57 protein-coding genes and 7 tRNA genes (1 of these 64 running past the window's edge) are annotated in these 56,181 nt (G+C 55.4%); 20 read left to right on the plus strand and 44 right to left on the minus strand.

The genetic code is table 11. The features are described 5' to 3' along the window. The 3 genes in view from HBA26_RS01925 to HBA26_RS01935 are tightly spaced (at most 19 nt apart) and all read left to right on the plus strand, a layout consistent with a single transcriptional unit that may run on beyond the window. On the plus strand, positions 1–621 hold the 3' portion of the coding sequence (locus HBA26_RS01925; RefSeq protein WP_047367708.1) for an ABC transporter permease. It extends 375 nt beyond the left edge of the window; 621 of the gene's 996 nt are visible here — the last part of the coding sequence; the start codon falls outside the window, past its left edge; it ends in the stop codon at positions 619–621. A gap of 19 nt (positions 622–640) precedes the next feature. Continuing rightward, positions 641–1,705, plus strand: a complete 1,065-nt coding sequence (locus HBA26_RS01930; protein WP_041910939.1) for a sugar ABC transporter substrate-binding protein — start codon at positions 641–643, stop codon at positions 1,703–1,705. Next, a complete protein-coding gene (locus HBA26_RS01935) occupies positions 1,702–2,943 on the plus strand; it encodes an LVIVD repeat-containing protein (protein WP_028012308.1) in 1,242 nt (413 codons plus the stop codon). The genes HBA26_RS01930 and HBA26_RS01935 overlap by 4 nt, the downstream gene beginning before the upstream one ends. Positions 2,944–2,983: 40 nt before the next feature. Here the strand turns inward: HBA26_RS01935 and mtnK are convergent, their stop codons facing one another. Beyond that, entirely contained in the window at positions 2,984–4,183 is a 1,200-nt protein-coding gene (mtnK, locus tag HBA26_RS01940) for an S-methyl-5-thioribose kinase (RefSeq protein WP_126345049.1), read from the minus strand. A 104-nt stretch (positions 4,184–4,287) separates the two neighbouring features. Between mtnK and mtnA the strand changes: the two genes are divergently transcribed. Both mtnA and HBA26_RS01950 read left to right on the plus strand, forming a co-directional pair. Continuing rightward, positions 4,288–5,304 carry an S-methyl-5-thioribose-1-phosphate isomerase gene (gene mtnA / locus HBA26_RS01945; protein ID WP_126345048.1) on the plus strand — a complete coding sequence of 339 codons (1,017 nt, stop codon included), beginning with the start codon at positions 4,288–4,290 and terminating at the stop codon, positions 5,302–5,304. Between the two features lie 42 nt (positions 5,305–5,346). Further along, positions 5,347–5,817 carry an SRPBCC family protein gene (locus HBA26_RS01950; protein WP_126345047.1) on the plus strand — a complete coding sequence of 157 codons (471 nt, stop codon included), beginning with the start codon at positions 5,347–5,349 and terminating at the stop codon, positions 5,815–5,817. Between the two features lie 53 nt (positions 5,818–5,870). On the opposite strand, the gene HBA26_RS01955 is transcribed toward HBA26_RS01950, so the two are convergent. Genes HBA26_RS01955 through HBA26_RS01965 form a run of 3 tightly spaced genes read right to left on the minus strand, consistent with a single transcriptional unit; the run spans position 5,871 to position 7,710 of the window. After that, complete coding sequence (locus tag HBA26_RS01955) at positions 5,871–6,413, minus strand: acireductone dioxygenase (protein WP_028012312.1); 543 nt, start codon at positions 6,411–6,413, stop codon at positions 5,871–5,873. Beyond that, positions 6,410–7,099, minus strand: a complete 690-nt coding sequence (gene mtnC / locus HBA26_RS01960) for an acireductone synthase (protein ID WP_126345046.1) — start codon at positions 7,097–7,099, stop codon at positions 6,410–6,412. The genes HBA26_RS01955 and mtnC overlap by 4 nt, the downstream gene beginning before the upstream one ends. Then, a complete protein-coding gene (locus tag HBA26_RS01965; protein WP_048961266.1) occupies positions 7,096–7,710 on the minus strand; it encodes a methylthioribulose 1-phosphate dehydratase in 615 nt (204 codons plus the stop codon). Before HBA26_RS01965 ends, mtnC begins: the two co-directional genes overlap by 4 nt. 121 nt (positions 7,711–7,831) lie before the next feature. Between HBA26_RS01965 and HBA26_RS01970 the strand changes: the two genes are divergently transcribed. Beyond that, entirely contained in the window at positions 7,832–8,992 is a 1,161-nt protein-coding gene (locus HBA26_RS01970; protein WP_126345045.1) for a pyridoxal phosphate-dependent aminotransferase, read from the plus strand. On the opposite strand, the gene HBA26_RS01975 is transcribed toward HBA26_RS01970, so the two are convergent. The 3 genes from HBA26_RS01975 to HBA26_RS01985 form a co-directional block, all read right to left on the minus strand. Then, on the minus strand, positions 8,993–9,619 hold the full coding sequence (locus HBA26_RS01975) for a ParB/RepB/Spo0J family partition protein (protein WP_028012316.1): 627 nt from the start codon (positions 9,617–9,619) through the stop codon (positions 8,993–8,995). Continuing rightward, entirely contained in the window at positions 9,604–10,827 is a 1,224-nt protein-coding gene (locus HBA26_RS01980; protein ID WP_069733591.1) for a phosphoadenosine phosphosulfate reductase, read from the minus strand. Before HBA26_RS01980 ends, HBA26_RS01975 begins: the two co-directional genes overlap by 16 nt. 140 nt (positions 10,828–10,967) lie before the next feature. Next, complete coding sequence (locus tag HBA26_RS01985; protein WP_048961264.1) at positions 10,968–11,873, minus strand: LysR substrate-binding domain-containing protein; 906 nt, start codon at positions 11,871–11,873, stop codon at positions 10,968–10,970. Between the two features lie 617 nt (positions 11,874–12,490). Here HBA26_RS01985 and ahpC point away from each other — a divergent pair. From ahpC to HBA26_RS02015, 6 genes are all read left to right on the plus strand, one after another. Beyond that, a complete protein-coding gene (gene ahpC / locus HBA26_RS01990; protein ID WP_008501015.1) occupies positions 12,491–13,054 on the plus strand; it encodes an alkyl hydroperoxide reductase subunit C in 564 nt (187 codons plus the stop codon). 127 nt (positions 13,055–13,181) lie between these two features. Further along, positions 13,182–14,747: an alkyl hydroperoxide reductase subunit F gene (gene ahpF / locus HBA26_RS01995; protein WP_028012318.1), complete on the plus strand. Its 1,566-nt coding sequence runs from the start codon at positions 13,182–13,184 to the stop codon at positions 14,745–14,747. A gap of 189 nt (positions 14,748–14,936) precedes the next feature. Further along, positions 14,937–15,512, plus strand: coding sequence for a molecular chaperone TorD family protein (locus HBA26_RS02000; protein ID WP_227442834.1), 576 nt, complete (start codon positions 14,937–14,939; stop codon positions 15,510–15,512). Beyond that, positions 15,509–17,785: a molybdopterin-dependent oxidoreductase gene (locus tag HBA26_RS02005; RefSeq protein ID WP_063154718.1), complete on the plus strand. Its 2,277-nt coding sequence runs from the start codon at positions 15,509–15,511 to the stop codon at positions 17,783–17,785. Before HBA26_RS02000 ends, HBA26_RS02005 begins: the two co-directional genes overlap by 4 nt. After that, positions 17,782–18,339 (plus strand): 4Fe-4S dicluster domain-containing protein, encoded by a 558-nt coding sequence (locus HBA26_RS02010; RefSeq protein ID WP_049138704.1) that lies wholly within the window; start codon positions 17,782–17,784, stop codon positions 18,337–18,339. The genes HBA26_RS02005 and HBA26_RS02010 overlap by 4 nt, the downstream gene beginning before the upstream one ends. Beyond that, a complete protein-coding gene (locus HBA26_RS02015; RefSeq protein WP_069733587.1) occupies positions 18,339–19,106 on the plus strand; it encodes a DmsC/YnfH family molybdoenzyme membrane anchor subunit in 768 nt (255 codons plus the stop codon). Before HBA26_RS02010 ends, HBA26_RS02015 begins: the two co-directional genes overlap by 1 nt. A gap of 39 nt (positions 19,107–19,145) precedes the next feature. Here HBA26_RS02015 and uspG read toward each other — a convergent pair whose 3' ends face one another. Then, entirely contained in the window at positions 19,146–19,574 is a 429-nt protein-coding gene (uspG, locus tag HBA26_RS02020; RefSeq protein ID WP_028012323.1) for a universal stress protein UspG, read from the minus strand. Between the two features lie 181 nt (positions 19,575–19,755). On the opposite strand from uspG, the gene HBA26_RS02025 reads away from it, so the two are divergent. Next, on the plus strand, positions 19,756–20,994 hold the full coding sequence (locus tag HBA26_RS02025; protein WP_028012324.1) for a zinc-dependent alcohol dehydrogenase: 1,239 nt from the start codon (positions 19,756–19,758) through the stop codon (positions 20,992–20,994). 10 nt (positions 20,995–21,004) lie between these two features. Here HBA26_RS02025 and yldA read toward each other — a convergent pair whose 3' ends face one another. Then, positions 21,005–21,094, minus strand: a complete 90-nt coding sequence (yldA, locus tag HBA26_RS23040; protein WP_274620971.1) for a small membrane protein YldA — start codon at positions 21,092–21,094, stop codon at positions 21,005–21,007. A gap of 139 nt (positions 21,095–21,233) precedes the next feature. Continuing rightward, entirely contained in the window at positions 21,234–21,644 is a 411-nt protein-coding gene (rnk, locus tag HBA26_RS02030; RefSeq protein WP_028012325.1) for a nucleoside diphosphate kinase regulator, read from the minus strand. 270 nt (positions 21,645–21,914) lie between these two features. On the opposite strand from rnk, the gene HBA26_RS02035 reads away from it, so the two are divergent. Beyond that, complete coding sequence (locus HBA26_RS02035) at positions 21,915–22,535, plus strand: flavin reductase family protein (protein WP_028012326.1); 621 nt, start codon at positions 21,915–21,917, stop codon at positions 22,533–22,535. Here the strand turns inward: HBA26_RS02035 and rna are convergent. Together rna and dcuC are read right to left on the minus strand one after the other, a co-directional pair. Next, the gene (rna, locus tag HBA26_RS02040) at positions 22,529–23,338 is read right to left on the minus strand and encodes a ribonuclease I (protein ID WP_126345043.1); all 810 of its coding nucleotides are present in this window, start codon (positions 23,336–23,338) and stop codon (positions 22,529–22,531) included. The genes HBA26_RS02035 and rna overlap by 7 nt on opposite strands. A 94-nt stretch (positions 23,339–23,432) precedes the next feature. After that, positions 23,433–24,800, minus strand: coding sequence for an anaerobic C4-dicarboxylate transporter DcuC (gene dcuC, locus HBA26_RS02045; RefSeq protein WP_028012328.1), 1,368 nt, complete (start codon positions 24,798–24,800; stop codon positions 23,433–23,435). Between the two features lie 382 nt (positions 24,801–25,182). Between dcuC and pagP the strand changes: the two genes are divergently transcribed. Together pagP and cspE are read left to right on the plus strand one after the other, a co-directional pair. Continuing rightward, positions 25,183–25,800, plus strand: a complete 618-nt coding sequence (gene pagP / locus HBA26_RS02050) for a lipid IV(A) palmitoyltransferase PagP (protein WP_080339189.1) — start codon at positions 25,183–25,185, stop codon at positions 25,798–25,800. A 190-nt stretch (positions 25,801–25,990) separates the two neighbouring features. Continuing rightward, complete coding sequence (cspE, locus tag HBA26_RS02055; protein ID WP_002439184.1) at positions 25,991–26,200, plus strand: transcription antiterminator/RNA stability regulator CspE; 210 nt, start codon at positions 25,991–25,993, stop codon at positions 26,198–26,200. Positions 26,201–26,418: 218 nt separating this feature from the next. On the opposite strand, the gene crcB is transcribed toward cspE, so the two are convergent. Beyond that, on the minus strand, positions 26,419–26,802 hold the full coding sequence (gene crcB / locus HBA26_RS02060) for a fluoride efflux transporter CrcB (protein WP_041910922.1): 384 nt from the start codon (positions 26,800–26,802) through the stop codon (positions 26,419–26,421). A gap of 67 nt (positions 26,803–26,869) precedes the next feature. Here crcB and HBA26_RS02065 point away from each other — a divergent pair, with 67 nt between their 5' ends. After that, positions 26,870–27,658, plus strand: coding sequence for a deaminated glutathione amidase (locus HBA26_RS02065; RefSeq protein WP_166720748.1), 789 nt, complete (start codon positions 26,870–26,872; stop codon positions 27,656–27,658). A 125-nt stretch (positions 27,659–27,783) separates the two neighbouring features. Beyond that, positions 27,784–27,984, plus strand: coding sequence for a twin-arginine translocase subunit TatE (gene tatE, locus HBA26_RS02070; protein ID WP_028012332.1), 201 nt, complete (start codon positions 27,784–27,786; stop codon positions 27,982–27,984). 81 nt (positions 27,985–28,065) lie between these two features. Here the strand turns inward: tatE and lipA are convergent, their stop codons facing one another. From lipA to leuS, 14 genes are all read right to left on the minus strand, one after another. After that, entirely contained in the window at positions 28,066–29,031 is a 966-nt protein-coding gene (gene lipA / locus HBA26_RS02075) for a lipoyl synthase (protein WP_028012333.1), read from the minus strand. A gap of 207 nt (positions 29,032–29,238) precedes the next feature. Further along, positions 29,239–30,192, minus strand: coding sequence for a YbeF family transcriptional regulator (locus HBA26_RS02080; protein ID WP_041910920.1), 954 nt, complete (start codon positions 30,190–30,192; stop codon positions 29,239–29,241). 291 nt (positions 30,193–30,483) lie between these two features. Beyond that, the gene (gene lipB / locus HBA26_RS02085) at positions 30,484–31,125 is read right to left on the minus strand and encodes a lipoyl(octanoyl) transferase LipB (RefSeq protein WP_028012335.1); all 642 of its coding nucleotides are present in this window, start codon (positions 31,123–31,125) and stop codon (positions 30,484–30,486) included. Between the two features lie 93 nt (positions 31,126–31,218). After that, positions 31,219–31,482 (minus strand): DUF493 family protein YbeD, encoded by a 264-nt coding sequence (gene ybeD, locus HBA26_RS02090; protein WP_003858718.1) that lies wholly within the window; start codon positions 31,480–31,482, stop codon positions 31,219–31,221. A 105-nt stretch (positions 31,483–31,587) separates the two neighbouring features. Further along, positions 31,588–32,799, minus strand: a complete 1,212-nt coding sequence (dacA, locus tag HBA26_RS02095) for a D-alanyl-D-alanine carboxypeptidase DacA (RefSeq protein WP_028012336.1) — start codon at positions 32,797–32,799, stop codon at positions 31,588–31,590. A 139-nt stretch (positions 32,800–32,938) separates the two neighbouring features. Beyond that, entirely contained in the window at positions 32,939–34,048 is a 1,110-nt protein-coding gene (gene rlpA / locus HBA26_RS02100) for an endolytic peptidoglycan transglycosylase RlpA (RefSeq protein ID WP_126345041.1), read from the minus strand. Between the two features lie 16 nt (positions 34,049–34,064). After that, entirely contained in the window at positions 34,065–35,177 is a 1,113-nt protein-coding gene (gene mrdB / locus HBA26_RS02105) for a peptidoglycan glycosyltransferase MrdB (protein WP_126345040.1), read from the minus strand. A gap of 2 nt (positions 35,178–35,179) precedes the next feature. Continuing rightward, positions 35,180–37,081 (minus strand): peptidoglycan DD-transpeptidase MrdA, encoded by a 1,902-nt coding sequence (gene mrdA, locus HBA26_RS02110; RefSeq protein WP_028012338.1) that lies wholly within the window; start codon positions 37,079–37,081, stop codon positions 35,180–35,182. A gap of 28 nt (positions 37,082–37,109) precedes the next feature. Beyond that, on the minus strand, positions 37,110–37,577 hold the full coding sequence (gene rlmH / locus HBA26_RS02115) for a 23S rRNA (pseudouridine(1915)-N(3))-methyltransferase RlmH (RefSeq protein WP_003858701.1): 468 nt from the start codon (positions 37,575–37,577) through the stop codon (positions 37,110–37,112). A 3-nt stretch (positions 37,578–37,580) separates the two neighbouring features. Beyond that, positions 37,581–37,898, minus strand: coding sequence for a ribosome silencing factor (rsfS, locus tag HBA26_RS02120; RefSeq protein ID WP_003858696.1), 318 nt, complete (start codon positions 37,896–37,898; stop codon positions 37,581–37,583). A gap of 268 nt (positions 37,899–38,166) precedes the next feature. Next, the gene (nadD, locus tag HBA26_RS02125; RefSeq protein WP_028012339.1) at positions 38,167–38,832 is read right to left on the minus strand and encodes a nicotinate-nucleotide adenylyltransferase; all 666 of its coding nucleotides are present in this window, start codon (positions 38,830–38,832) and stop codon (positions 38,167–38,169) included. Next, positions 38,825–39,856, minus strand: coding sequence for a DNA polymerase III subunit delta (gene holA / locus HBA26_RS02130; protein WP_126345157.1), 1,032 nt, complete (start codon positions 39,854–39,856; stop codon positions 38,825–38,827). Before holA ends, nadD begins: the two co-directional genes overlap by 8 nt. Beyond that, positions 39,856–40,425, minus strand: coding sequence for an LPS assembly lipoprotein LptE (gene lptE, locus HBA26_RS02135; protein WP_041910796.1), 570 nt, complete (start codon positions 40,423–40,425; stop codon positions 39,856–39,858). The genes holA and lptE overlap by 1 nt, the downstream gene beginning before the upstream one ends. Positions 40,426–40,439: 14 nt before the next feature. Next, a complete protein-coding gene (leuS, locus tag HBA26_RS02140) occupies positions 40,440–43,022 on the minus strand; it encodes a leucine--tRNA ligase (RefSeq protein WP_048338851.1) in 2,583 nt (860 codons plus the stop codon). A 216-nt stretch (positions 43,023–43,238) separates the two neighbouring features. Here leuS and HBA26_RS02145 point away from each other — a divergent pair, with 216 nt between their 5' ends. Further along, positions 43,239–43,721, plus strand: coding sequence for a zinc ribbon-containing protein (locus HBA26_RS02145; protein WP_028012343.1), 483 nt, complete (start codon positions 43,239–43,241; stop codon positions 43,719–43,721). Between the two features lie 54 nt (positions 43,722–43,775). Here the strand turns inward: HBA26_RS02145 and rihA are convergent, their stop codons facing one another. The 10 genes from rihA to miaB form a co-directional block, all read right to left on the minus strand. Then, a complete protein-coding gene (gene rihA / locus HBA26_RS02150) occupies positions 43,776–44,717 on the minus strand; it encodes a pyrimidine-specific ribonucleoside hydrolase RihA (RefSeq protein ID WP_126345039.1) in 942 nt (313 codons plus the stop codon). Between the two features lie 120 nt (positions 44,718–44,837). Further along, a complete protein-coding gene (locus tag HBA26_RS02155) occupies positions 44,838–45,563 on the minus strand; it encodes an amino acid ABC transporter ATP-binding protein (protein WP_014883001.1) in 726 nt (241 codons plus the stop codon). After that, a complete protein-coding gene (gene gltK / locus HBA26_RS02160; RefSeq protein WP_028012346.1) occupies positions 45,563–46,237 on the minus strand; it encodes a glutamate/aspartate ABC transporter permease GltK in 675 nt (224 codons plus the stop codon). Before gltK ends, HBA26_RS02155 begins: the two co-directional genes overlap by 1 nt. Then, a complete protein-coding gene (locus HBA26_RS02165; RefSeq protein ID WP_028012347.1) occupies positions 46,237–46,977 on the minus strand; it encodes an amino acid ABC transporter permease in 741 nt (246 codons plus the stop codon). The genes gltK and HBA26_RS02165 overlap by 1 nt, the downstream gene beginning before the upstream one ends. 156 nt (positions 46,978–47,133) lie before the next feature. Further along, positions 47,134–48,039 (minus strand): amino acid ABC transporter substrate-binding protein, encoded by a 906-nt coding sequence (locus HBA26_RS02170; RefSeq protein WP_014831086.1) that lies wholly within the window; start codon positions 48,037–48,039, stop codon positions 47,134–47,136. A 355-nt stretch (positions 48,040–48,394) separates the two neighbouring features. Further along, complete coding sequence (gene lnt / locus HBA26_RS02175; protein WP_126345038.1) at positions 48,395–49,933, minus strand: apolipoprotein N-acyltransferase; 1,539 nt, start codon at positions 49,931–49,933, stop codon at positions 48,395–48,397. 5 nt (positions 49,934–49,938) lie between these two features. Further along, entirely contained in the window at positions 49,939–50,817 is an 879-nt protein-coding gene (corC, locus tag HBA26_RS02180; RefSeq protein WP_021242574.1) for a CNNM family magnesium/cobalt transport protein CorC, read from the minus strand. An 84-nt stretch (positions 50,818–50,901) separates the two neighbouring features. Continuing rightward, positions 50,902–51,369: an rRNA maturation RNase YbeY gene (gene ybeY / locus HBA26_RS02185; RefSeq protein WP_126345037.1), complete on the minus strand. Its 468-nt coding sequence runs from the start codon at positions 51,367–51,369 to the stop codon at positions 50,902–50,904. Further along, entirely contained in the window at positions 51,366–52,412 is a 1,047-nt protein-coding gene (locus HBA26_RS02190; protein ID WP_028012349.1) for a PhoH family protein, read from the minus strand. Before HBA26_RS02190 ends, ybeY begins: the two co-directional genes overlap by 4 nt. A 163-nt stretch (positions 52,413–52,575) precedes the next feature. After that, positions 52,576–54,000, minus strand: a complete 1,425-nt coding sequence (gene miaB / locus HBA26_RS02195; protein WP_028012350.1) for a tRNA (N6-isopentenyl adenosine(37)-C2)-methylthiotransferase MiaB — start codon at positions 53,998–54,000, stop codon at positions 52,576–52,578. A 135-nt stretch (positions 54,001–54,135) separates the two neighbouring features. On the opposite strand from miaB, the gene ubiF reads away from it, so the two are divergent. Next, complete coding sequence (gene ubiF, locus HBA26_RS02200; protein ID WP_126345036.1) at positions 54,136–55,311, plus strand: 3-demethoxyubiquinol 3-hydroxylase; 1,176 nt, start codon at positions 54,136–54,138, stop codon at positions 55,309–55,311. Between the two features lie 108 nt (positions 55,312–55,419). Here ubiF and HBA26_RS02205 read toward each other — a convergent pair. The 7 genes from HBA26_RS02205 to HBA26_RS02235 form a co-directional block, all read right to left on the minus strand. After that, positions 55,420–55,494, minus strand: a tRNA-Gln gene (locus HBA26_RS02205). A gap of 35 nt (positions 55,495–55,529) precedes the next feature. Further along, positions 55,530–55,604, minus strand: a tRNA-Gln gene (locus HBA26_RS02210). A gap of 39 nt (positions 55,605–55,643) precedes the next feature. Further along, a tRNA-Met gene (locus HBA26_RS02215) sits at positions 55,644–55,720 on the minus strand. 17 nt (positions 55,721–55,737) lie between these two features. Further along, positions 55,738–55,812 (minus strand) — tRNA-Gln (locus HBA26_RS02220). Between the two features lie 32 nt (positions 55,813–55,844). Beyond that, positions 55,845–55,919: transfer RNA gene (locus HBA26_RS02225), tRNA-Gln, on the minus strand. Between the two features lie 23 nt (positions 55,920–55,942). Next, positions 55,943–56,027: transfer RNA gene (locus tag HBA26_RS02230), tRNA-Leu, on the minus strand. Between the two features lie 7 nt (positions 56,028–56,034). Continuing rightward, positions 56,035–56,111, minus strand: a tRNA-Met gene (locus HBA26_RS02235). Between the last annotated feature and the right edge of the window lie 70 nt (positions 56,112–56,181).

Genomic DNA, 56,181 nt, shown 5'->3' on the forward strand with positions numbered 1-56,181 from the left:
ATCCTGCGTATTCCGGACATGCTCGCGACGCTCGCCAGCCTGTTTGTCATCCAGGGCGTGGCAATGACCTACAGCTACGGCGGGTCGATTACCGAGAACATGGTGCTGCCGAGCGGCGACATGGCGGAAGGGACCATTCCGGCGGCGTTCAGCCTGCTGGGGCAGGTGCCGACCATCGTCATCATCATGCTGGCGGTGACCCTTCTGGCGCAGCTGGGGCTGTCGCTGACCACTCACGGACGCCGGATGTACGCCATTGGCGGCAACCCGGAAGCGGCGCGCCTCTCGGGCATTCGCACCACGCGCTACAAGGTGGCGGCCTACGTGATTGCCTCGCTGCTGGCGGGGCTGGGCGGCATTCTGCTGGCCTCCCGCATCGGGTCGTCGCAGGTCAATGCGGGCGGCGGCTATCTGATGGATGCGGTGGCCGCGGCGTGGATCGGCTTCTCGCTGGCCGGATCCGGCAAGCCGAATGCGCTGGGGACGCTGGTCGGGGCGGTGATTCTCGGCGTGCTGTCGAACGGGCTGGTGATGCTCTCCGTGCCGTATTACGCCATGGACATAATAAAAGGGCTGGTGCTCGCGGTAGCGCTGGCGATTACCTACATACAAAAACGCTGACAACACAACGGGATAAAAAATGAAAAAGATTGCGCTCTCTTTGGTCGCACTGGGGTTACTCACTTCTCTGCCGGGATTTGCGGCCACGCCCGCGCCGGTTCCGGCCGCCATTGCGAACCACGACGGACCGATCCGCATCGCGGTGATCCGTAACCTCGGCTCGGACGACAACACCACGCAGTTTGTTGCCGGGGCCATTCAGGAAGGGAAAAAGCTCGGCTTTAAGGTCAGCACCTTTTTGAGCAACGGGGATGACGCCAAATTCCAGGACTTCGTTAACCAGGCCATCAGCCAGAAATATGACGGGATCATCCTGTCGCAGGGCCGCGATCCGTACTCCACCGCGCTGGTGAAGAAGGCGGTGGATGCCGGGATCAAGGTCGCCGTATTTGATACCGCCGTAAACGGCGAGATCCCGGGCGTGACCGTCACTCAGCAGGACGACGCCTCCCTGACGAATCTCTCCTTCGGCCAACTGGCGAAAGATTTCAACGGCAAGGCGAATATCGTCAAGCTGTGGGTAGCGGGCTTCCCGCCGATGGAGCGCCGTCAGGCAGCCTATAAAGAATTGCAAAAGCAGTACCCGGAGATTAAAGAGCTGGAGTCCATCGGCGCGGTCTCTTCTGACGTGCAGGGCGACACCGCCAACAAGGTGGGTGCGATCCTGGCGAAATACCCGAAAGGCAAAATCGACGCCATCTGGGGAACCTGGGATGCCTTCAGCCAGGGCGCGTATAAGGCGCTGAAGGAGAACGGCCGTACCGAGATTAAACTCTACAGCATCGACATCTCCAACCAGGATCTGCAGCTGATGCGCGAGCCGGGCAGCCCGTGGAAGGTGAGCGTGGCGGTGGATCCGAAGCTGATTGGGGCGACCAACGTGCGTCTGGTGGCCAATAAGATAGCCGGAGAAGCGACCCCGGCCACCTACGATTTTAAAGCCGCGGCTATTCCGCAGGCGCTGCTGACCGCGCAGCCGGGGGCGGTGAACGTAGCGTCGCTGGGCAAAATCATTCCGGGCTGGGGCCAGACGGAAGATTTTATCGCGCCGTGGTTTGCGACGCTGGAAGCGAAAAATAAATGAGCATCCTCCCCACGCCAGAATACAGCCGCAATATGCGGCTGATCGGCCATAGCGATCAGGGCGGTCGCCCGGACGGCGTGCAGCTGATGGTGCACCGCGGTTTCGCCTATATCGGCCATATGGTGTCGCAGGGCTTTTCGATAGTAGACGTGCGCGACCCGAAAAACCCGAAACCCGCGGGCTATGTGCCTGCGCCGCCGGGCACCTGGAACGTGCACCTCCAGGCGCATGACGACCTGCTGCTGGTGATCAACGCCCGGGATCTGTTTGCCGATGCCCGCTTCGCCGACGAGAAGGTCTACTATACCCGTCAGGTAGGAGAGACCGTCAGCGACGTGCAGGACAGGGGCTGGAGCGCCGGGCTTCGCGTTTTTGATATCTCCACGCCGGACGCGCCGCGCGAAATTGGCTTTCTCTCGCTGAGCGGCATCGGCATTCACCGCATCTGGTACGTCGGTGGCCGCTGGGCGTACGTGTCGGCGCTGATCGACGGTTTTACCGACTACATCTTTCTGACGATCGACCTGGCCGACCCGCGTAAGCCTGAGGTGGCAGGGCGCTGGTGGCTGCCGGGCATGAACCAGGCCGAAGGCGAACAGCCGAACTGGCCGGAAGGGAAACGCTACGCGCTGCACCACGCGATTATTGCCGGCGATACGGCGTACGGCAGCTGGCGCGACGGCGGCCTGACGCTGCTGGACGTGAAGGATCGTACCCAGCCTAAGCTTATTAGCCACCGTAACTGGAGTCCGCCGTTTGGCGGCGGGACGCACACCGCGCTGCCGCTGCCGGACCGGGATCTGCTGGTGGTGCTGGACGAAGCGGTGCTCGATAACCAGGAAGACGGCGAGAAGCTGATCTGGCTGTTTGATATCCGCGAGCCGTCGAACCCGGTGAGCATCTCGACCTTCCCGCAGCCGAATGAAATCGACTACGTGGCGAAAGGGGCGCATTTTGGGCCGCACAACCTGCACGAGAACCGGCCGGGGAGCTTTGTCAGCTCAACGCTGATTTTTGCCACCTATCAGAATGCTGGCGTGCGCGCGTATGACATCTCCAATCCGTATCGCCCGGTAGAAACCGGTGCGCTGGTGCCCGCGGCACCGGAGAGGATGATGGACACGCGCCCGAATCGCCCGCAGGTGATCCAGTCCTGTGACGTGTTTGTGGATGCGCAGGGAATTATTTACAGCACGGACTATAACGGCGGGCTGTCGGTGATTGAGTATCTGGGGTGAGTGCGGTTTGATGCCCTCACCCACAGGGAGAGGGAGAAAATCAACTGTACTGCCGCACCCGCGCCACCAGATCTTCCGCGCTGTCGATACGGTCGGCAATCACAATGAGCGCCTTGCCGAGCGTTATCGCGTGGCGCAGGCACTCGTGGCGCATGGCCTCGTCCTGAATGGTGTCGATATCCGCGACGTGGGAAAGCCCGACGCTGCGGCGAATGAGTTCGGTGCCGCAGAAGCCGATGGCGTCATGCCAGACCTTTTTCAGGAACGCGGAGGCATAGCCTGGCGCGCTGAGCGCGGCGTCGCGGGCTTTCTCGTTTGCCAGCGCCTGGAAGCGTTCCGCGAAGGTGTTCCACAGCTCCTGAATATCGGTCAGGCGCTGCTCGCGCGCGGCGGCGGCATCGCGAATGCCCAGATGGCCCGGCAGGCCGCAGAAGTTGAGCAGCAGGTTACCGATGGCGGTGCCGACGTCAAAGCCAATCGGCCCGAAATAGCCGAACTCGGCGTCGATGGCCTTCAGGCTACCGTCGGCCACAAAAATCGAGCCGCTGTGAATATCCCCGTGCAGCAGCGCTTCGGCATGCGAGAAGAAGCGGTGCTTCAGGGAGGCCACGGCAATTTTTAGCGGGGCGTCGTCGCGCAGGGCGGCGACGTCATTTTCCAGCTCGGCAGGGTAGTTATTGCGCTCATGAACCTGGTACGGATCGTTGAAGAACAGATCTTCGGTGATCTCGCACATCTCCGGGTTGATGAATTTCGCCACCTGCGCTTTTTTCGCGTGCGGGTGCAGATAGAAATCGCTGGTGTGGAACAGCGCGTGCGCGAGGTATTCGCCCAGCTGGCACGCCGCCTGCGGGTAGTAAATGTTGTTGATCAGCTCGCCGCGCCAGATGCGATGGCTGGAGAGATCTTCCATCACCATCACCGCCAGTTCCGGGTCAAAGTGGTGGATTTTCACGGTGTGCTGCGGGCTGTGCTGGTAATGCTCGACCAGGGTTTGCGCCTCGAGGCGAGCGCGATCCAGCGTCAGCGGCCATGACTCGCCGACGCAGCGCACGTAGGGCAGCGCCTGTTTAACGATGATGCGGCTCACGCCCGCGCTGTCGTAAATTTTAAAAACCAGATTGAGGTTGCCGTCGCCCACTTCCTGCGCCTCTACCAGCGATGACGGATCGTCAAGCCCACCAAACTGCCTGGCATACTCCACGGCGTCCTGAGCGGTAAAGGTACGGTATTGCGACATGGCCTGTTCCTCATGAGTTAACTAATTAAGACATGTAGACGTCTATACATCTGGATTTCATCCTGACACAATGTGCTACAACAACGCAACAGGGAATTAACGACATGCAGACATTACAGACGACCAGCCTGCGGGTGGCGGATAATCAGCTCTTTATTCTCGACCAGCAGGCGCTTCCGCAGGAGAAACGCTGGCTGGATGCCTCAACGGTGGAGGCGCTGGTGGGGCATATCCACGCTCTGCGCGTGCGTGGCGCGCCGTTGATTGGTCTCTCTGCAAGCCTGCTGCTGGCGCTGCTGGCGGAAAACGGCAAAAGCCGCGATGAGCTGGCGGTGGCGCTGGAAACGCTTCGCGCATCCCGCCCGACGGCGGTAAACCTGATGAACAACCTCGACCGCATGAAGCTTGCGCTGGGGGAAGAGGATTTCGTTCCGGCGCTGGTGGCGGAGGCGCTGCGCCTGATTGACGAAGACAAACGGCTTTGCGACGCGATTGCAAAAGCGGGCAGCGCGCTGGTGAAGCCCGGCAGCCGTCTGCTGACCCACTGCAACACCGGCGGGCTGGCAACCGCGGGCGTCGGTACGGCGCTGGGCGTGATTGCCCGCGCGCATCAGGAGGGTAACGTCAGCAGCGTCTGGGTGGATGAAACCCGTCCGCTGTTGCAGGGCGGCAGGCTGACCGCATGGGAGCTGGGCGAGCTGGGGGTGCCGTATCAGCTGATTACCGACTCCATGGCCGCCAGCCTGATGGCGAAAGGGCAGGTGGACGCCGTGTGGGTGGGGGCCGATCGCATCGCCGCTAACGGTGATGTGGCGAACAAGATCGGCACTTATTCGCTGGCGGTGCTGGCGAAATTCCACGGTATTCCATTTTACGTCGCCGCCCCACAAACGACGCTCGACCCGGCCTGCCCGAACGGGGATGCGATCCCCATCGAGAAGCGCGACGCCAGCGAGGTGACGGGCGTTGCCGGAAGCTTTGGCGCGGTGCAGTGGGCGCCGGAAGACGCGCAGGTCTATAACCCGGCATTCGACGTCACGCCCGCCTCGCTGATTAGCGGCTGGGTGCTGGATACGGGTGTGGTCACGCCGGATGAGGTGGCGGAAGGGAAATTTGCCTGAGTCCGGCTATCCTTTAAGGGGGTTCCCTGAGAGGACAACATCGTGACGCTCGATCCTGAAACAGACTTAAAACTGGAGCGCGTGGTGGACGCACCGCGCGACCTGCTCTGGCTCTGCTGGACCACGCCCGAGCACATCAAAAACTTCTTCATTCCTGCTCCGCACAAGGTGACCGAATGCGACCTCGACCTGCGCGTGGGCGGGCGGTTCAACACCGTGTTTGAGGTAGACGGGCAGGGGATGGATAACCGGGGTGTCTTCCTGGAAATCGACCCGGGGAAAAAACTGGTGTTTACCGACGGCTATACCGAAGGCTGGAAACCGGCCGAGAAGCCGTTTATGACGGCAATTTTGTTGCTGGAAGACGTCGGGGAGGGGAAAACCCGCTATACGGCGATAGCGCGCCATCCGACGAAGGAAATCCGCGAGCAGCATGAACAGATGGGCTTCCACGAAGGGTGGGGGATTGTGCTGGATCAACTGGTGGGGTATGTGAAAGGGCTTAACGCTTAGTGCGCGCTGGTGCCCTCACCCCGACCCTCTCCCACGGGGAGAGGGAGAAAAGATCAGGCCAGGCGTGGATACGCATCCGCGATTGCATCGCCCGTAAACTGCGCCACCCAGCCTTCCGGATTGTCGAAAATACGAATGGCCGTAAAGTTCGGCTCTGAACCCATATCAAACCAGTGCGGCGTGCCCGCCGGCACGGAAATCAGGTCGTTTTTCTCGCACAGCACCTGATAAACCTCATCGCCAATGTGCAGGCAGAACAGCCCGGCACCTTCCACGAAAAAGCGTACTTCGTCCTCGCCGTGGGTGTGTTCGTTCAGGAACTTCGCGCGCAGCGCCTCTTTCTGCGGGTTGTCGGCGCGCAGGCTGATCACGTCCCAGCTCTGATAGCCTTTCTCTGCCACCAGCTTGTCGATCGCGTGTTGATACGCTTCGATCACGGCTTCGGGCGCAGGATCCTGCCCTAAATCACGGTCTGCCGCCCAGCGCTCAAAGCGCACGCCCTTAGCGTTCAGCTGTTGAGCGATTTCGGCGGCGTCGGTGCTGTGCCACAGGGGCTTACTGGCGTCTTTATCGGAATAAATGGTCAATGCGCTCATGAAGGGATCTGCTCCGGATTAATCTCGTCAAACTGGTGGATTTGATGGTGATGGCTCGCGCCGTCATCTTCACCGCGAATCAGTTGCAGGGTGCGAAAACCCGCCTGTTCAGCCGCGTCCAGCTCCTGGTGAATATCCGACAGGAACAGGATCTGCGACGGGGCGATGCCCGTGTGTGCCGCAATGTTCTGGTAAGACTGCACCTCGCGCTTGGCGCCGATGTGGGTGTCAAAATAACCGCTGAACAGATGAGTAATATCACCTTCGTCGCTGTAGCCAAATAACAGTTTCTGCGCAGCAACGGAGCCAGAGGAATAAACATAGAGATCAATCCCTTGCGCCTTCCATTTTTCCAGCGCGGGCAGAACGTCAGGGTACAGATGGCCGGTAAAGTCACCGTTGATGTAACCCTCCTGCCAGATGATGCCTTGCAGGGCTTTGAGCGCCGTCGATTTGCGGTCTTCATCCATAAAGCTAAACAGCACGTTGATGAGATCGCCGACGCCAGCATGCGGATCGCTGATTTCATCGCGCAGGTTGTCCAGAATCGATTTGACCGGCTCGGCGTACTGCTGGGCGGTCACGAAGGCCGCCAGCCGCTCACGCGCGTAGGGGAACAAAACGTCATGGACAAAACGAATATCGCTGGTGGTTCCTTCAATATCCGTCACAATCGCGCGAATCATACTCTCTCCAGTTGTCGTAAACGCATTTCGCATTCAAATAAGAATTCTAAACCTTCCAGATGACGGCGGGCTTCGGCCACGTCGCGTCCCCAGCAGGTTAAGCCATGGCCGCGCAGAAGAAAACCATAATTAAGCGGACGCTCCTGGGCGTAATGGGCGATGCGCGAGGCGAGGGCGTCGATGTCCTGGTCGTTATCAAACACCGGGATGGCGACGGTATCCAGATGGGTAGTCTGCCCGGTAAGCGATTTCTGCATCTCGAAACCGCTGATATTCAGTTCGGCTTCTTTGACCAGACGCGACAGCACCGTGGCGTTAACGGTATGAACGTGCAGGACGGCGTTAGCCTCCGGGAACAGGCGATAGATAAGGGTGTGTAGCCCGGTCTCCGCCGACGGTTTTCGACCGGACGGCGCCCGGTTGGTGGCGATCTCCACCTGTAGAAAATCGTCGGTGGTCAGGCTGCCTTTGTCCTTGCCGGATTCGCTGAGCCAGCAGAGGTGCTCGTCCTGACGCACCGACATATTACCGCCGGTGGCGGGTGCCCAGCCTTTGGCGCCTATCCAGCGGCAGGCGTCGACCAGGTGTGTGAGCAGCAGGTTGTCTGTCATTTCCTTTTACCCCTCGGCCAGGAATATTGATATGGTTTAGACGTCTAAGCGTCTTGATTGCCAAAGACTAACATCGTGTTATAGTGGCAGCAACATAAGTATTACAAGCAGGCACGACAACATGAGCAATAACGTATTGATCCCGCAGAGTAAACTTCCTAATCTCGGTACCACCATCTTTACGCAGATGAGCGCCCTGGCGCAGCAGCACAATGCCATTAACCTCTCGCAGGGGTTCCCCGATTTCGATGGTCCGAAATATTTGCAGGAACGTCTGGCGCACCACGTGGCGCAGGGTGCGAATCAGTATGCGCCGATGACCGGCGTGCAGGCGCTGCGGGAAGCCATTGCAGACAAAACGGCGGCGCTGTATGGCTATCACCCCGATGCGAACAGCGATATCACGGTGACGGCAGGGGCGACCGAAGCGCTGTACGCGGCCATCACCGCGCTGGTGCGCGCGGGGGATGAAGTCATCTGCTTTGACCCAAGCTACGACAGCTATGCGCCTGCGGTTGAACTCTCCGGTGGCGTGGTGAAGCGCGTGGCGCTCCAGCCGCCGCATTTCCGCCCGGACTGGCAGGCGTTCGCCGCGCTGCTGAGCGATAAAACCCGTCTGGTGATCCTGAATACCCCGCACAACCCGTCGGCGACGGTGTGGCAAAAGGCCGATTTTGCCGCGCTGTGGCAGGCTATCGCCGAGCGGGAAATTTACGTCCTGAGCGATGAAGTCTACGAGCACATCTGCTTTGCGGAGGAAGGGCACGCCAGCGTGCTGGCCCATCCGCAGCTTCGCGAGCGCGCGGTAGCGGTGTCGTCATTTGGCAAGACCTACCATATGACCGGCTGGAAGGTAGGGTACTGCGTGGCCCCGGCGGCCATCAGCGCGGAGCTGCGCAAGGTGCACCAGTACCTGACCTTTGCGGTCAACACGCCTGCCCAGCTGGCGCTGGCGGACATGCTGCGCAGCGAACCGCAACACTATCGCGAGCTGCCGGATTTTTACCGCGCGCGTCGGGATCTGTTTGTAAATGCGCTGAGCAAAAGCCGTCTGGAAATTCTGCCGTGTGAAGGGACCTACTTCCTGCTGGCAGACTACAGCGCGATTTCCGATCTGGACGACGTCAGCTTTTGCCGGTGGCTGACGAAGGAGGTGGGCGTGGCGGCTATTCCGCTGTCGGTGTTCTGCGCCGATCCCTTCCCGCATAAGCTGATTCGCCTGTGCTTTGCGAAGCAGGAATCGACGCTGCTGGCTGCGGCGGAGCGTCTGGCGACGCTCTGACTATTTCACCGTCCAGGCTTCGGAATAGCGACGGTCTGCAAACAGCTCCAGCAGGCCGTTGATCTGCTTCAGGCGCAGCACCTCGTCGCTGTCCATCCCCAGTTCCTTACCGATTTTCTCATCGTTCCAGCCAAGCTGGGCCAGCTCCCGGACAATGTCGGACATGGCGTTGATCTGGTGGCGTCCCCGCGCACGGTTGTGGCGTATGGTGGCGGCCATCCGGTCAAGCTTTTGCTGGCGATCTTTGCGCAGGCAGGTGACGGGCAAATAGCCCCGAAGCTGGCGCTTCAGCGCGGCCCTGCTTTTACCGATTTCGTGACGATGGAAGCCGTCGACAATTTCGTAATGCGCCGGTTCGCTCTCCGTCACCACGATGGGCTGCGTAAACCCGTCGAGCTCGAGCGATTGACTCAGCAGACGCTTTTCCGGCGGCGCCACGTTATTCGGGTTGTAATCGTTGGCAACGATAGCGTCCTGCTTTATCCACAGCACGCAGTCGACGGGCTGGTCGCTGAACGGGCTGAGATGATGCATGGCCTGGCGAAAAGCATTGATGGCATCTATACGTTGCTCGTCGGTGAGCGTCTGCAAATAGGTTTCCAGTTCGGTAATCAGTCGTTGCTGCATAAGATCCCCCACTCATTGCGTTTTGATTTCATCCGTTCGCTATAGCGCTGATAGTGCTTTGGTTTGTTCGGGCTAAAGGAGAGGGCCCGACACCAGTAATCGTTGTTGAGCAGAACCTTGCATATTCGCCGCCAGGACGGGATATCCTTTGAGCCGATATCACCCTCCTGCGTATCAGGAAGATCGGACATCCCGCGCTTCTGATACCAGTGCAGGTACACCGCGACTTTATTGCGATAATGTTCAGCCGTCTGTTGCGGCATGCTGTCGAGGAGCAGCATGGCGTACTCCTGCCAGCTGAGGTGGTCGGGCTTGAGGATCTTTCTGTGACCGTAGAAGTGGTTGTCGTGCCCCGCGTAAATTCCGCCGCTGCGCACGCCGCTGACGCGTGCGCACATGGCGGCCCAGCGTTCAGGTTCAACGACATGATAGAGCCATAAGCCCTGTCGCTGCTCCGGGCCAAAGGGTTCACAGATGCGCATGTAGCGCGGCGGCACGCCGGCCTGGTACATCAGATTGTATAGGGGGTTATAGGCGCAGCCCGTTTTGGCAAACCAGGTCCAGATGTCGGCGGTTTTCCAGTCGTAGAGAGGATAGATATACCAGGCATGACCGCCGGGCGCGACGGTCGTCCAGGGTTTGTCGTCGGAAAAGCGCTGCTTGCGCGCGCAGGCGATTGCCAGGAAGCGGTTATAGGATTCGTCGGCGCGGATGCCCACCATCACTGCGGCGGGGCGCCTTCGCGCATACCATTCGGCAAAGTCCCTGACGAAGGCCTCGAAGGTCATCCCCTGCTGATAAAAATCAAAATAAAACGTACTGGTGATGGCATCAGGCGGAGGCTGTCTGACCCAACTTATGCCGGGTTCCCAGCACTGCCATTCCGGCTGGTACTGAGAGAGGGCATTTTGCGTGGTGATCGGCAGCGCCACCCACCAGAACTGATTGATGACGTCACGATATTGGGTCCTCATGTTCTCAATATGCTCAATGGTGCAGGAGAACTGTGCTTCCCAGTCCAGAAAAAGGACATCTATTTTTCTGTTCAGCTGCCGCGCCCGTTGCGCAGCAAGATGAAGCATCACCGTTGAATCTTTTCCGCCAGAAAAAGAGACGCACACGCGGGTAAAATTTTGCAGCGTCCAGTTTATGCGTTCTGAAGCAGCCTCCAGAACGTTTTCCTGAAGAGGGTATTTATAGATAGACATGATGAGTCGCATCCTGCGTATGGAATACCGTTAATGCTATTAAACTGCCATCATGTTATTATATGTTTTCATTCTCAACTAATTATTTTACGCCTTCACTCTATTCTTGCTGGAAATACCTTCGCGATGACGCGTCCATTCTATTGAGCCAACTTATGCAATTTTTCAATAAAGCTGGCGAATACACTGCTGTTTAACGACGCGCGGTTGTAGACCATATAGATTTGCGCTTCGGGCAATTTGAAGGGCGCGGCTACGGACTTTAATTTTAAAGCGTGTTTATAGGTTTCAAAAATGGAAAGAGGAATATAGCCGACTAAATCAGACATGCTGATCATAGAGAGGAGCGAACTGAGAGAGTCCGAACGGAACGCGATGTTTCTCTCCGGGAACGCTTCGTTGGCTCGAACCTGATACTCCTTCACGCCCGTATTCGTGCTTTGATACATCGTGAATTTCTCATTGTATAACTGCTCGACGGAGACTTCTGTACCTATTCTCGGATGGTCTTCGCGGCAGATCATCACGGTGGGAATGGTGGTGAAATGCGAGCAGACAACGGACCGGTTATTCACGGGCGCAACGGTAAAAATGAGATCGGCTTTACGGTAGGCCAGTAAATCCTCTGCTGACTCCGCAGAGACAAGCATATCGCGTTGTTCTACCTCACAATTTTCCTGAGACATTAACAGTTGAATGGGGTCGAGAAGATAGCCTGGCGTCACCATCTGAGAACAATAAATGACAAAATTTTTCTTTATGTCGGTGTGGTGCATCAGGTTGATGGTCTGCTCAATCTGATTGAGGTTTTGCTCAAGATGCAGGTGCAGGTTAGTCCCGACGGTCGTGGGGGTGATCCCCTTGCCGGAACGGATAAACAGCGGATCGTTAAGCTGGCCACGCAGGCGTTGCAAAGACTGACTGACGGCTGAAGGAGTGATGTAAAGCGTTTCAGCGGCCTTGCTGATGCTAAGATGTTGATAGATACACTCAAAAATGACCAGTAAATTAAGGTCGAATTTTTTAAGGTCATAAAGATTTGCCATGTGTCATCCTGTTTGCCGTGAGTCTGTTGTTAACATATTGATGATAACTATAGATTAAAGTTAACCATTTACAATCCTTGTGGTTAACTAACTTAAAGTGTTATTTAAGTTATCTTAATATATCACGCCATCGGATTATTGAAATAGAATTACATGTGAGATTAAGATAATTTTATCTTTGAATGGGCTGGGTTCAATTTAATAAATGTTGACATTTATATATTGCCGTAAATTGATTACGTAAAGTTAATTTACGAGCGTAATGTATTTCTCAGTCAAAACCTATCACAGCCATAGGCAGGAACGCGCTTTTGATGGATTGCTCTCGATGGGGGCTGGTGGTGTAATCAACCTGCTGTTACGACCTTGATACAAGGTATGTAGAGCGCAACGCAACGCCAGCCTCGGCTGGCACTGAATGTACCTGCGGGGAATTCAGGTATCAGGGCCGCCCGTTGAGGCGGCCTTTATACTTTCTGGAGTACCGCAGCAGGTTCACCTTGCTGTCTTGTTGAAGTTGTAAGGTTTGGCTGATTGATTTGATAAAGCATACGCATTAGCCCCGATGAGCAAAGTTGGTTACCTTAGCTCTCAACGAAAACACGGAGGAAGTACAGATGTCTTTGATTAACACTAAAATTAAACCTTTCAAAAACCAGGCGTTCAAAAACGGTGAGTTCATTGAAGTAACCGAGAAAGATACCGAAGGTCGCTGGAGCGTCTTCTTCTTCTATCCGGCTGACTTCACCTTCGTTTGCCCGACCGAACTGGGCGACGTGGCTGACCATTACGACGAACTGCAGAAGCTGGGCGTAGACGTTTACTCTGTCTCTACCGATACCCACTTCACCCACAAAGCGTGGCACAGCAGCTCTGAAACCATCGCGAAAATCAAATACGCGATGATCGGCGACCCGACTGGCGCCCTGACCCGTAACTTCGACAACATGCGTGAAGATGAAGGCCTGGCCGACCGTGCAACCTTCGTGGTTGACCCGCAGGGCATTATCCAGGCTATCGAAGTTACCGCTGAAGGTATCGGCCGTGATGCTTCTGACCTGCTGCGTAAAGTGAAAGCGGCTCAGTACGTGGCTTCTCACCCAGGTGAAGTGTGCCCGGCTAAATGGAAAGAAGGCGAAGCGACCCTGGCTCCATCCCTGGACCTGGTCGGTAAAATCTAAGTTTTCACCATCCGGCAATCAATGGGCGCCCCCCGCGCCCATTTCATTCCAGCACCATGATGCAAGTTGCATTCAGGCCGCCCGCAAAGGCAGCTTGCATGATGACGTCTTAAGAGAGGGAAGAACTATGCTCGACACCAATATGAAAACCCAGCTCAAGGCCTACCTTGAGAAACTGACTAAACCCGTTGAGCTGATTGCCACGCTGGACGACAGCGCGAAATCGGCAGAAATCAAAGAGCTGCTGGCGGAGATCGCTGAACTGTCGCCGAAAGTGACCTTCAAAGAAGACAATTCGCTTGCGGTTCGTAAACCCTCTTTCCTGATTACTAACCCGGGCTCGGACAAGGGACCGCGTTTTGCCGGCTCTCCGCTGGGGCATGAATTTACCTCACTGGTGCTGGCGCTGCTGTGGACCGGCGGTCATCCGTCAAAAGAAGCGCAGGCGCTGCTGGAGCAGATCCGCGATATCGACGGTGATTTTGAGTTTGAAACCTATTATTCGCTCTCCTGCCACAACTGCCCGGACGTGGTGCAGGCGCTGAACCTGATGTCGGTTCTGAACCCGCGCATCAAGCATACGGCGATTGACGGCGGTACTTTCCAGAATGAAATCACCGATCGCAACGTGATGGGTGTTCCGGCGGTGTATCTGAATGGTCAGGAGTTCGGCCAGGGCCGCATGACGCTGACGGAAATCGTCGCGAAAGTGGATACCGGCGCGGAAAAACGCGCGGCGGAAGAACTGAACAAACGCGATGCGTACGATGTGCTGATTGTCGGTTCCGGCCCTGCGGGCGCGGCGGCAGCGGTTTACTCTGCACGTAAAGGTATTCGTACCGGTCTTATGGGCGAACGCTTTGGCGGACAGGTGCTGGATACCGTGGACATTGAAAACTACATTTCCGTACCAAAAACCGAAGGTCAGAAGCTGGCCGGTGCGCTGAAGGCTCATGTCAGCGATTACGAGGTAGATGTAATCGACAGCCAGAGCGCCAGCAAGCTGATTCCGGCGGCGGTGGAAGGGGGCTTACACCAGATTGAAACCGCCTCTGGCGCGGTGCTGAAAGCTCGCAGCGTGATCGTTGCCACCGGGGCAAAATGGCGCAACATGAACGTGCCGGGCGAAGATCAATACCGTACCAAAGGCGTGACCTATTGCCCGCACTGTGACGGCCCGCTGTTTAAAGGCAAACGGGTGGCGGTGATCGGCGGCGGTAACTCCGGCGTGGAAGCGGCTATCGACCTGGCGGGGATTGTTGAACACGTGACGCTGCTGGAGTTCGCGCCTGAGATGAAGGCCGACCAGGTGCTGCAGGATAAAGTTCGCAGCCTGAAAAACGTCGACATCGTGCTGAACGCGCAGACCACGGAAGTGAAGGGCGACGGTAGCAAAGTGACCGGTCTGGAGTACCGTGACCGCGTAAGCGGCGACGTTCATAGCGTTCAGCTTTCGGGGATCTTCGTACAAATTGGCCTGCTGCCGAACACCACCTGGCTGGAAGGCGCGATTGAGCGCAACCGCATGGGCGAGATTATCATCGATGCGAAATGTGAAACCAGCGTGAAGGGCGTGTTTGCCGCGGGCGACTGCACCACCGTGCCGTACAAGCAGATCATCATCGCGACTGGCGAAGGTGCAAAAGCGTCCCTGAGCGCGTTTGACTACCTGATCCGCACCAAAACCGCATAATAAAAGAAAGTTAGACATACCTGCAGTAGCCACCTCTTTATGAGGTGGCTTTTTTTTAGATTTTTTTACCCTCAATTATCCTCGTTATTAACCCCTTCATGCGTTAATTACCTGCTTCGATCAAAGAAAATAATAAGCCTGCTGATAATATCTTGTCGTTTTTTATAGCGATAAATATTTATATTTAATATGAATGACAAAGATACATCCACTTCTTCAATATATGAGGCGTTAACCCCATTTGAAATAAAGGGATTGATGTTTCGTGATTTCTTTAACGCGGCGGACATGGCATCGCGATGCGCTTCGTTACATCCTTTATTCCCGGAAAGTGAAACCTGGCAGCAGGATGAGGCGTTAGAGGTTGAGTATGATTTCAACGCCCTGTTTGTCGGCCCTGCAACGCTATTGGCGCCGCCTTATGCCTCGGTGTATCTGGACGAAGAGCCTCTGCTGATGGGCGCTACAACGCTGAGCGTACGCGAATTCCTGCGCAGCATCGGGCTTTTTGTGACCGGGGAAAATAGCGTTCCCGACGATCACGTCAGCTATGAAATGGAGCTGGTGGTGATGCTCTCCGCGCATGCCAGACATTCGCCGCAATATCATGACGCACTCGCCCGCTTTGTGCAGGGGCATCTTGAATTATGGCTCCCCGCATTTATCGCAAAAATAAAGGATTGCGCGAAAACATCCGCAATTAAATGTCTCGCGTTGCAGATGACTAATTGGTTTGATGAATTAAAGACGAGAGTAATATTATGAGTATTGATAAAGGGCAGCTAAACCGGCGCTCCTTTTTAAAAGGACTGATTGCGCTGGGTACCGTTGCCGCATTACCCGGCGGACTATTATCATCCCGATGTGCCATGGCACAGCCCCCCATTCCGTTTAACCCAAAAACCTACAAAATTTTCCGTAACGCTTGCCCGCGTAACTGCTACGACACCTGCAGCTTAAAAACCTGGGTCAAAGATGACGTCATCACCTTCGTTGACGGGGCAAGCGAGTCCACGTTTACACACGGTGCCCCGTGTGTGAAAGGGCTGACCTACCCGCGCCGGGTCTACTCCCCGGACCGTATTAAATACCCGATGATCCAGGATGGGCGCGGCAGCGGTAAATGGCGTCGCATCTCCTGGGATGAGGCCATGCAGCGCATTGCCAGCAAGATGCTGGAGATTAAAAAGAAAGACGGGTCTATGCTCGGCCTGGCGCTGTCGAAATACTCCGGCAACCTGGGCGTGATGAGTTATGCCGTGGAGGGGATGATGTCTTCTCTCGGTTACACCACGCGGTTCGCTGGTACGCCATGCTGGCCAGCAGGGATCGATGCCCAGCACTATGACATGGGCGACATGTGGTGTAACGACCCGGAAGATCTGGTGAAAGCCAAATACATCATTATCTGGGGCGCAAACCCGGCCTGGTGCTCCATGCATACCATGAAATACATCTATCAGGCGCGTGAGAAAGGGGCGAAAGTGGTGGTCATTGATCCGCTGTTCTCGCAAACCGCCGCGAAAGCCGATTTGTATCTGCGCGTGCGCCCGGGATCGGACGGCGCATTGGCGCTGGGAATGGCGCGGCACCTGCTGGATATTGGCCGCGTCGACCAGGAGTTTGTGAACAACTTCGCGCACGGTTTCCCGGAATTTGAACAGTATCTGCGTAGCAATATCACCGTGGAGTGGGCATCTGAAATCTGTGGCCTGTCGGCAGAGGTGATTCGCCAGTTGGCGGAAGAGTTCACCGCGGTAAAACCTGCCACCGTCTGGATCGGCTACGGGATGCAGCGCCACGTCAACGGTGGGGCGAACGTGCGCGCCATTGACGCTTTTGTTGCCATGACTGGCAACATCGGTGTGGAAGGCGGCGGTGCCCGCTACGGCCATCTGCAGACCTGGGGCTACAACTATCATGCGATGACGCAGAAACCACCGGTCGGATCTGTTGGCATGGTGGGAGAAAGCGGCCCGGTAGGGGAGTTCGTCAGTGACAGCGGCGAAAAGAGCCACTATTCCGACCGCGCGCTGAACCTGAACCAGACCGCGCAGAGCATTCTTGATGCCAACGATCCGCCCATTCGTATGCTGTGGGTAGCGTGCAAGAACCCGTTCGCGCAGGACTTTGACCGCAACAAAATGGAAAAAGCCTTCAGCAAGCTGGAGATGGTGGTCTGCGTCGATCAGTTCTTCAACGAGACGGTGCAGCATGCCGATATTGTGCTGCCGGTGACCACCACCTTTGAGCACTGGAACCTGTCGTCGTCTTACTGGCATTACTGGCTTTCGGTGAATGAACCGGCCATTAAACCGATGTACGAGTGCAAGAGCGATCTGGATATTGCCGTGCTGCTCTCGCGTACCATTAACAAAATGGAGCCGGGCTCCTGTACTTTCCCGCAGGACATTGACCAGAAAAAATGGCTCGACCTTGAGTTCAATGAGGGCATGGCGAAGCAGTTCGGCATCCGCTCCTGGGACGATCTGCTGGATGGGCCGGTGAAAGCCAAAATGGTCAGCTCGGCGGCCTGGCACGACCGCAAGTTTAAAACGCCATCGGGCAAGTATGAGTTCCTCTCCGAGCTGTGTGAAAAGAACGGCCATAAAGCGCTGCCGGAGTATCTGCCTGCCGCGGAGGGCAAGCTGCCGTTCCATCTGTTTACTCCGCATTTGCAGTACGGCCTTCACTCTCAGTTCGTCAACCTCGACTGGATGCAGGTCTTCTGGCCGGAGCCGTTTGTCTATATCCACCCAGCCGCCGCGCACAAGAAGGGGATTCGCGAGCTGGCGAAAGTCCGCGTGTTTAACGACGTGGGCGAAGTGGAGCTGCGGGCGAAGATCACCACCAACGTGCCGGAAGATTTCCTGGTGATGTATGAGTCCTGGTTTAACAAGCTTAAGTACAACGTGCAGAACGTCGTGAAAGATACGCCAGCCGATATGGGCAAGATGGCAACCGGCGCGCCTGGCGCGGCGATCCACAGCCAGTTTGTCGACATTGCCCTTATCGCGAATGAAGGAGCAGACGCATGAGACGCGCATTTTTAGTGAACAGTGATAAATGTATTGGCTGCCGCGGATGCGCCATGGCCTGCAAGAGCTTTAACCAGCTTGAGCCGGATCGCTACTGGCGCTATGTCTATCCGCTGGATAAAGAAATTTATCCGCATGAGGAGCGTGCGTTTTTCTCGCTGGCCTGTAACCACTGTGAAAACCCGGCCTGTCTGGCGGCATGCCCGGTGGAAGCCTACACCAAACGTGATGACGGCGTGGTGGTCCATAACCCTGAACGCTGTATCGGCTGTAAAAACTGCATCCGTAACTGCCCGTACGGCGCGCCGCGCTTCAATGAAGAGACGCAAAAGGCGGAGAAGTGCAGCATGTGCTATGAACGTCTGGATATCGGTATGGCTCCGGCCTGCGTGAACGCGTGTCCGGTCGGTGCCCTGTCGATTATCGATCTGGATGCCGATCCTCTGCCGAACAATGCCGTGCAGTATCCGCCGGGCTTCCCGAAGATGCCTCAGCTTAATCCGGGTACGCGCTTCATTCTGGCCCGTCAGCCAAAACAGCCGGGGGATAAATAATGGAAAAGTACGAACTGCCGTTGGTGATTTTTACCGTGCTAAGCCAGATGTCCGTCGGGATGACGCTGCTCCTGACCTGGCGCACGCTGCGTGGTGAAGTGCATGGCACCCGCCTTCACTGGCTGATTACCGGGCTGATTCTGGGCGTAGCCTCCATTGCCGCCGTGCTGCATCTGGCGCACCCGGAACACGCATACAACGCGTTGATTAACCTGAAACATGCCTGGCTGAGCCGCGAAATTCTGGGCGCGACCCTGTACGGCGCCATGATTGGGCTGGCCTTCCTGAGTAAGGGAAACAAAGGCGCAGCGCTGCTGGCGTCCCTGTTTGGGATCCTGCTGGTGGTGGTGCAGGGAATGACCTACGCGGCACCGGCGATGCAGGCCATTGCCAACGGCATCACCATGATGCTGTTCTTTGCGACGGTCTGGGTGATGGGCTGTGCCGCAACGCCGCTGCTCGGGCTGAAAGGATCAAACGCCGCGCTGCGCCAGGGGATTATCGCCCTGATGGCGCTGCTGATTGCCGCGCCGGTGATGTGGCTCAGCGGCGGTACCATCATGAAAATGACCGCTCACGCCTGGTTAAGCTCGCCGCTCTATCTGGGCAGCCTGCTGTGCTGCGTTGTGGGTGGCGCGTTATCGCTGAAGCGCCAGCCGATGCAGAAAGCGGTGTTTGCGCTCCTGCTGGTGGGCGTGGTGCTCAGCCGCCTGACCTTCTTCGGCGATACCATCAGCACCATCGTCAATATTGGTCACCTGTACTGATAAACAAAACCCCGCGAAAGCGGGGTTTTTTGTTGGTATTTACCGGACCACCATCACCGGAATATGGGTGTGGCGGATCACGCTGGAGGCGTTCGACCCCAGCAGGTGAGTGGTAATGGAGGGATTACGTGAACCGATCACCACCACGTCTGCATTCAGCTCCGCGGCCAGTTCATTGACGGCATCGCGCACGCTACCGAACCGGACGTGGGTTTTGATGCGGGAAGGGTCGATGCTGAAATGCCCGACCATGGTCTGCAGCCGCGTTTCGGCTTCGTGCTGTAAGTGCTCCTCAAAGCGACGCACGTCGGCGGCAAAGCGGTGCAGGCTCAGGCTGGCAGAGCCCGGTAAGACGTGTAAAAGATGAATAATTCCGTCCTGCTGCGCGAGGAATTCCGCGTGGCGAACAGCTTTGTCGCTCAGTTCCATTTCGAAAACATCAACCGGCATAATGATTGTCTTATACATAACCGTTTCTCCTTGTTTATAAACGTTGGATACATTCAACCACAAAATATGAATGGTTTCTGTAAGCGCTTCGGCACTTTTCCTCTCTCGCCAGGATAAATCTCAAAAGGCGCGTATTTCCCGGCAGACTTTCAGGGGTAGCTACCCTTTATAAACTTACCTGAAACCTTTCGGAGGTCGCATGAAAGCACTCACGTACCACGGCCCGCACCATGTTCGCGTTGAGAATGTCCCCGATCCCATCATTGAACAGCCCGACGATATCATCCTGCGCGTCACGGCCACGGCGATTTGCGGCTCCGACCTGCATCTCTATCGTGGAAAGATCCCAAAGGTGCAGCACGGCGACATTTTTGGACATGAATTTATGGGCGAGATCGTCGAGTGCGGACGAGAGGTAAAGGACCTGCAAAAAGGCGATCGCGTGGTGATCCCCTTTGTCATCGCCTGCGGTGACTGCTTCTTTTGCCGTCTGCAGCAGTACGCTGCCTGTGAGAATACCAATGCCGGGCAGGGCGCTGCGCTGAACAAAAAGCAAATTCCCGCGCCGGCAGCGCTGTTTGGCTATAGCCATCTCTACGGCGGCGTGCCGGGAGGGCAGGCGGAATATGTGCGCGTGCCGAAAGGCAACGTCGGACCGTTTAAGGTGCCGCAGTTGCTCTCCGATGATAAGGCCCTGTTTCTTTCTGATATTTTACCCACCGCCTGGCAGGCGGCAAAAAATGCGCAGATTGAAAAAGGCTCCAGCGTCGCCGTTTTCGGTGCCGGTCCGGTGGGGTTGTTGACGATTGCCTGCGCACGGCTGTTAGGGGCTGAGCAGATTTTTGTTATCGACCATCACCCCTATCGGCTGCGGTTTGCCGAGGCGCGCTACGGTGCTATCCCCATCAATTTTGATGATGATAACGACGCGGCGGAAAAAATAATCGAGCAAACCGCCGGGCAGCGGGGAGTCGATGCCGTCATTGATGCCGTCGGGTTCGAAGCCAAGGGCAGCACCACGGAGACGATCCTCAGCAACCTTAAAATTGAGGGCAGCAGCGGCAAAGCGCTGCGTCAGTGTATCGCTGCCGTCCGGCGCGGCGGGGTGGTCAGCGTACCCGGCGTGTATGCCGGGTTTATTCATGGCTTCCTGTTTGGGGATGCCTTCGATAAAGGGCTGACGTTTAAGATGGGCCAGACGCACGTCCACGCCTGGCTGGGCGAACTGCTACCGCTGATCGAAAAAGGGCTGCTGACGCCGGAAGAGATTGTGACGCATTATCTCCCCCTGGCGGATGCGGAACGTGCCTATAAGATTTTCGAAAAACGGGAGGAGGAGTGCCGGAAGGTGATTCTGGTGCCCGGCGCGGAAACGCCTGAGGCCGCTGAGCAAAAAGTTAAGGGCCTGGTGAATGCGTTCCCGGGCGGAGTGGTGTAAGAATACGCGCTTACTTGTGGCGTTCAAGGTAGAGCACGGCCGTGACGATGATCGCCACAATAATCAGAAAAATAAGTGTGATAACCAGTATCTCACACATGTCCATCCTCGCAGCATCACAACAGATTAAGCGTGGATTAAGGCCTTTTAGCGCGATACAGGAAAATCGGGTGAATTTGCGGAAAGAGGATGCAGGCGCATCCTCTGTGCAACGCGGGTCGCGTTTGTTCAGAATGACATTAACGCAGGTAATCGCCCGCGGCTTCTGGCTGGTAGAGCAGTTCCAGCACTTCCAGATGGGTGGAGGCACCGCCCGGCAAGTCCCAGTGGATGGTATCGCCCGTACGCAGCCCCAGCAGTGCGGCCCCCACCGGCGCAAGAACCGAAAGTTGCGCGCTGCTGTCCGTCATCTGGGCCGGGTAAACCAGCGTGCGGGTCAGTTCTTCACCGGTGGTCAGGTTGCGGAATTTCACCTGGCTGTTCATGGTGACCACGTTATGCGGCATCGTCTCAGGCGTGCACATCTGCGCCCGGTCGAGTTCCTCATTCAGGGCATCGGCCACCGGAAGTGAGGCGAATTCTGCTTTTTCCAGCAGCCTGTCGATACGTTCTGCGTCGAGCTCGTTGATGATGATTGTAGGTCTGGACATTTTTTACTCCATGTCGTTAATGCTGCGTCTAACGCAGAAACCAATCCAAAAGAAAACCCTCGCCATCTGGCAGCGAGGGTTTAACTCTCCCGATGATACTGGCTGAACGCGCAAGTTTGAAGTGATGAAGGTCACATTCATGTGCCATATGAATTTTCACTGAAATTTATTCAATCTTCATTCCTGGCGGATTGCGTTACGCTGTATGTTCTGAACCCGGGCGCTGCGCGAAACATCATTCGCCGCAGCCCTTACCAACGAGAGAGCGCTATGTACTTCTACCAACCGTCTCAGGGGCATGGCCTGCCGCATGACCCGCTGAACGCCATTGTCGGCCCCCGTCCGATTGGCTGGATCTCCTCTTGCGACCAGGCCGGTCAGCTCAACCTTGCGCCGTATAGCTTCTTCAACTGCTTTAACTATCGCCCGCCGATCATTGGCTTTTCCAGCAACGGCTGGAAGGACAGCGTGCGTAATATTGTTGAAACAAAGGAGTTTGTCTGGAATCTGGCAACGCGCGATCTTGCGGAAGCGATGAATCAGACCTCTGCCATGCTGCCTCACGACCAGGACGAATTTACCTTTTCCGGATTAACGCCTGCGGCAAGCAAGCTGGTGAGCGCCCCCCGCGTGGCGGAAAGCCCGGTCAACTTTGAGTGCCGCCTGTCTCAGTGTATTCAGCTTACCGGTGCCGACGGTACGCCGGTGGATACCTGGCTGGTGCTGGGAGAAGTGGTCGGGATCCATATTGCCGAAACGCTGCTGGAAGAGGGGATATACCAGACGGCGAAAGCGCAGCCCATCCTGCGTGCGGGTGGGCCGACGGCTTACTATGGCATCAGTGACGAACACCGGTTTGACATGGTGCGACCGGTGGTGGGCGATCAGTAACCGGCCTTATCAATGACAAATTGTTTTCCGCAGTTGCCTGGATGCGGCTGCAGAGCAAAGGATGTCGCAGAAAGCGGGGCGTTAATGGTGTCTGCTTTGAGTGAAATTTGCATCTCGGTCAGATACGCCGGATTACCGTTGCAGGTCAGCTTGAAGGCTTTGATATTTTCCTTGCCCCAGGTTTTGGCAACGGCGTTGTCAAAATCACTCCGGCTGACGGTTTTACCGTAATTTTCCGCAAGGAAATGACCGACGGCGCTGTTTTTCATTTCCTGATTCATTCTCACCATGGTGCCGAAATAGGCATCGGGATCAAAACCAAAGCAGACGCCATGTTTGGCATATTCGTAACGTTCCAGACAGGAGTTTCCACCCGCGCCCGGCATGACCTCGTTCAGCTTAGCCGCGCCGGAAAGCGACAGCCCTGTTTCGGCTGCTGCGCATTTGCGGCTGGCCTTCACTTCAGGCATGTTCGGGATAGGGCGCGTGGCGCAGCCAAATCGCATCCATCGACGTTCATCCACGCCGCGTGCGGCAATGGATTTCGGCAGGCCGGGCCATAGCCCGTGAACGGTCAGAAAATCGGTTTTATTGTCGCGCTCTTTTTGCAGACGACATTCATCCGGTTCATTGCGGTTACGCTCGACCATGCTTTGACAAAATCCCGTTTGCCAGGATAAAGCCAGCACATAGCGATCGAAATCGCCGTACTGCGTGGCCTTGAGGGGTTCGGCCTGTGCTGAGAAGAGACTGAGTGCAAGCGCTACTGCGCCAGACGGGATAACGATATCCTTCCTGAACATGTGATTTCCTGATTGGTTGTGCGCAATTCATTTTTGTGGGTTATTAAAGCACAAAAAGCGCCCGCAGGCGCTTTTAGGTAATCAGGAATTTCACTTAGGCGGCGCCGGGAACCAGCACTTCGGTAGCAATAATGACGATGATCAGCCCAACCAGCACCGGCACTGACGTGCGTTTCACCACTTCAAACGGCGAGATTTTGGCCATCCCGGCAACCGCCACCACCACGCCTGAGACAGGCGAGATGGTACGACCCAGGTTTGAGGCCTGGAGCATGGGAATGGAAAGATAAGCCGGGTTGATACCGGACGAGTGAGCCAGCTTAGGGATCATCTCAACGAAGGCGTAAAATGGCGCATTCCCGGAACCGGTGGTCATTGCCGCCAGCATGGTCAGTACCACCAGGACCAGCATCAGGATAATACTGGCCGAGCCAAACGAGGTGGCGATGGAGATCAGGCTCTGGATAAAGCCGATCGTGCTCAGACCCTGGGCAAAGACACCTGCTGCAACCAACAGCATCACCACGCCGGCAAACGCATCTGCCATACCGCGATACGCGACCTCAAGGCCGGAGAAGACTTTTTGGGTGTTGAAACCGCGCACGAACTCCAGCACAGCGGCTAACAGCATACAGATAACCAGGATAGTAATAATGTGCAGCTGCGGGCCCCATTTCCCGTCAAAAATGAGCACGCCGATAATCGGCGTGAACGGCAAAATGGCATAGAACGCCGGCGCCGTGGTGGTGATTTCGCTTACATCCATCATTTCATGGCTGATGTTCTCTTTTTTATCGAGATAGCGCTGCCAGAAGAAATGCGCGATACCCATTCCCACAATGGCGACAATCGAGATCGGCAGCGTGGTTTTAAAGGCGAAGTCGATAAGCGACATTTCGGCTGCTTTCGCCGCCAGCACAACGTCTCCTGACGTCGGGGAGAGAATAATGGCCGCCGGGGAGGCGCAAATTGCCGCCGCTGCCCCACGGCTGATGCCCACGTTTACCATCACCGGGAACAGCGTGGCCATTAACAGTACGCCAAGCCCGGTTGCCGATGAAACGGCCAGCGACATCAGGCAGGCGAGGAAATAGGCGGCAACCATCAACAGATACGGCGAGTTAATGTACTGCAGGGGTTTCGAGGCAAGCTTCACAACCATGTCGTTCGCGCCGATATGGGTCATATAGGCTGCAAAACCGCACAGCATCATGATCATCATACCCAGATCGCCACCGCGGCTCATGAGCAGGATTTTAATATATTCAACAATATCCGTGGCGGTGTAGCCCGTGCTGGCTGCGCTGGCAGGTAAAACCTGATGACCCATTACTGCACTGATTATCAGCAGCGTTAAACCACCGACAAATAAAACGCCCGTGGCTGAGTATCCTTTAATGATGTAGCGAGCTACACCCACAATGACGACGACCCCAATTAGGAGTTCGATAAACGTAAGCATGATTTCCCCTGTGTCTTTCTGCCCTGAGATATAAAAAATTAATATAAAAAAATGTGCCGAATTAATGGCCCGCCCTTGCTGATTAAAATCAATAAACAGACGACTAACGAACAGCATAACAGCGTTTTTGCCATGGCTAAGGCATTTATGTCATAAGGATCTTGACCGGCAATGACAGCGTAACATGTCTATGTAATGATAACAAAATGTTAAACTTTTGTGTGGTCTGGCCTGTTAGTACTGGAGACCGTTAACAGACATTAGGCGTACATGATGTGGGTTTATTCGGGATAAGCAGAACGCCGCTTTAAGAATATTCCCGAAAAGCGGCCTGATATTTAAGAGTAGGGGTGATGCCGTTAAGGCTTGGTTCAATTATTCTATGTTAAACTTTGCCTCGAATATCAAGAATGGTAATTGCATTGTGATTGTACGTAATACTTTTTTCTCTATTTTATTGTTTATTATTGGCCAGTTAACGTTTTCTTCTGTTGCACAGGCAGAGAACAACGCGACGGATAAAGGTTGGTTCTCTACTTTTACGGATAATGTTTCGCAGACCTGGTCAGCGCCTGAACATTATGATCTCTATGTCCCGGCAATAACGTGGCATGCGCGCTTTGCTTACGACAAAGAGAAAACGGATAAATACAACGAGCGTCCTTGGGGAGCGGGTTTTGGTCAGTCGCGCTGGGATGATAAAGGAAACTGGCATGGCATCTATCTGATGGCCTTCAAAGACTCCTTTAACAAGTGGGAACCGATTGGCGGCTACGGCTGGGAAAAAACCTGGCGCCCGCTGGCGGATGAGAACTTCCACGTTGGTCTGGGCTATACCGCCGGGGTGACCGCGCGCGACAACTGGAAGTACATTCCGATCCCCGTATTGCTGCCTCTGGCCTCTGTTGGTTACGGCCCTGCAACGTTCCAGATGACCTACATTCCGGGAACGTATAACAACGGTAACGTTTACTTCGCCTGGATGCGTTTTCAGTTTTAACTGACAAAACATTACCTGGTGGTGAAAAAACGTGCAGTCGTTGATTCGTAAGCGATAAAAATCTGTCAGTGAAAATTAACGCGACTTTAGTCACTTTTTGTCAAAGATCCGCTGGACAAAAGGTCCCACAATTGATGTACTGGTAACCGACACAGCATTTGTGTCGTTTTTTAATGTAAAGGTAATTTTGATGTCTAAGATTAAAGGTAACGTTAAGTGGTTTAATGAGTCCAAAGGATTCGGTTTCATTACTCCTGAAGATGGCAGCAAAGACGTGTTCGTACACTTCTCTGCAATCCAGTCTAATGGTTTCAAAACTCTGGCTGAAGGTCAGCGTGTAGAGTTCGAAATCACTAACGGTGCCAAAGGCCCTTCTGCTGCTAACGTAATCGCTCTGTAATTCAGACGCGTCAGCAAGAATTTCAAAACCCGCTCATTGAGCGGGTTTTTTTCGTTATGAATCAGCCAAGCAGGTAAATTTTCAGGAAGCTGGCCACGATCAGTACGCTCAACAACACCATGCCTGCGCTCATCAGACTCTGTTTCATTTGTCACCCTCGTTCAGTATTGCCTTCAGAGTGACAGAGAAAAATTAAGCCAACATTAACGCTCCGGCAGTTAATGCGTGCTTACAGAGGAAAAAAGCCAAAATGCGATCCCCGTCATCGCGAAAGATCCGATCATGTTGATCGCGATATTCACCAGCGCCCAGCCGATACGACCTTCCTGAAAGAGAAAAACCGTTTCCGCGGAAAAGGTTGAAAAGGTCGTCAAACCGCCGCAGAAGCCGGTGGTAATCAAGACTTTCCACATAGGATCGATGTGCGTCATCCGGTTAAACCAGGCCAGCCCCATACCAATAATAAAAGCACCAATCAGGTTGGCGGCCAGCGTTCCTAATGGAATCGCCTGGTGCAGGGGATTAAACCGCATACTCAGTAACCACCTCGCAACGCTCCCCGTGCCTCCACCAATAAAAACAGCTAAAAGGAGTTGTAACACGCTAAATACCTGCTATTTGATGTGTAAGAGTAGCGAGTTTAACGCTGTTTATAATGAGGGGACAAATATGTATGTTGCGGTAGGGCAGTTTGCGGTCACGCCTGACTGGCGGGTTAACGCAGTGCAGTGCGTTAACCTGATGATACAGGCCCGACAGAAAGGCGCGTCGCTGCTGGTGCTTCCTGAGGCGTTGCTGGCAAGGGATGATAACGACCCGGATTTGTCCGTGAAGTCCGCACAGGCCCTTGACGGCGAATTTTTACAACAGCTGCTCGCCCAGAGCGTAGGCAGTACGATGACCACCGTCTTAACCGTGCACGTTCCCTCAACGCCGGGTCGCGCAGTGAATACGCTGGTGGCTATTCGTGACGGTGCCATTGTTGCGCGCTACGCCAAGCTTCATCTCTATGATGCGTTCAGCATCCAGGAGTCGCGACGCGTTGATCCGGGAGATGTCGTCCCACCGCTCATTGATATCGACGGGTTTAAGGTGGGGTTGATGACCTGCTATGACCTGCGTTTCCCGGAGCTGGCGGTGCATCTGGCGCTGCAGGGGGCGGAGGTGCTGGTATTGCCCGCCGCATGGGTTAAGGGGCCGCTAAAAGAGCAACACTGGGCTACGCTGATTGCGGCACGCGCGCTGGACACGACCTGTTATGTTGTTGCCGCCGGGGAGTGCGGCAATAAAAACATCGGGCAGAGCAGGGTGGTTGATCCCCTGGGAGTGACGATTGCCGCCGCAGCGGAAGCGCCGGTTCTGCTGATGGCGGAGATAATTTTAGAAAGAGTTGCGCTTGCGCGTCAGCAATTACCTGTTCTTCGCAACCGTCGCTTTGCGCCACCGCAATTATTGTGATGTTTTTTTCAACAATGCTTGATTCACCTTGTTACAGATTGCTATTGTGTGCACGCGCCAAATGACCGTTAATACGATCGGGTTTTGGCGCTGAATGCAGCCTGTTTTAAGTAAAGAAGGTATCTATGGGTGAGATTAGTATTACCAAACTGCTGGTGGTTGCCGCACTGGTCGTCCTGCTGTTTGGTACCAAGAAGTTACGCACGCTGGGTGGTGACCTGGGGGCTGCCATCAAAGGCTTCAAGAAAGCGATGAACGACGATGACGCAGCCGCGAAGAAAAGCGCTGACGACATCCCGGCAGAGAAGCTTTCCCACAAAGAGTAACGGCAATGCCTGAGGGCTTGCGAAAAAAAACCGGCTCATGAGGCCGGTTTTTTTGCATTACTGTAAATGAATATTACGGCGTTATTTGACTTCTTCGCCTTTCGCCTGCATATCCGCATGGTAAGAAGAACGAACAAACGGACCACAAGCCGCGTGGGTAAAGCCCATCGCCAGCGCTTCGGCTTTCATCTCGTCAAATTCATCCGGGCTCACGTAGCGCTGTACCGGCAGGTGGTGACGGCTTGGCTGCAGATACTGGCCGAGCGTCAACATGGTCACACCGTGGCGGCGCAGATCGCGCATGACGTCGATGATTTCGTCATTGGTTTCACCCAGACCAACCATCAGACCTGACTTGGTCGGGATATGCGGATGTGCTTCTTTAAAGCGCTCCAGCAGCTTCAGAGACCAGTTGTAGTCGGCTCCCGGACGCACCTGACGGTAAAGACGCGGAACGTTCTCCAGGTTGTGGTTAAACACATCTGGCGGCGTCGCGGTCAGGATATCCAGCGCGCGGTCCATACGGCCGCGGAAGTCAGGAACCAGCGTTTCGATTTTGATGTTCGGGCTTTTTTCGCGAATGGCAGTAATGCAGTCAGCGAAGTGCTGAGCACCGCCATCACGCAGATCGTCGCGGTCAACGGAGGTGATAACCACATAACGCAGCGCCATGTCGGCGATGGTTTGCGCCAGTTTTTGCGGCTCGTTGGCATCGGGGGCCACCGGGCGGCCATGCGCCACGTCGCAGAATGGGCAGCGGCGGGTACAGATGGCACCCAGAATCATAAACGTCGCGGTGCCGTGATTGAAACATTCAGCAAGGTTCGGGCAAGAGGCTTCTTCACAAACAGAGTGAAGGCCATTCTTACGCATCGCCGCTTTGATCCCCTGGATACGCGAAGAGTCTGCCGGAAGTTTGATTTTCATCCATTCCGGTTTTCTTAACAGCGCCTCGCGCTCTGTAGCCACGTTTTTAACCGGGATAAGGGCCATTTTATCGGCATCGCGGTATTTTACACCGCGTTCCATCACAATGGGTTTACTCATAGCGTGCGTGTTCCAGTTGCGAATATCGAAGGAAAGCGTTTCAATTCAAGGGAATGTTGTATTTATCAACTATTTTTGAACGAACGACAGGCAGTATATCATTTATAGGGGCGTTAAAGCAGCCTGCCAGGTCGCCAATTTGTAAAATAGTTGTTGTTTTGTGCCTTTTGCCCTGCGAGCGGCAGGGACGTGTACGGGGACGCTCTGTCAGAAGGCCTGACGGATAATGCGGATGACGTTTTCCAGTACCGGATCGCGCAAGCTGAGCTTGTTGTAATGCAGTGAAATCTCGATAGATTCTGCATTGAGCTGGCTTAGCGGAATACTCTCCAGCGGCCAGCATTTCCGCAGCAGGTTATACAGGCGTGAAGGCATGATGCACAGCATATCGCTGCTACCAATCAGGGATGCGGTGGTGAACATATTGTAACTGCTGAAACTGATCTGACGTTCCGGGAAAATTTCGTCAATACGCTGACGCAGAGCGTGGTTAGACTGTCCTTCGGTCATGAAAGACGAGTGGTCATAGTTGCGCAGGTTTTCAATGGATAACGGCTCGCTGAGGACGGGGTGCTGCTTGCGGCAAACCAGCACCAGGTTATCGGCATAAAGCACATTTTGCCCCAGCGCTCGGGCGCTAAAGCTGCCGCTTTCGATGACCAGGTCCGTCTGGAACTGAGCAAGCTGAACGTCAGGTTCGTTAAGAGGCACATTGCGAAGCAGAAGCTGAGGCGCATGCTCTTTCACGGCCTGGAAGATCGCGGGCATCACCAGCACGCCGACAGAAGGGGAGCAGCCGATGGTGATGGTTCTCTGTTTGTCATAGCTTCCGGTTAAATCCAGCGCACCCAGAATCGACTCCAGCCCCTGGCTGATGTATTCGTGGAGATGTGTCGCATAGGCCGTTGGCGTGACGCCCTGGCCCTTACGGATAAATAAGGGGTCGGGAAATATAGCCCGTAGCTTTTGAATTGACTGACTTATTGCCGATGGCGTGAGATTAAGAATTTTCGCAGCATTAACGATACCCTTATGGACATATACTGCCTCAAAAATAGTCAGTAAATTGAGATCAATATTACGTAAAGTCCGAAAAATTTGCGGCTTATCTTCGCCACCAGGGTCATTCAGGCGTTTGGCTGGTAAATTATTATACTCCACGCTTTCACTCCGTATACATTCACAACATGAATGATAGTTCAATTTATTTATTATGCTTGTAGAGATTCGTAAAGTGTTGCTTTTGTTCCACTTGTTTATCAAAAACAAACAGTTGTGTGATTATCACTCAAGTTACTTAGCCTGTGTATGCCGTGCTGTCCGGAGGCTAAATAATATGTAAGGGCAATATTCGGGCGCTTCGAAAATATAGAATCTGCGGATTATTGTAAAGCGTAAAAGCGGTAAATAAACAGTGGCCCGTCAAATTATCGAGCCATTCTGGATGATATATTAAGCAGGGATATATTCGTGCGGGGGATTGTTAAGTAGCGCTAACACATTCTTCAGAAGCACGGGACGTATATTTTCTGGCGTAGCGGTATCGACCCACTGGCGCATTTGCGTCATTTCCATGCCGGCGTAGCCGCAGGGGTTTATGCGCTGGAAAGGCGTAAGATCCATATTAATATTCAATGCCAGACCGTGGAAGGAACAACCTTTACGAATACGTAGCCCCAGAGAGCAGATCTTCATTTCGCCAACGTAGACGCCCGGCGCATCGGCACGCGGATGCGCGTCAATCCCATACTCCGCCAGCGTGTTGACGACGGTCTGTTCCAGTAACGTCACCAGCTCACGTACGCCAAGCTTTCTGCGCTTCAGATTAAGCAGGACGTACATGACCTGCTGACCCGGACCGTGGTAAGTCACCTGTCCGCCACGATCGCTCTGGATCACCGGGATATCGCCCGTCATTAATAAGTGTTCCGCTTTTCCCGCCTGGCCCTGCGTAAATACCGGCAGATGTTCGACCAGCCAAATCTCATCAGGGGTTGTGTCATCGCGTGAATCGGTGAACTCGTGCATAGCCTGAGAGACAGGCTCATAAGGTTGCAGCCCGAGATGACGGACCAGAATTTTATCCTGATACAAAACGCGTCTCCGAAGACGAGAAACAAAAGATGAGGGGAGTATATCACAGCGGGGAAGAGGGGTTACCCGGTAAACCGGGTAACCGCAAAGGGACTACAGCACCATACGAACGATTTCGATATTGCCGAGCTCTTCGTACAGCGTCTCAACCTGCTCGATATGTGTGGCAGTGATGGTAATAGAAACCGAGTGGTAGTTGCCCTTGCTGCTTGGTTTTACTGACGGAGAGTAGTCACCCGGCGCATGGCGCTGTACCACTTCAACCACCTGATCAACCAGCTCAGGTTTCGCCAGACCCATTACTTTGTAGGTAAACGGGGTAGGGAATTCAAGCAGTTCGTTAAGTTTGGTTTTCATGTCAGCTCCGGCGTAACGTCAAAAAGAATAACTCCCACGTCAGGTGGGAGTTATCAGGATACTTAGTATATGGGGATCAAAATCACACTTTCAAGTGTTCGATTTTTAGCCAAACCAGTGATGGAACATCAGTTTAATGTAATCAATGATTTTGCCGAAGAAATTGCCTTCAGGAATTTCTTCCAATACCACGAGTGGACGCTGGTCGATCGTTTTACCGTCCAGCTGGAAGTTGATGGTACCCACCACCTGGTTTTTATGCAGCGGGGCATGCAGTTCGGTGGTGTTGAGCACATAGCTTGCTTTCAGATCCTTCATACGACCGCGTGGAATGGTCAGGTAGAGGTCTTTATCCACGCCCAGAGAAGCACGATCGTTATCGCCGAACCAGACGGGTTCAGAAGCAAATTCTTTGCCTGCTTTCAGCGGGTTCACGGTTTCGAAGAAACGGAAGCCCCAGGTCAGCAGCTTCTTACTCTCGGTTTCGCGACCTTTAAAGGTGCGACCGCCCATCACGGCAGAGATCAGGCGCATCTGGCCTTCAGTGGCAGAGGCTACCAGGTTGTAACCGGCTTTGTCGGTGTGGCCGGTTTTGATGCCGTCAACGTTCAGGCTGTTATCCCACAGCAGGCCGTTACGGTTGGTCTGACGAATGCCGTTGAAGGTGAACTCTTTCTCTTTGTAGATAGAGTACTCGTTAGGTACGTCGCGGATCAGCGCCTGACCAATCAGCGCCATATCACGCGCGGAGCTGTACTGACCGTCTGCATCGAGACCGTGTACGGTCTGGAAGTGGCTGTTCTTCAGACCCAGGGCATTTACGTAGCTGTTCATCAGGCCCACGAACGCATCCTGACTACCGGCGGCGAAATCGGCCATGGCCACGCAGGCATCGTTACCGGACTGCAGGTTAATGCCACGAATTAACTGAGAAACCGGAACCTGCATTCCTGGTTTCAGGAACATCAGCGAGGAACCTTTGAAAACAGGGTTCCCGGTAGCCCACGCATCGTTGCCGATGGTGACCAGATCCGTCTCTTTGAACTTACCGGCTTTCATTGCCTGGCCGATGACGTAGCTGGTCATCATTTTGGTCAGGCTGGCCGGGTCACGGCGGGCATCGGCATTTTGTTCTGCCAGCACTTTGCCAGAGTTGTAATCGATCAGGATGTAGGATTCCGCGTCGATTTGCGGAACGCCAGGGATCATGGTCTTGATATTCAGGTCATCAGCATGAGCTGCAGAGAGTGCAGCCGCGCAAAGGGCCGTGGTCAGCGCCATGCGCTGCACAAAACGAGCAGAAAAAGTGGTCTTCATGGTCAGAACTACGACATCCGTGATGGAATTAAAAAAAGTGCCTTACTATAGCAAATGCTATTCAGGCAGGCATCCGACTTTAAGCATGAGTTTGTGAATGTGTTTTACACAAACTGACATTTCGGATACCGCCGATTAATTACTTCGTAACAGCGATAAAGGACTGCAGCTGTGCCTCGCTCTGCAAACGCTGCTGCAGGGATGCCGCCTGCGACTTGCTGGCAAACGGCCCCATCTGAATACGCCAGACCGCGCCGTTTTGCTCAACGCGTCCTGGCACGCCAAACTGCTGGCTTAGACGCTGCTGATACTGCTGGGCACGGGCCCGATCGCTCACTGCGCCCACCTGGACGACAAAGCCGCCGCTGGCTGCTGCGGGAGCGGCAACGGCTGCGCTCTGGGTCGTGACCGGAGCCGTTACCGGGGCAGGCTGCTGCACGACGGGGGCGGCAACTGGGGCTGGCGTCGGCTCACTGCTCTCCAGCACGCCCGAGGCTAAGTTCGTTGGTGCGCCAAGGAAGCCGCTGCTTTTTACCGGTGCGCCAGTGGCATCATCGCTTTGCAGGGTGTCATTGCTGATTGGGCGTATTTCTCCCGCTGGCTGAGAAGGCTCTGCCGGCGAGGAGACGCTTCCCATGCCGCCGTCCAGATTTGGGCGGTCGGGGAGGGCATAGGTCTGTTTCGCCACCGTGGTACACGCGGTTCCCGGCCCGGAGAGCGAACCATCCTGCGCCACGATAATTGGGTCAATGCGAACTTTGGTGTTGTTCGAGGTATTCAGGCGATCGGCAGACGCGCGGGACAGGGAAATCACCCGGTCATTGCCGTACGGGCCGCGGTCGTTAATACGCACGACGATCATACGGCCGTTCGCCAGGTTGGTGATACGGGCGTAGCTAGGGATAGGTAGCGTCGGGTGCGCCGCAGTCAGCTGCATTGGGTCAAATGTTTCACCCGATGCCGTCAGGTTACTGCCCGGCTCAGCATCATAAATGGCGGCAAAGCCAGCCTGGCTAAAGCGGGACGGATCCTGCACAATTTTGTAGCTTTTGCCGTCGTGCTCGTAATCCTGATTCGCGCTGGCATTCAGCGGTTCATAAACGGGATCGGCACCGCTAATTTCAACGATTGGGCCATTACACACCGCTGGCTGCGGCGGCGCGACGGTTGCCTGTTGCTGACCATCATCACTTGTACAGGCCGCAAGTAAACTTGCCGCAATGCAGATACCCAGCCACTGCTTACGCATTCCGATCCCCTTATTTTTATACGCTTTTTGACAACATTTTTCTGTGGGTGTGGATCGACATCACGATACCAAACCCGGCCATCAACACGATCAGTGCCGAGCCTCCGTAACTCACCAGCGGCAGCGGTACGCCTACCACCGGCAGAATACCACTCACCATACCAATATTTACGAAGACATAAACGAATAAAATCAACATCAGTCCGCCTGCCATCACGCGGCCGAAGGTGGTCTGCGCGCGGGCCGCAATCCACAAACCTCGCATGATAAGCAGCACGTAGAGCGCCAGCAGGATCAGGATGCCAACCAGTCCCAGCTCTTCCGCCAGTACCGCAAAGATAAAGTCGGTGTGGCGCTCCGGTAAAAACTCCAGCTGCGACTGGGTACCGTGCAGCCAGCCTTTACCGCGCAGGCCGCCGGAGCCAATCGCAATCTTGGACTGAATAATATGATAGCCCGCACCGAGCGGATCGGTTTCCGGATCCAGAAGCATCATGACGCGCTGGCGCTGGTAGTCATGCATCAGGAAGAACCACAGGATAGGGATAAACGCTGCAACCAGCACTACCGCTATACCAATCAGACGCCAGCTTAAGCCCGACAGGAACAGGACAAACAGGCCGGAGAGGGCAATAAGGATCGAGGTGCCGAGGTCAGGCTGCGCCGCAACCAGCAGTGTCGGCAGGAATATCAGCACCAGGGCGATAGCGGTATTTTTCAGCGACGGCGGACAGACGTCGCGGTTAATAAAGCGCGCCACCATCAGCGGAACTGCGATTTTGGCAATCTCCGAGGGCTGGAAACGAACAACGCCCAGATCCAGCCAGCGCTGTGCCCCTTTTGAGATGGCACCGAACGCATCTACCGCCACCAGCAAAATAATACAAAAGATGTAGAGATAGGGCGCCCAGCCTTCATAGACGCGCGGCGGGATCTGCGCCATTACCACCATAATGACCAGACCCATCGCGATCTGGCCGATCTTGCGTTCCATCATGCCGATGTCCTGGCCGCTGGCGCTCCAGATAACCAGGGCGCTGTAAACCAGCAGGGCCAGCAGGATCAGCAGCATGGCTGGGTCGATGTGAATTTTATCCCACAGCGATTTTTTATTTGAATTATCCGTCATGATTATTGGTCCTCCGCCGCAGCGGCGGCCGGATTTTCAGCCGGCAGTTCGGTGTTGTTATCACCCAGCATAATGTGGTCCAGGATCTGGCGCATGATGGTCCCTACTGCCGGGCCAGCGCCGCCGTTCTCCAGAATCATTGCCACCGCCACCTGCGGGTTATCATAAGGGGCAAACGCCGTCATCAGCTTATGGTCACGCAGACGTTCGGCAATGCGGTGTGCGTTATAGGTTTCATTGGCTTTCAGGCCAAAGACCTGCGCCGTACCGGATTTCGCGGCCACTTTATATGGCGTACCGGCGAAATACTTGTGCGCGGTTCCGTTTGGACGGTTTGCCACACCGTACATACCGTCTTTCGCTATTTCCCAGAAGCCGGAATGGATGTCGCCTACCGGCGCTTCATGGGGCTGCACCCACGGCACTTTTTTGCCATCTTCAACGGTGCTTTGCAGCAGATGCGGAACTTTCACCACGCCGTCGTTAATGAGGATCATCATCGCTTTGTTCATCTGAAGCGGGGTGGCCGTCCAGTAACCCTGGCCGATACCCACCGGTATGGTATCACCCTGATACCACGGCTTCTTAAAGCGCTTCAGCTTCCACTCACGGGTTGGCATGTTGCCGGAGCGCTCTTCAGCCAGATCCACGCCGGTGTAATGTCCGTAGCCGAATTTGCTCATCCACTCTGACAGGCGGTCAATGCCCATGTCATACGCCACCTGATAGAAGAAGGTATCCGCAGATTCTTCCAGAGATTTCGTAACGTTCAGATGGCCGTGGCCCCATTTCTTCCAGTCGCGATAGCGTTTTTCAGAGCCCGGTAGCTGCCACCAGCCCGGGTCAAACAGGCTGGTATTACGGTTGATGACGCCCGCGCTCAGCGCTGAGACCGCCACGTACGGTTTAACCGTTGATGCCGGTGGGTAAACGCCTTGCGTGGCGCGGTTCACCAGCGGGGTGTTAGGGTCATTCAGCAGGCCGGAGTAGTCTTTGCTGGAGATGCCGTCAACAAAGAGGTTCGGGTCATAGCTTGGCATGGAAACCATCGCCAGAATGCCGCCGGTGCGTGGGTCGGTGACCACCACGGCGGCGCGGCTGCCCGCCAGCAGGGTTTCAATATACTGCTGCAGTTTGAGATCGAGCGTCAGATAGACGTCGTGCCCCGCCTGAGGCGGCACTTCCTTAAGCTGGCGAATGACGCGACCACGGTTGTTGACCTCAACTTCTTCATAGCCGGTCTGCCCGTGCAGGACATCTTCGTAGTAGCGTTCAATCCCCAGCTTGCCGATATCGTGCGTCGCGGCGTAGTTCGCCAGCTTGCCGTCTTTATCGAGGCGCTCGACGTCTTTATCGTTAATCTTGGAAACGTAGCCAATCACATGCGTCAGCGCGGATCCGTAAGGATAGTAGCGACGCTTGTAACCCTTCACTTCCACACCGGGGAAGCGGTACTGGTTCACCGCAAAACGGGCGACCTGGACTTCCGTCAGATTGGTTTTAACCGGAATGGAGGTGAAACGGTGAGAGCGGGCGCGCTCTTTTTTGAAGGCCGCGATATCATCATCGTTAAGATCGACAACGCTCCTTAGCGCTTCCAGCGTATTCTGCACGTTATCGACCTTCTCCGGCATCATCTCGACTTGATAGATGGTGCGGTTTAATGCCAGAGGGGTGCCGTTACGGTCGTAGATAATGCCGCGGCTGGGGGCGATAGGCACCAGCTTAATGCGGTTTTCGTTAGAACGCGTCTGGTAATCGGTAAAGCGGACAATTTGCAGATTATAAAGGTTGGCGATCAGCACGCCGGTAAGCAGCAAAATCCCCGTAAAGGCGACCAGCGCCCGGCGCACAAACAGCGCGGACTCAGCCGTATAGTCGCGAAAAGAATTCTGTAGTTTCATCCGCTGCTTAATCTACCCTGGTCAGTCATTACTCGCGGTGATAGGGGTGGTTGGTAGTAATGCTCCACGCGCGATACAAGCTTTCCGCCACCAGGACCCGCACGAGCGGGTGGGGCAGCGTCAGCGCAGAGAGAGACCAACTTTGTTCTGCTGCCGCTTTGCAGGCGGGGGATAACCCTTCAGGTCCGCCAATCAACAGACTGACGTCGCGGCCATCCTGCTTCCAGCGCTCCAGTTCATGCGCCAGCTGCGGCGTATCCCAGGGTTTACCTGGAATATCAAGGGTGACGATGCGGTTCTTGCCTGCGGCAGCAAGCATCAGTTCACCCTCTTTGTCGAGAATACGTTTGATATCCGCGTTCTTACCGCGCTTACCGGCGGGGATCTCCACCAGTTCGAACGGCATGTCTTTGGGAAAACGACGCAGATATTCAGTAAAACCGGTTTGTACCCAGTCCGGCATTTTGGTGCCGACGGCGACCAGCTGCAACTTCACGCATTAACCCCAGAGTTTTTCCAGCTCATACAGGCGACGGCTCTCTTCCTGCATGACGTGGACAATCACATCGCCGAGGTCAACAACCACCCAGTCAGCGGTCGCTTCACCTTCAACGCCAAGCGGTAAGAGTCCTGCTGCGCGCGATTCCTGAACCACATGGTCGGCAATCGAAACAACATGACGCGTAGAGGTACCGGTGCAGATAATCATGCAGTCGGTAATACTGGATTTACCCTTAACGTCGATAGCGATGATGTCCTGACCTTTCAGGTCATCAATTTTGTCGATAACAAAATCCTGGAGTGCTTTACCCTGCAAGTTTTCCCCCTGGGTGAATGAGATTGTACAACTATGAATTCGTGGCCAGACAGTATACCTGAACTGACGCCCCTGTCGGGACAAATGTCACCGTCCGGGCTTTTGAAGGCGGGTATCATCCCACCCTCCGCCTGAGATTGCATCGCCATTTTTGTAAAACAATTTCTGTAAAGCAACGATTGGCGGGAAAGTCTGGCAGCGGAGGATAACAGTATGGCTTAACCTGTCAAGGCAGGATAATCAATATGCTGCTTTTTATGCCCTCCGGCTATTTATCTGCGGTTTTCTGATACAACCCGTGCGTATGAATATACGCCAGCACCGGGGCAGGCAGCAGATCGTCACAGGCTAAACCCTGCTGTAAACGTTCGCGAATAACGGTCGCAGAGATGTCGAACCACGGCGTCTCCGCCAGATAAATCTTCCCGGCGGGCTGGTTGTGAAGATCTTCAACGTTATCGGTGAGATGGTCTTCAAGCCACTGCTGATATTGCGCTTCGCGCATGGTCAGCGGGTAGCCCGGACGGCGGCAGACGAGCAGGTGGCTGTTCCCCAGAATGGTTTCATACTTGTGCCACGTGGGGAAGTTGAGCAGGGAGTCCTGACCGATGATAAAGGCGAGCGGCTGGTCAGGCCCTTGCTCGGCCCGCCACTCCTGCAGCGTTTGCGACGTCCATGAGGGGGTGTCGCGACGCAATTCCCGTTCATCCAGCCTGAAGAGCGGCTTATCCGCGATAGCCAGAGCGAGCATCTCTTTGCGCTGCTCGCTGGTTGCTTCAGGCTGGGGGCGGTGCGGCGGAACATTATTGGGCATGATGGTAACGCGCTGCAGGCCGATCAGATTTGCCAGAATTTCTACCGGCTTCAGATGCCCGTAGTGTACCGGGTCAAAGGTGCCGCCATACAGGGCCTGTAAAGAGTGCATACTATCCATCAATAAATACGTCAGCCAGCGCCTTGTGGCAAAGCAGCAGGGAAAGGCTTTCCAGCTCCGCCCACACCGACTGGCCGTAATCTTGTTTTAGGGTGAGCTCGGCGCGCATCAGAAGCTGCACCGCCTGGCGCAGCTGTTCATGGCTCAGGCGGTTGATGGCTTCGGTGGTCATTGCCCGCCGGTTTTGCCACACCCGGTGTTTATCAAACAGGGAGCGTAACGGCGTATGGGCCGACTGGCGCTTGAGCGTTATCAGCAGCAACAGTTCGCGCTGCAGCGTGCGCAGCAGGATGACGGGTTCACTGCCCTCCAGGCGCAGCTGCTGGAGAATATGCAGGGCGCGTTTGCTTTTCGCCGACAACAGAGCATCCACCCAGTGGAACGGCGTGAAGTGTGCGGCATCGTTAACGGCCTGCTCAACGCGCGGTAAGGTCAGCTTGCCGTCCGGCCAGAGCAGGGAGAGCCTGTCCAGCGCCTGTGCCAGGGCCAGCAGGTTGCCTTCATAGCAGTAGCAGAGCAGTTGGTTCGCCGCATCGTCCAGTTGAAGGTTGTGCTGCTTCGCTCTCGCGGCGACCCATTTAGGCAGGTGCGCCTGCTCAGGCGTCTGGCAGGTGACCAGCACCGCGTGGGTCGCGAGCTGGGTGAACCATGCCGCGTTTTCCTGCGCTTTGGTGAGCTTGCTGCCGCGCACAATTAACAGCAGATCGCTGTGTAACAGGCTGACCAGGGTGGCGAGTTGCTCATTGATGGCCGCGTTAGGGCCGTTCTCCGGCAGCAGGATCTGGATTGTCTGGCGCGACGCAAAAAGGCTCATCGCCTGACAGAGTGAGAAGAGGGCGTTCCAGTCGGTGGCGTTATCCACCTGAAAGGTATGGTGTTCATCAAAGCCCTGAGCCGCGGCCGCATGCCGCACGGCATCCAGGCTTTCCTGAAGTAGTAACGGGTCGTTTCCGAGCAGCAGATACGCCGCGCGCAGCCCTTCATTGAGCTGCGCGCGGAGTTGTTCAGGATACAGCCTGATCATCATTTACCCAGAGAGGTAGAAACAGGAGGCGTACTGGCATCCGGTTTTTCAATAATGTCAGAGCCTTCTCGGTTAGACGCTGCAATACCCGGCAGTTTGCGGATCAGCTGTTCCGCCGCCTTGTCGTACATTTCGTTGATGATAATCTGCTGTTCGGCATCTTTTGCCAGCGCGGTTTGCGGGTTATCAAAGAACGAACGATACACTTTTGCGCTGATCGGATAGATGTCTTTACCCGGGATCAGTACAGCCGCGTTGACCGACAGCACCATCTGATATTCAGCCGTGCGGCCGTCCTGGAAGATGGACGCCGTATCCTGGCCCAGCGTCATTCCCAGTACGCGCAGAGACGGTACATCCTGGCGCAGCGTACCTTTCTCAACAAGCTCAACGCCGTTCAGGCGCAGCTGATTACGAATGGCCCGGCTGAGCGGTCCGTTTGGATCCCCGGAATCAAAGATCATTGTTTTCATCTCAGCAGGCACCGCCGTGGTATTGCGCAGGTGCCAGCCACAGCCAGCGGTGACAAGCACCGCCAGAGATAAGAGTATTGTTGCCAGTTGTCGCACGTTTCCTCCCGCGCTTAGCCAACGACCAGATTGAGCAGTTTACCCGGTACGTAGATCGCTTTACGTAAGGTAACGCCCTCAAGATATTTCGCAACCAGAGGTTCCTGGCCCGCGCGCTCGCGAACCTGATCTTCAGTTGCATCGACCGCCACGGTAATTTTACCACGGACTTTGCCGTTGACCTGGACCACCACCAGCGTGGTGTTTTCCACCATCGCTGCTTCGTCAGCCACCGGCCACGGCGCGTTGTCGATATCGCCTTCGCCTTTCAGCTCCTGCCACAGGGTAAAGCTGACGTGTGGCGTGAACGGGTTAAGCATGCGAACCACGGCCAGCAGCGCTTCACGCATGATGGCACGATCCTGCTCGCCGTCCTGCGGGGCTTTCGCCAGCTTGTTCATCAGTTCCATAATAGCCGCAATTGCGGTATTGAAGGTCTGACGACGACCAATATCATCGGTCACTTTCGCGATCGTTTTATGAACATCACGACGCAGTGCCTGCTGATCTTCGCTCAGCGCAGCGGCGTTCAGTGCCGGAGCATCACCCTGTGCGGTATGTTCGTACACCAGCTTCCAGACGCGTTTCAGGAAGCGGTTCGCGCCTTCTACGCCGGATTCCTGCCACTCAAGGGTCATATCAGCCGGAGAAGCAAACATCATGAACAGGCGTACGGTGTCCGCGCCGTAACGCTCAACCATCACCTGCGGGTCGATACCGTTGTTTTTAGACTTGGACATCTTGCTCATGCCGGTATAAACCAGTTCATGGCCTTCAGCGTCTGTCGCCTTCACGATACGGCCTTTCTCGTCGCGCTCAACGATCGCATCAACCGGAGAAACCCAGTTACGCTCTCCGTTCGCGCCAACATAGTAGAAGGCGTCTGCCAGCACCATACCCTGGCACAGCAGCTGTTTAGCGGGCTCGTCAGAGTTCACCATGCCGGCATCGCGCATCAGCTTATGGAAAAAGCGGAAGTAGAGCAGGTGCATGATGGCGTGTTCGATACCACCAATATAGATATCTACCGGCAGCCAGTAGTTGGCGGCGTCAGAATCCAGCATGCCTTCTTTGTACTGCGGGCAGGTGTAGCGCGCGTAGTACCAGGAGGACTCCATAAAGGTATCGAAGGTGTCGGTTTCACGCAGCGCAGGCTGGCCGTTGACGGTGGTTTTGGCCCACTCAGGATCGGCTTTGATCGGGCTGGTGATGCCGTCCATGACCACGTCTTCCGGCAGGATCACAGGCAGTTGATCTTCAGGCGTTGGCATGACGGTGCCGTCTTCCAGGGTCACCATTGGAATTGGCGCACCCCAGTAACGCTGACGGGACACGCCCCAGTCGCGCAGACGGAAGTTCACTTTACGCTCGCCCACGCCCAGTGAGGCCAGCTTATCGGCGATGGCGTTGAAGCCCTCTTCGAAGCTGAGGCCGCTGAACTCACCGGAGTTGAACAGGGTGCCTTTTTCGGTCAACGCCTGCTCGGACAGGTCAGGTTCAGAACCATCGGCGGCCAGAATAACGGCTTTAATCGGCAGGTTGTATTTGGTGGCAAACTCGTAGTCACGCTGATCATGACCCGGAACGGCCATGACTGCACCTGTACCGTACTCCATCAGAACGAAGTTTGCTGCCCAGACCGGGATCGCTTCGCCCGTCAGCGGGTGCTTAGCATAGAAGCCCGTCGCAACGCCTTTTTTCTCCATCGTCGCCATGTCGGCTTCGGCCACTTTCGTGTTGCGGCATTCGTCGATGAAGGTCGCCAGTTCCGGGTTGTTCTCTGCCGCTTTCTGCGCCAGCGGGTGACCTGCGGCCACGGCCAGATAGGTCGCACCCATGAAGGTGTCCGGACGGGTGGTGTAGACGGTCAGGGTCTGGTCGTAGTTCTCAACGTTGAAGGTAATTTCCACGCCTTCAGAACGGCCGATCCAGTTGCGCTGCATGGTCTTAACGGTGTCAGGCCAGTGATCCAGTGTATCCAGATCGTTCAGCAGTTCGTCAGCGTAAGCGGTGATTTTGATAAACCACTGCGGGATCTCTTTACGCTCAACTTTGGTGTCGCAGCGCCAGCAGCAGCCGTCGATAACCTGCTCGTTCGCCAGAACGGTCTGGTCATTCGGGCACCAGTTAACGGCAGAGGTCTTCTTGTACACCAGGCCTTTTTTGTACAGCTCGGTGAAGAACTTCTGCTCCCAGCGGTAGTATTCCGGGGTACAGGTCGCCAGCTCGCGGCTCCAGTCATAGCCGAAGCCCAGCATTTTGAGCTGGTTTTTCATGTACGCGATGTTGTCGTACGTCCACGGTGCCGGAGCGGTATTGTTTTTTACCGCTGCGCCTTCTGCAGGCAGGCCGAACGCATCCCAGCCGATTGGCTGCAGAACGTTTTTGCCCAGCATGCGCTGGTAACGGGCGATCACATCACCGATGGTGTAGTTACGCACGTGGCCCATGTGTAGTCGACCAGAAGGATAGGGAAGCATCGACAGGCAGTAATACTTCTCTTTGCTCTCGTCTTCGGTTACTTCAAAGGTGCGCTTCTCGTCCCAGTGTTGCTGGACTTTTGATTCTATCTCTTCCGGGCGGTATTGCTCTTGCATGGCAGCCAGTGGTCCTGTGTTCAATACAGCTACAAAAATGTAGCCAATGGATGTGGTAATTCAGATCCGCATAGCATAGCCCAAACGCCCGCGTCAAAACAGCCTTTCGCGCAATTGCACTTTGCAGGAATTTACCGGGTCTGTGCTTCACCTGACAAAGCGGCGGCGAAATAAGGTCTATTATTAGAAATAGTTACTTACCCGGGAGGCAAAATGATGAACAAGGTTGCTCAATTTTACCGCGAACTGGTGGCGACACTGACGGAACGCCTGCGTAACGGCGAGCGCGATATTGACGCGCTGGTCGAACAGGCGCGTGAACGGGTGACGCAAACGGGTGAGTTAACGCGAACCGAAGTGGAAGAGGTGACGCGCGCCGTACGCCGCGATCTGGAAGAGTTCGCGCGCAGCTACGAAGAGAGCCAGGATGAGATCGCCGACAGCGTCTTTATGCGGGTGATCAAAGAGAGCCTGTGGCAGGAGCTGGCGGATATTACCGATAAAACCCAGCTGGAGTGGCGCGAGGTGTTCCAGGATTTAAATCATCACGGCGTGTACCAGAGCGGTGAAGTGGTGGGGCTGGGGAATCTGGTGTGCGAGAAGTGCCATCACCATATTGCGGTATATACGCCGGATGTGTTGCCGCTGTGCCCGAAGTGCGGGCACGATCAGTTCCAGCGTCGCCCGTTTGAGCCATAAGTAAAAGCGCAGTTTTGTTCCCTCTCCCCATGGGAGAGGGCCAGGGTGAGGGCGTCAGGCCGCACAATAGTAAGCAAGTCTTTCCGCCAACAAATCCACAAACGCCTCCCGGTCGATATCCACCATCAGCGTCGTATTCGGTTTATTTCCCGTCAGCGAATAGTAATCCACCACCGTCATCCCCTGGGTATATTTCCCCTGCGTCTCCACGCCAACCCATCTGTCCACCGTGGTAAACATTTCAGGCTTCAGCAGCCAGGCGATGGTGCACGGGTCATGCAGCGGCGCGCCGTGAAAGCCCCATTTCTCGGCTTTGTGGTACTCCATAAAGAAGTCGAGCAGCTCGGCTACGGTTGTCGCAACCGGGTTGCCCACGGCGCGGAAGCGCTCAATATCGTCTGCCATAATCTGTGCCCGATGCGTCACGTCCAGCCCCGCCATCACAATCGGCAGGCCCGACTGGAAGACGATCTCCGCAGCTTCCGGATCAACAAAGATGTTGAATTCGGCCGCAGGCGTCCAGTTCCCTAGCCCCATTGATCCGCCCATGATGACGATACGGGCGATGTTGCTGTGCAGTTCAGGATGGCTGTTCAGCAGGAGCGCAACGTTAGTCTGGGGGCCGGTCGCCACCAGGGTGACGGGTTCTGCACTTTCACGCAGCACCTTCGCCATCAGCTCCACGGCGGTGCAGTTTTGCGGTGCAAAGCCCGGCTCCGGCAGCGCCGGGCCATCCAGCCCGCTTTCACCGTGAACGTTGTCGGCAATGATCAGCTCGCGCATCAGCGGCTTAACGGCGCCGCCTGCGACAGGAATATCGGTGCGTTTCAGCAGCGACAGCATTCGTAAAACGTTGCGCAGGGTTTTGTCCGGCGTCTGATTTCCGGCGGACGAGGTGACCGCTTTCACGTCCAGTTCAGGGGAGGCAAGCGCGAGGACGAGCGCGATCGCGTCATCATGACCCGGATCGCAGTCGAGAATTATAGGGTGTGCCATAGCGTTCTCCATTCTTAGCATTATTTTGTGACAAGGTTAACGCTGCGATGTGACGCCGAATAGAAAAAGAGATCTAAAGCGTGAAGCAGTGCGCAATCCGCAGATTGCGCACCGAGAAGATTAGTGCAGGATTTTCGCGAGGAAATCTTTGGCGCGTTCGGATTTCGGGTTGGCGAAGAACTCTTCTTTCGGTGAGTCTTCGACAATTTTCCCTTCGTCCATGAAGATCACGCGGTTGGCCACTTTACGGGCGAAGCCCATTTCGTGCGTCACCACCATCATGGTCATCCCTTCGTGCGCCAGCTCGACCATCACGTCCAGCACTTCGTTGATCATTTCAGGATCGAGCGCTGACGTGGGCTCATCGAACAGCATCGCCACCGGATCCATGCACAGTGCGCGCGCAATCGCCACACGCTGCTGCTGGCCGCCGGAAAGCTGTGCCGGGAACTTATCGGCATGTGCAGAAAGCCCCACGCGCTCCAGAAGCTTGAGCCCCTTTTCGCGCGACGCTTTTTTATCACGCTTGAGCACTTTGACCTGAGCCAGCGTCAGGTTCTCAATAATGGACAGATGAGGGAACAGCTCAAAATGCTGGAACACCATGCCGACGTGAGAGCGAAGCTGGGCCAGGTTGGTTTTCTTGTCGTTCACTTTCGTGCCGTTAACAACAATTTCGCCCTGTTGCACAGGCTCCAGACCATTAACCGTTTTGATCAGCGTAGACTTACCGGAACCGGACGGCCCGCACACCACCACCACATCGCCTTTTTTGACTTCGGTGGAGCAGTCGGTCAGCACCTGAAAGTGCCCATACCATTTAGAAACATTTTTCAGGGAAATCATTATACCGTCCTTTTCTTCAGCCAGCTGACCAACAGCGACGCGCTTAAACTAATCACAAAATAGACCGCACCCGCGAAGAGCACCATCTCGACCTGCGTACCATCACGTTCACCTATGGTCGACGCGGTACGGAAGAAGTCCGCCAGACTCAGAACGTAAACCAGAGAGGTATCCTGGAACAGCACGATACCCTGGGTCAGCAGGAGCGGAACCATGGCGCGAAACGCCTGAGGCAGAATGATGAGCTGCATGGACTGCCAGTGCGTCATTCCCAGCGCCAGCGCGGCGCTGGACTGCCCACGGGAGATACTCTGGATACCCGCACGGATAATCTCTGAATAGTAAGCGGCCTCAAACATCGAGAACGCCACCATCGCAGAGATCAGGCGGATGTCGGTTTTCGGCGACAGTCCCAGCACATTCTGTAAGAAGCCTGGAACAATCAGGTAAAACCACAGCAGCACCATCACCAGCGGGATGGAGCGGAAGACGTTAACGTAGGCAGTCGCAAACCAGGCGAGCGGCTTAAAGCTCGACAGGCGCATGACGGCCAGCAGGGTACCCCAGACGATACCCACGACGATAGCGATCGCGGTGATCTTTAGGGTAATCACCAGGCCATCGAGCAGGTAAGGCATGGATGGAACAATAGAACTCCAGTCAAATTCGTACATTATTTGCCTCCCAGATTGCCCGGCAGGCGTACTTTGCGTTCAACCAGGTTCATCACCAGCATGATGAAAGCGTTAATCAGAACATACGCGAGCGTGATCGCGGTGAAGGATTCCCACGCGTGAGCGGAGTAATCCAGCAGCTTGCCCGCCTGTGCAGCCATATCCACCAGACCGATAGTTGAGGCGATGGCCGAGTTTTTCACCAGGTTCATCATCTCAGAGGTCATCGGTGGAACGATAACGCGGTAGGCGTTAGGCAGCAGCACGTAGCGGTAGGTTTGTGGCAGGGTCAGGCCCATCGCCAGGCCCGCATTTTTTTGTCCGCGTGGCAATGACTGAATGGCGGCACGCACCTGCTCGCAAACGCGCGCAGCGGTAAACAGCCCCAGACACATCATGGAGGAGACAAAGAACTGCACGTTCGGATCCAGCTCCGACTTGAACCACATGCCAATATTTTCCGGCAGCAGTTCCGGGATGACCAGATACCAGGTAAAGAACTGCACGATGAGCGGAACGTTACGGAACAGTTCCACATACAGTGTGCCAATTGTTGAAAGAAAACGGTTAGGGACGGTGCGCAGAATACCGAACAGCGAACCGACAAGAAACGCGATGATCCACGCCGTTATCGATAATGCCACGGTAACCTGAAAGCCGCTCCACAGCCAGCCAAGATAGGTGGTGTTGCCGAACGGGGCTTGTTGCAGGAAGATGCCCCAGTTCCAGTCTATTGACATAATAAACTCCAGAAAAAAGAGGGTAGCAGCGCTACCCTCGAAGATTGGTGAGAAGCTCTTTTTTCGCGCTGAGTGGGGAACGACCACTCAGCGTATATGTCTGTCCATGCTTCCCGACAATCGAGAGGGCAGGAGATCCCGCCCCTGTTGTTCTAATTAGTTAAGAGCCTTGTCATTTGGAGATTTGAACAGCGCTTTCATGTCGTCAGACAGTTCAAAGTTCATATTGAGATTTTTTGGTGGAATCGGGTTCTTAAACCACTTGTCGAACCATTTTTCCGCTTCGCCGGAGGTCTGCACCTGGGCGATAGTGTCATCGATCAGCTTTTTGAACTGCGGATCGTCTTTACGCAGCATGCAGCCGTAGGCTTCTTTGGACTGCGCGGTACCGACGATATCCCAGTTGTCTGGTTTCTTCGCCTTCGCACGTTCGCCCGCCAGCAGGGCGTCATCCATCATAAACGCGACGGCACGACCGCTTTCCAGCGTACGGAAGGAGTCGCCATGGTCTTTCGCGCTGATGATGCGCATATCCATTTTCTTCTCGTCGTTCAGCTTGTGCAGCAGGACTTCAGAAGTGGTACCGGAGGTCACAACGACCGCTTTGCCTTTCAGGTCCGCAAAATCTTTGATTGCTCCGCCCTTCTTGGTCAGCAGACGGGTGCCCACGACAAAGATGGTGTCAGAGAAGGCCGCCTGTTTTTGACGCTCGAGGTTGTTGGTGGTGGAACCACACTCGAAGTCAAAGGTGCCGTTTTGCAGCAGCGGAATACGGTTCTGTGAAGTGATTGGGATCAGCTTCACCTGCAGGTCAGGTTTGTTCAGCTTTTTCTTCACAGCTTCAACGATAGCGTTGGAGTAATCCTGTGAATAGCCCACGACTTTTTGCGTGTTGTCGTAGTAAGAGAACGGGACGGAAGATTCACGGTGGCCGACCACGATGACGCCGTTTTTGGCAATCTTGTCGAGAGTGCTGCCTGCTGCCGGAGCGTCTTCAGCGTGAACCACGCCTGCGGACATTCCCATAACCAGCATTGCTGTGGCCAGTTTACGTAATTGCATACCCAACTCCTTTCTTATCAGCGCCAGTGACGCATAGATACCCATTGTGATGTTGTTATATCTCGCGCAATGCGAGTGCAGTGTTATGCAAGCTTGTTAACATTTAGTCTGGCTTAATGTAAAGATTTTGCTGCGTTATTGTTTATTTTTGCGAAGCGCGCCGCACCATTCAGAGGCAATAATCTCCCGTTGCACCGTTTCGGTGCTAGCGACGATCTACACTGGTGCGACAAGGTTGCACGTTAAGCCAGACAGCGTTTACGTGAATAAATAAAGCAACAGGCGTGCCAGAATTGAAGATTGGGAGGAAATTGCCGGGTAAGGCGCAGCCGCCACCCGGCATCAGAAGGCAAGATTATTTATGACGCTGACGCAGGCTCATCAGCACGGCGCCAAAGCCGAACAGCGCGGTCAGGATCCACAGCGGCCAGTTGCCGGTGCGGGCGTACGGCGTCAGGCCCGTGGTTGGCGTGACTTTGGTTGTCAGCACTTCACGGGTGAACTGCGGGATCATGGCCTGGATTTCGCCCTGCGGGTCAATCACGGCGGTGATGCCGTTATTGGTGCTACGCAGCAGCGGACGCGCCAGCTCCAGAGAACGCATGCGCGCCATCTGGAAGTGCTGCCACGGGCCGATTGATTTACCGAACCACGCATCGTTGGAGATGGTCAGCAGATAGTCGGTGTCCGGGCGGAAGTTATCGCGCACCTGCTCGCCGAGGATGATTTCGTAGCAGATGGCGGCCGTCAGGGCCAGACCGTGCGCGTGAAGCTGGGGCTGAACGTACGGACCGCGGCTGAAGGAGGACATCGGCAGGTCAAAGAACGGTGCCAGCGGACGCAAAATAGACTCCAGCGGCACAAATTCACCGAACGGCACGAGGTGGTTCTTGTTGTACCGGTCGGTGGAGTGGTAGCTGTATTCGCTGTCTTTGCCGAGTGTAATAATGGTGTTGTAGGTGTCGTAGCGGTTCTGCTGATTCAGGCGCGCATCAACAATGCCGGTAATCAGGGTGCTGCCGCGCGCCACCAGCAGATCGTTCATCATGTTGAGGAACGGCTGCTGGTTAATTTCCAGATCGGGAATAGCGGATTCTGGCCAGATAATCAGCTGCGATTTGCCCATCACCTCTTCGGTGGCGTTGGCGTAGATCTTCAGCGTGTTCAGCAACTCTTTTTCGTCCCACTTCATGGACTGCGGGATATTCCCCTGCACCATGGAAACCTGCATGGCGCGCTCGGGCTCGGGCGTGAACCACTGGATATAGCGCAGCGGGAAGGGCAGGGCGAACAGCACCAGCGCCACAGCCAGCGGCTTCCAGCCGCGCGTGACCAGCGCCAGTACCAGCAGGCCGCTTACCACCATCAGCAGGAAGTTAATGGCTTCAACGCCCATTACCGGTGCCAGACCTTTCAGCGGGCCGTCAATCTGGCTGTAGCCGAACTGCAGCCACGGGAAGCCGGTCAGCACCCAGCCGCGGAGGAACTCGGTAATCTGCCAGACCACCGGCGCGGCAATGGCGACACGCAGCCAGGTGGTTTTAGGCCACAGGCGAGAGAGAATTCCGGCGAACAGACCGGTATAGAGCGAGAGATAGGCGGCGAGCAGGACGACCAGGAAGACGTTAACCGGCCCCGGCATCCCGCCAAACTGTGCGATGCTGACGTAGACCCAGTTAATGCCGGAGCCAAATAGCCCCAGCCCCCAGAAGTAGCCGATCGCAGCGGCCTGTACCGGACGACGATTCAGGGTTAACCCCTGAAGCCCCATCAGGGAGAGAATGGCCGCGGGCCAGATATCGTAAGGAGAAAAAGCCAGCGTACCGCTGGCTCCGAGTAACAGCGCCAGCAGCAAACGGACGCGCTGGCGTTCAAGCAATGGGGCAAATGCCATTTACATTAATCTTCCAGTTTTGGCACCGGTGAATCGTCCGGCGTTCTGACGTGAACCTGTATAATACGTCGGCTGTCGGCCATTGCCACTTTGAACTGGTAACCGTCGATGTCAACGGTCTCACCGCGCGCCGGAAGATGGCCAAAGGCCTGCATCACCAGCCCGCCAATGGTATCGACCTCTTCATCGCTGAAGTGGGTACCGAAGGCGTCGTTGAAATCTTCAATCGAGGCCAGCGCGCGCACGGTCCAGGTGTGGCGACTAAGCTGACGGAAGTCGATATCTTCTTCTTCGTCGTACTCGTCTTCGATTTCGCCCACGATCAGCTCAAGAATATCTTCGATCGTGACAAGACCTGAGACACCGCCGAATTCATCAATAACAATCGCCATGTGGTAACGCTGAGAGCGAAACTCTTTCAGCATTCGATCCACACGTTTACTTTCCGGCACGACCACGGCCTGGCGTAACACTTTTTCCATGCTGAAGGCTTCGGCATCGCTGCGCATAAACGGCAGCAGATCTTTGGCCATCAAAATCCCTTCGATGTGATCTTTATCTTCGCTGATGACCGGGAAACGCGAGTGGGCGGATTCGATGATCACATCGAGGCACTCGTCCAGCGTCTGGTTACGTTTCAGGGTGATCATCTGCGAGCGAGGGATCATGATGTCGCGGACGCGCTGGTCGGCAATGTCCATGACCCCTTCGAGCATTTCGCGCGTATCTTCGTCGATAAGGTCGTTCTGCCCGGAATCACGAATCAGCTCCAGCAGTTCATCACGGTTTTTCGGCTCGCCGTGGAAAAGCTGGTTCAGAATGAGGGAGAAAAATCCCTTTTTACTGGTTGTCGTGTCGCTACTGTGTGAATTGTCGTCGCTCATGGCGTTTGTTAAGGGTTCTCTTGTTAGTTCAATGTTAACCGCCGCGCTATGTCCCTGCGCGGCGGCATGGTAGTCAGTAACTGACTATTCTTTCTCGGCAATGTACGGATCCTCATAGCCCAGAGCAAGCATTATCTCTGTCTCAAGGGACTCCATCTCTTCCGCTTCGTCATCTTCAATGTGGTCGTAGCCCAGCAGGTGCAGGCTGCCGTGTACCACCATATGCGCCCAGTGGGCTTCCAGCAGTTTCTGCTGCTCTTTGGCTTCCTGCTCAACCACCTGACGGCAGATGATCAGATCGCCCAGCAGCGGCATCTCAATACCCGGCGGCGCTTCGAACGGGAAAGAGAGCACGTTGGTTGGCTTATCTTTCCCGCGGTAGGTCAGGTTAAGCTCATGGCTTTCCGCTTCATCCACCAGGCGAATCGTGACTTCTGATTCTTCCTGAAACTGGGGGATTACCGCATCCAGCCATTTCTGAAACTGTGCCTCTTCTGGCATGCCGGAATTGTCTTCACATGCCAGCTGTAAATCGAGGATCACCTGACTCATTTCTGTTCTTGCTCCTGCGCTTCGCGCTTACGTTCCGCGGCCTGTTCGGCCCTGCGTTTTTGATCCGCCTCTTCCCAGGCTTCATAGGCGTTAACGATGCGCGCGACCACCGGGTGGCGAACGACGTCTTCACTGTGGAAGAAGTTAAAGCTAATTTCGTCTACCTCTGACAGCACCTCAATGGCGTGGCGCAGGCCTGATTTAGTGCTGCGCGGCAGGTCGATCTGGGTGACGTCACCGGTGATCACCGCTTTCGAGTTGAAGCCGATACGCGTCAGGAACATTTTCATCTGTTCGATGGTGGTGTTCTGGCTTTCATCGAGAATGATGAACGCGTCGTTGAGCGTGCGGCCGCGCATGTAGGCGAGCGGGGCCACTTCGATCACGTTACGTTCGATCAGCTTCTCCACTTTCTCGAAGCCGAGCATCTCGAACAGCGCGTCGTACAGCGGGCGCAGGTAAGGGTCGACCTTCTGGCTCAGATCGCCGGGCAGGAAGCCGAGTTTTTCACCCGCTTCAACGGCGGGGCGGGTCAGCAGGATACGACGGATCTCCTGACGCTCCAGCGCATCCACCGCAGCGGCAACCGCCAGATAGGTTTTACCTGTACCCGCCGGACCCACGCCGAAGGTGATGTCATGGTCAAGAATATTGGCGATGTACTGCGCCTGGTTCGGCGTACGCGGCTTGATGACGCCACGCTTGGTCTTGATATTGATCGCCTTGCCGTAGTCCGGCACGCTTTCCGCGCTCTGCTCAAGCACGCGCGCCTCTTTAATGGCGAGGTGGATCTGTTCCGGCTCGATATCCTGAATTTCGCCGCGCATCGGTGCGGTATCGACATACAGGCTGCGCAGAATATCTGCTGCCGCGTTGACGCAGATAGGGCGTCCGGTGAGTTTGAAATGGTTATCGCGACGATTGATTTCGATACCCAGACGTCGCTCCAGTTGTTTGATGTTGTCATCAAACGGCCCGCACAGGCTCAGCAGGCGAGCGTTGTCTGCGGGCTCAAGGCTAATTTCACGCGTATCTATGTTCAAACTGTTCCTCTTTAAATGGTTAACTGACCCGCTGCCACACGGCGCAATAGAACGGTCATTACCGAAATTATTCACGCCACAGAATAAAGGCGCAAGCGTTGCGGTAGATATTGGGGGTGATGAGAGGAAATACAAGGCCTGCCGAAGAGGCAGGCCTGAAGGATCAAGGCTGGTAAATCCCAACGCCAGAATCGTTTTCTTTGCGGGTACGAGAAATAACGGATTCCGGTGACTCGGCAATACGCAGGCCCATTTCGTCCTCGGTGCGTACCACCTTCGCGCGCAGCGAGTTGGTCAGCACTTCGACAATTTCGACGTCCACAAATTTACCGATCATGTCCGGGGTGCCTTCGAAGTTCACCACGCGGTTGTTCTCGGTACGACCAGAGAGCTCCATAATGCTCTTACGGGAGGTGCCTTCCACCAGAATGCGCTGGACGGTGCCGAGCATGCGGCGGCTCCAGGCGTTGGCCTGCTGGTTGATGCGTTCCTGAAGAATATACAGACGCTGCTTTTTCTCTTCTTCCGGCACGTCATCAACCATGTCGGCCGCAGGCGTGCCAGGACGCGCTGAGAAGATGAAGCTGTAGCTGACGTCGAAATTCACTTCACCGATGAGTTTCATGGTGCGCTCGAAGTCATCAGCGGTTTCGCCTGGGAAGCCGACGATAAAGTCAGAGCTAATCTGGATATCCGGGCGCGCTTCGCGCAGCTTGCGGATGGTGGATTTGTACTCCAGCACCGTATGCGGACGGCCCATCAGGTTCAGCACGCGGTCAGAGCCGCACTGAATCGGCAGGTGCAGGAAGCTCACCAGCTCTGGCGTATCGCGATAGACGTCAATGATGTCGTCGGTAAACTCCATCGGATGGCTGGTGGTAAAGCGAATACGGTCGATGCCGTCAATCGCGGCCACCAGGCGCAGCAGTTCGGCAAAGCTGCCGGTGGTGCCGTCGTAGTTCTCGCCGCGCCAGGCGTTAACGTTCTGGCCCAGCAGGTTCACTTCGCGAACGCCCTGCGCGGCAAGCTGGGCAATTTCAAACAGAATGTCGTCCGCCGGGCGACTGACCTCTTCACCGCGGGTGTAAGGCACCACGCAGTAGGTACAGTATTTGTTGCAGCCTTCCATGATCGAGACGAAGGCGGTCGGGCCATCGGCGCGCGGCTCTGGCAGACGGTCAAATTTCTCGATCTCCGGGAAGCTGACGTCAACGACCGGGCTACGGTTACCGCGAACCTGATTGATCATCTCCGGCAGGCGGTGCAGGGTCTGAGGACCAAAGACGATATCCACATACGGGGCTCTCTGGCGGATCAGCTTACCTTCCTGCGACGCGACGCAGCCACCGACGCCAATGATCAGGTCCGGATTTTTCCGTTTAAGAAGCTTCCAGCGGCCTAACACATGAAAGACTTTTTCCTGTGCTTTTTCACGAATTGAACAGGTGTTCAGCAGCAGCACATCGGCTTCTTTCGCATTTTCAGTCAGCTGGTATCCGTGGGTGGTATCCAGCAGATCGGCCATCTTGGATGAATCGTATTCGTTCATCTGACAGCCCCAGGTTTTTATATGGAGTTTTTTAGTCATCGACTTGCTCAGCTCAGGATTGCAAGCCGCGTATTGTAATGCTTTGGTGGGGTTGTGACCAGTATGAAGGTTGTGTGTCTCAGGACCGCAAAAATCCGGTAAACTTAAGGGATTCTCCAATAAGGAAAATTGACCATGACACTCCAACACACCGAAGTTGCCGTTGTCGGCGGCGGTATGGTCGGCGGCGCGCTGGCGCTGGGGCTGGCGCAGCAGGGATTTGATGTAACCGTTATTGAACAGGCGGCTCCCCCGGCATTCGATCCCGCCAGCAAACCGGACGTGCGCATTTCCGCCATCAGCGCGGCGTCCGTCGATCTGCTGCGCGGCCTGGGCGTCTGGGAGGCGGTGCAGGCGATGCGCGCACACCCTTACAGCCGTCTTGAAACCTGGGAGTGGGAAAATGCCCACGTGTCGTTTGACGCCGCCGAGCTGAAGCTGCCGCGCCTGGGCTATATGGTGGAAAACAACGTGCTCCAGCTGGCGCTCTGGCAGGCGCTGGAGGCACATCCGAAGGTGACGCTGCGTATGCCTGCGTCACTTAAGGCACTGCATCCTCATGAAAGCGGCTATTTGCTGACGCTCGACAGCGGCGATGAACTGGCCGTGAAGCTGGTCGTCGGGGCCGATGGCGCTAACTCGCAGGTCAGGGAGATAGCGGGTATTGGGGTTCATGCCTGGCAATATCAGCAATCCTGCATGTTAATCACCGTTCAGTGTGAGAATGCGCCGGGCGAAAGCACCTGGCAGCACTTTACGCCGAACGGCCCGCATGCATTCTTGCCGCTGTTTGATAACTGGGCTTCGCTGGTGTGGTACGACAAACCGGCGCGCATTCGCCAGCTGCAGGGGCTGTCGATGGAGCAGCTGCAGCGCGAGATCCTGCTTCACTTCCCGAGCCGCCTTGGCAACGTGACGCCAGTCACCGCAGGTGCATTCCCGCTCACGCGCCGTCATGCTTTACAGTATGCCCGAGAAGGGCTGGCGCTGGTGGGTGATGCGGCACACACCATCCACCCGCTGGCGGGGCAGGGAGTCAATCTTGGATACCGTGACGTCGATGCGTTACTGGACGTGCTGGGCAACGCACGCGCTCACGCGGAAGCCTGGGCCAGCCATCAGGTACTGAAGCGCTACCAGACGCGCCGTATGGCGGATAACTTCATCATGCAGTCAGGGATGGATCTGTTTTATGCCGGTTTCAGCAATGACCTGGCCCCGGTGCGCATTCTGCGTAACATTGGCTTAATGGCGGCAGAGCGTGCCGGTGGGCTGAAGCGTCAGGCGCTGAAATACGCCCTCGGACTCTAATCTTAATTCCCTCTCCCTGTGGGAGAGGGGTAGGGTGAGGGCATCAGGCCGCACTATTCTGAACAATAAAAACAAAAAAGCCCGCAGAGCGGGCTTGTTTGTTTTAAGTGGCTGGGGTGCAGGGATTCGAACCCCGGAATGCTGGTATCAGAAACCAGAGCCTTACCGCTTGGCGACACCCCAATTGCGTTAAACAGACTGCTTAACGACTTTTAAATTGGCTGGGGTACGAGGATTCGAACCTCGGAATGCCGGAATCAGAATCCGGTGCCTTACCGCTTGGCGATACCCCAACAATTTTTTATTACCGAAACAAATCGATAATCTTAATTTGGTGGCTACGACGGGATTCGAACCTGTGACCCCATCATTATGAGTGATGTGCTCTAACCAACTGAGCTACGTAGCCAGTACTGCAGTCTTCGATGGCTGGGGTACCTGGATTCGAACCAGGGAATGCCGGTATCAAAAACCGGTGCCTTACCGCTTGGCGATACCCCAATACCGCGGAGAACCGCAAAATCGAAGAAATATGGCTGGGGTACCTGGATTCGAACCAGGGAATGCCGGTATCAAAAACCGGTGCCTTACCGCTTGGCGATACCCCATCCGTGCAACGCTTACCCGGGAATGGTGCGGGAGGCGAGACTTGAACTCGCACACCTTGCGGCGCCAGAACCTAAATCTGGTGCGTCTACCAATTTCGCCACTCCCGCAAAAAGATGGTGGCTACGACGGGATTCGAACCTGTGACCCCATCATTATGAGTGATGTGCTCTAACCAACTGAGCTACGTAGCCATCTTTTTTTCGCGTTACCTTATCGGCGTTGCGGGGCGCATTATGCGTATAGACCCTTGCAGCGTCAACA

This window comes from Enterobacter sp. 725m/11 (assembly GCF_011683705.1).
Classification (GTDB): Bacteria; Pseudomonadota; Gammaproteobacteria; order Enterobacterales; family Enterobacteriaceae; genus Enterobacter; species Enterobacter bugandensis.

Bases quoted from the DNA above. Each gene is read 5' to 3' on its own strand.
- ahpF (WP_028012318.1), top strand. From the start codon at position 13,182: ATGCTCGACACCAATATGAAAACCCAGCTCAAGGCCTACCTTGAGAAA.
- HBA26_RS01980 (WP_069733591.1), bottom strand. From the start codon at position 10,827: ATGTCTATCTATAAATACCCTCTTCAGGAAAACGTTCTGGAGGCTGCT.
- HBA26_RS01970 (WP_126345045.1), top strand. From the start codon at position 7,832: ATGAGCAATAACGTATTGATCCCGCAGAGTAAACTTCCTAATCTCGGT.
- dcuC (WP_028012328.1), bottom strand. From the start codon at position 24,800: ATGCTTACGTTTATCGAACTCCTAATTGGGGTCGTCGTCATTGTGGGT.
- HBA26_RS02155 (WP_014883001.1), bottom strand. From the start codon at position 45,563: ATGATTTCCCTGAAAAATGTTTCTAAATGGTATGGGCACTTTCAGGTG.
- yldA (WP_274620971.1), bottom strand. From the start codon at position 21,094: ATGTGTGAGATACTGGTTATCACACTTATTTTTCTGATTATTGTGGCG.
- HBA26_RS02170 (WP_014831086.1), bottom strand. From the start codon at position 48,039: ATGCAATTACGTAAACTGGCCACAGCAATGCTGGTTATGGGAATGTCC.
- nadD (WP_028012339.1), bottom strand. From the start codon at position 38,832: ATGGATAGTATGCACTCTTTACAGGCCCTGTATGGCGGCACCTTTGAC.
- lipA (WP_028012333.1), bottom strand. From the start codon at position 29,031: ATGAGTAAACCCATTGTGATGGAACGCGGTGTAAAATACCGCGATGCC.
- rlpA (WP_126345041.1), bottom strand. From the start codon at position 34,048: ATGCGTAAGCAGTGGCTGGGTATCTGCATTGCGGCAAGTTTACTTGCG.
- mtnA (WP_126345048.1), top strand. From the start codon at position 4,288: ATGCAGACATTACAGACGACCAGCCTGCGGGTGGCGGATAATCAGCTC.
- HBA26_RS02165 (WP_028012347.1), bottom strand. From the start codon at position 46,977: ATGTCAATAGACTGGAACTGGGGCATCTTCCTGCAACAAGCCCCGTTC.
- mtnC (WP_126345046.1), bottom strand. From the start codon at position 7,099: ATGATTCGCGCGATTGTGACGGATATTGAAGGAACCACCAGCGATATT.
- HBA26_RS01985 (WP_048961264.1), bottom strand. From the start codon at position 11,873: ATGGCAAATCTTTATGACCTTAAAAAATTCGACCTTAATTTACTGGTC.
- HBA26_RS02025 (WP_028012324.1), top strand. From the start codon at position 19,756: ATGAAAGCACTCACGTACCACGGCCCGCACCATGTTCGCGTTGAGAAT.
- HBA26_RS02035 (WP_028012326.1), top strand. From the start codon at position 21,915: ATGTACTTCTACCAACCGTCTCAGGGGCATGGCCTGCCGCATGACCCG.
- HBA26_RS02015 (WP_069733587.1), top strand. From the start codon at position 18,339: ATGGAAAAGTACGAACTGCCGTTGGTGATTTTTACCGTGCTAAGCCAG.
- mtnK (WP_126345049.1), bottom strand. From the start codon at position 4,183: ATGTCGCAATACCGTACCTTTACCGCTCAGGACGCCGTGGAGTATGCC.
- ybeY (WP_126345037.1), bottom strand. From the start codon at position 51,369: ATGAGTCAGGTGATCCTCGATTTACAGCTGGCATGTGAAGACAATTCC.
- ahpC (WP_008501015.1), top strand. From the start codon at position 12,491: ATGTCTTTGATTAACACTAAAATTAAACCTTTCAAAAACCAGGCGTTC.
- corC (WP_021242574.1), bottom strand. From the start codon at position 50,817: ATGAGCGACGACAATTCACACAGTAGCGACACGACAACCAGTAAAAAG.
- HBA26_RS02010 (WP_049138704.1), top strand. From the start codon at position 17,782: ATGAGACGCGCATTTTTAGTGAACAGTGATAAATGTATTGGCTGCCGC.
- uspG (WP_028012323.1), bottom strand. From the start codon at position 19,574: ATGTATAAGACAATCATTATGCCGGTTGATGTTTTCGAAATGGAACTG.
- rihA (WP_126345039.1), bottom strand. From the start codon at position 44,717: ATGGCACACCCTATAATTCTCGACTGCGATCCGGGTCATGATGACGCG.
- leuS (WP_048338851.1), bottom strand. From the start codon at position 43,022: ATGCAAGAGCAATACCGCCCGGAAGAGATAGAATCAAAAGTCCAGCAA.
- rna (WP_126345043.1), bottom strand. From the start codon at position 23,338: ATGTTCAGGAAGGATATCGTTATCCCGTCTGGCGCAGTAGCGCTTGCA.
- pagP (WP_080339189.1), top strand. From the start codon at position 25,183: ATGTTAAACTTTGCCTCGAATATCAAGAATGGTAATTGCATTGTGATT.
- dacA (WP_028012336.1), bottom strand. From the start codon at position 32,799: ATGAAGACCACTTTTTCTGCTCGTTTTGTGCAGCGCATGGCGCTGACC.
- mrdB (WP_126345040.1), bottom strand. From the start codon at position 35,177: ATGACGGATAATTCAAATAAAAAATCGCTGTGGGATAAAATTCACATC.
- HBA26_RS01930 (WP_041910939.1), top strand. From the start codon at position 641: ATGAAAAAGATTGCGCTCTCTTTGGTCGCACTGGGGTTACTCACTTCT.
- cspE (WP_002439184.1), top strand. From the start codon at position 25,991: ATGTCTAAGATTAAAGGTAACGTTAAGTGGTTTAATGAGTCCAAAGGA.
- HBA26_RS02065 (WP_166720748.1), top strand. From the start codon at position 26,870: ATGTATGTTGCGGTAGGGCAGTTTGCGGTCACGCCTGACTGGCGGGTT.
- HBA26_RS02000 (WP_227442834.1), top strand. From the start codon at position 14,937: ATGAATGACAAAGATACATCCACTTCTTCAATATATGAGGCGTTAACC.
- ubiF (WP_126345036.1), top strand. From the start codon at position 54,136: ATGACACTCCAACACACCGAAGTTGCCGTTGTCGGCGGCGGTATGGTC.
- HBA26_RS01965 (WP_048961266.1), bottom strand. From the start codon at position 7,710: ATGACAGACAACCTGCTGCTCACACACCTGGTCGACGCCTGCCGCTGG.
- tatE (WP_028012332.1), top strand. From the start codon at position 27,784: ATGGGTGAGATTAGTATTACCAAACTGCTGGTGGTTGCCGCACTGGTC.
- rnk (WP_028012325.1), bottom strand. From the start codon at position 21,644: ATGTCCAGACCTACAATCATCATCAACGAGCTCGACGCAGAACGTATC.
- HBA26_RS02005 (WP_063154718.1), top strand. From the start codon at position 15,509: ATGAGTATTGATAAAGGGCAGCTAAACCGGCGCTCCTTTTTAAAAGGA.
- lnt (WP_126345038.1), bottom strand. From the start codon at position 49,933: ATGGCATTTGCCCCATTGCTTGAACGCCAGCGCGTCCGTTTGCTGCTG.
- HBA26_RS02145 (WP_028012343.1), top strand. From the start codon at position 43,239: ATGAACAAGGTTGCTCAATTTTACCGCGAACTGGTGGCGACACTGACG.
- miaB (WP_028012350.1), bottom strand. From the start codon at position 54,000: ATGACTAAAAAACTCCATATAAAAACCTGGGGCTGTCAGATGAACGAA.
- mrdA (WP_028012338.1), bottom strand. From the start codon at position 37,081: ATGAAACTACAGAATTCTTTTCGCGACTATACGGCTGAGTCCGCGCTG.
- HBA26_RS01935 (WP_028012308.1), top strand. From the start codon at position 1,702: ATGAGCATCCTCCCCACGCCAGAATACAGCCGCAATATGCGGCTGATC.
- HBA26_RS01975 (WP_028012316.1), bottom strand. From the start codon at position 9,619: ATGCAGCAACGACTGATTACCGAACTGGAAACCTATTTGCAGACGCTC.
- HBA26_RS01955 (WP_028012312.1), bottom strand. From the start codon at position 6,413: ATGAGCGCATTGACCATTTATTCCGATAAAGACGCCAGTAAGCCCCTG.
- ybeD (WP_003858718.1), bottom strand. From the start codon at position 31,482: ATGAAAACCAAACTTAACGAACTGCTTGAATTCCCTACCCCGTTTACC.
- holA (WP_126345157.1), bottom strand. From the start codon at position 39,856: ATGATCAGGCTGTATCCTGAACAACTCCGCGCGCAGCTCAATGAAGGG.
- gltK (WP_028012346.1), bottom strand. From the start codon at position 46,237: ATGTACGAATTTGACTGGAGTTCTATTGTTCCATCCATGCCTTACCTG.